This window comes from Micrococcaceae bacterium Sec5.1 (assembly GCA_039636795.1).
GTDB lineage: Bacteria > Actinomycetota > Actinomycetes > Actinomycetales > Micrococcaceae > Arthrobacter.
Genome location: CP143430.1, coordinates 4,543,539 through 4,601,209 on the forward strand (window position 1 = coordinate 4,543,539; position 57,671 = coordinate 4,601,209).

Consider the following 57,671-nt stretch of genomic DNA (forward strand, 5'->3'; position numbering starts at 1 on the left):
TCATCCAGGGTGACGCTGTCCACGGTCATGGACTTGAACAGCGAACCTGTGCGTGGCTTGGCTTTCACAGGCTTCTTTGGAGGCTTGGGCTTGCCGTTCTTGTAATACTCAACAGGCTGGTTTGCCAGTTGTTCCTCGGTCATCTCGGGGATGATCTCGGTGACATAGGCGCCGTAACGGCCGTTCTTGGCAACCACGGTATGGCCGGTGTGTGGATCGGTTCCCAGGACACGTTCCTCGGGAGCAGCAGTTTCCATGAGCTCGATTGCCTTGGCGGCTGTCAACTCATCCGGTGCGAGTTCCTCCGGGACGTTGGCCCGAGCGGACTCCACCACTTCACCGGTCTTCTCATCAACGGTGGGGATGCTGCTTTCCAGGTACGGGCCGAACTTACCCACACGCAGGGTGATGCCTTCGGCAATGGGCACGGAGTTGATCTCCCGGGCGTCAATTTCGCCGAGGTTGTTCACGATGCTCAACAGCCCGGGATCAGCGTCTTCACCATAGTAGAAGTGCTTCAGCCATGCTGCGCCCACGGCTTGGCCGTTGGCGATCTTGTCCAGATCGCCTTCCATGTCGGCGGTGAACTCGTAGTCGACATAATCCGTGAAGTGCTGCTCCAGCAAACGAATCACCGAGAAAGCGATCCAGCTGGGAACCAGGGCAGAACCTTGTTTGCGGACATAACCGCGATCCTGGATGGTGGAAATCGTGGAGGCATAGGTCGATGGACGGCCGATGCCCTTCTTTTCCAGCTCAGCAGTCAGCGACGCTTCCGTGTACCGCGGAGGCGGTGAAGTCTCGTGCCCCACGGCCACGATGTCCGAGGCCGTCAGGGAGTCATCCTTGGCCACGTTGGGCAGGCGGCGCGCTTCATCGGAGTCGTCATCTCCGCGGCTCTCGTCCTTGCCTTCCTCGTAAGCGGCGAGGAAGCCGGGGAAGGTGATGACGGTACCCGAGGCCGAGAATTCAGCGTCTCGTCCGTCAGCTGCTACGGCACCCAGCCGGATGGTGGCTGTGGAGCCCTTGGCATCGGCCATCTGGGATGCGACCGTGCGCTTCCAGATGAGCTCGTACAACCGGAATTCGTCGCCGCTGAGCTGCTTGGCCACCTGGGCGGGAGTGCGGAACGAGTCACCTGCGGGGCGGATGGCCTCGTGGGCCTCTTGCGCATTTGCAGCTTTGTTGGCGTACACGCGGGGGCTTTGGGGCACGTACTCGGGGCCGTAGAGCTCCGCAGCCTGGCGGCGGGCTGCTGTGACAGCTTCATCGCTCAAGGCAGAGGAGTCCGTACGCATATAAGTGATGTAGCCGTTTTCGTACAGGCGCTGGGCGACCTGCATGGTGCTCTTCGAGGAGAAGCGGAGCTTTCGGCCGGCTTCCTGCTGCAGCGTGGAGGTGGTGAACGGTGCGGCAGGGCGCCGGGTGTACGGCTTGGTGTCTACCGAACGAACGCGGAAATCGGCGTTCTGCAGACCTGCGGCCAATGACGTTGCGAGTTCCTCGTTGAGGTGAACCACGTTGGAGGATGTGAGCTGGCCGTTGTCGTTAAAGTCACGACCACTGGCCACCTTGGAACCGTCCACTGCGGCAAGCTTAGCGTTGAACGAGCCCGAGTCGGCTCCGAACTGGCCCGTCAGGTCCCAGTAGGAGGCGGCCCGGAAGGCCATACGTTCGCGTTCACGGTCGACCACCATGCGGGTAACCACGGACTGCACGCGTCCCGCGGAGAGTCCCCTGGCAACCTTGCGCCACAGAACCGGTGAGATTTCATAGCCGTAGAGCCGGTCCAGGATACGCCGGGTTTCCTGGGCATCAACCAGTGCGGTGTCGACGTCGCGCAGGTTATCCATGGCACGGTGAATCGCTTCCTTGGTGATTTCACCAAAGGTCATGCGATACACGGGAACTTTGGGTTTAAGGACCTCAAGGAGGTGCCACGCGATGGCTTCGCCCTCGCGGTCCCCATCGGTTGCGAGATAGAGCGCGTCAGCGTCTTTCAGCTGGGCCTTGAGTTCGGCGACCTTCTTCTTCTTATCCGGGGATACGACGTAGTACGGCTTGAAGTCGTTTTCGATGTCGACGGCGAACTTGCCCAGCGAGGTCTTCTTCAGTTCTGCAGGGAGGTCCGATGGCTGCGGGAGATCCCGGATATGGCCGATGGAAGCCTCGACGATGAAGCCCTCGCCAAGATACTTGGCGATGGTCTTGCTCTTGGCCGGAGACTCCACGATCACGAGTTTCTTGCCGGTTTTTGCCTTGCTGGGCACGGTGCTCCTACAGAAAAAATGTGTAATTGGGCTGGTGCCCATATTGGCCTAGTTCACCATAGATTGCAGAATCCTGCGTTCTGGCGTGGAAATCCGGGGGGCTGGCCGGACCCCTAGTGCCCAGGTGCCATGCGGTCATCCGGGATCATTGACCACAGAGTAGCAACACGCTCGGCACCTTGCGGAATCCGGGTTGGGTCTTCGAGTTCGTACTCCCGCAGGACCTCCCGGATCCGCTCAGAAAGCTCCTTGCGCTGTTGGTTGGTTAAGTACAGCAAATTGCTCGCCAGCACCACCGACGCCGGTTCTTCCGCCGCTTCGCCACGCTGCCGGCGCTCCCCGCGGGCCTTGGCAAAAGCTGATGCCCTTCGCCGGAAGGCGTCCAGCTCAAGATCGACCACTGCGATCTCCGGGCTGGCCGCGCTGCCGCCTGAAATTCGGAAATCAGTTCCAGCAGCCTTCCACCGGCGTTCCCTTGCATCGCCGGCATTTTCGGCCGGGGCTACGATCCCCCATTTTTGCAGTGCGCGAAGGTGGTAGCTCATGGCACTTGGGGTCAGGCCGGTACGGGCCGCGAGCTCAGTAGCCGTGTGGCTTACCTGCGTGGCGTAGAGCTCGGAGATGACTTCGAGACGGGCAGCGTGCGCCAAGGCGCGGATGGCCTTGGGATCGGTTATCTCAACCGTTTTCTCGGCCCTCTTGCGCCGGGGGGTATCGCCTGACGCCTGGGATGTCTCGTTGTTCGCAATCACTTCCTCAGTGTAATCACGGTCACTTGCCGCGGGCTTGGTGCGGAGTGGCCGCGGCGGCCGTGCACTGTTCATGCGGACGCCTCCGGCACGTCGGGAAGGAGGAAGCCATCCAGGACGAGATTCCGCACTTCGGCAAGAAGCCCTTCGCGGAAGGATCCTGAATCGAAGTCGTCTGTGCCTCCCAGGAGTGCTTCCAAGGCGCCGACAATCTGCCGTACGGATAATTCGCCATCACAAGCAGAAACAAAGCCCGCCAGCTCTGTGCTGAGCAGGTTTGTCCGACGAAGGCCAGCCCCCTGCCGGAGGAGGATCACGCCTGGATGCACAGCCCCAGGACGCTGATGGCGCTCTTCGGTGACGTCCTCGGCCACTACAAGGTGTACTTCCGGCAAACTGCTGGCTGCAAGCCAGTCGGCGCGCTCCACGGCCGCGCCGAGGTGGGGTCCGATGGGTTGCTCAATGGGGTAGGTAATTTCCTCAAACCGGCTGAAGCGTACTTCGTCTGAACTTTGTGGGCGGCGTAGCCAAATCATGCCAAAGCCGATTCCTTCGACATCCCTCGATCCGAAGTCCTCGAGGTACGCGGCGTACGACTCCTGGTAGTGGCTGCGGTCCCGGTTCTCCGAGGCGTCCTGCAGCCACGTCTCGGCGTACTGCTCCGGGTTCAACTGCTCACGTTGAATGAACCAAACATCCAAACCCGAATCTTGGAGCCATGTGGAAGGCCGGTCATGCCACTGGGTCCCTTCGGGGATCTCCCAGTTGCCAAGCATCTGGGCTGTGCCGCCGGGTTCAAGGACATCGGCCAACGTTCGCACCAACGATGCGACGATCTCGTCACCGGGTAGGCCACCGTCCCGGTACGTAAATTGGTCAGCCGAGGACTCGCCTGTGCTGCGCGGAGTAATGACAAACGGCGGATTAGAGACGACGAGGCCGAAGCGCTCCCCTGCCACGGGTTCCAGGAGCGAGCCCAGGCGCAGGCTCACGCGCGCTTCCAGGTTGTTTGGATCCAGGTCCAGTTCCGCAGCGTTGAGGACCAGATTGAAACGGGTGAAGGCGAGCGCCCTCTCGGAAATGTCGGTTGCCGTGACGTGTTCGCAGTGATGCAACAAGTGGAACGTCTGGATGCCGCAGCCTGTCCCGAGATCCAGCGCACGATGCGTGTGCTGCCTGATGGTTGTTTGCACAAGGGTTGTTGATGCCCGCCCTATCCCCAGCACATGATCGTGCCTCAGGACCCCTGCTTGTTGGTGGGCAGCGAGATCGCTGGCCACCCAAAGCTCCGCTCCCCCGCTGCCATCTTCATTGGCCTCCCAGCCGTAGGGGCGTAGATCCACCTTGGCCGTGGCAACGCCGGCCTCCAGGGTCACAAGTCCGAGCCGGGCGAGGCCTTGGGCACCGATGGTGGGGAGCGCAAAGTCAACATCGGACTGGGGCTGTGGGACAGCAAGCAACCACAGCCGCACTATGACGGACAGCGCACGGGTGGTTTCCACGCCGCTCTTGGACAAGCGTTCGCTCACCAACAACGCTGGAATGATCTGGTCCCTGTTCAGTGCGGCATAGGCGGATTCCCCCAGAAGCTCCGCCACGCCGTCGACCGTGTATGAGATGGCGCGAAGGTCAGAGGCGAGCGACACCAGGAGCTCCGGGTGGTCGCTGCGTGGGGCGTCGTCAGTGTTGCCAACCGTAAATATTTCGGGGGTTTGAGTCACATTGCAAGTCTATGGGGGCTGCTTCATGGCAGGCGTTCGTGGTTTGGGCTATGTGGACAAAACCTTGCTGTGGGACCCGGTAGCGTGGAAGCATGCTCAACCTCTCCTCCACAAGGCGCCGCGCAGGCCTTGTTGTCATTGCTGCGGGGACGCTGCTGGCGGCCACAGCCTGCCAGGGTCCGGTCAGCGTCGAACATGCCGACGTACCGGCATGGAAAGACAAGATTCTTCCCACAGCCAGCACCGTGACGTTGGAGGATTCCGGCAAGATCCTGAACCGCGACCCCTTCGTTAAGGACTCACCCAGCGTTCCCGCGGGGAATTACACACTCATGATGGCTTGTGATGGAGGAGGGAAGGTGTTCTTCGCCGTCTCATCCGGTGGAAAGCAAATTGCCGATGCGGGAGCCGCCTGCAACGGCAGCCTTGAAATGGTGAAGATCAAAGTCCCCGCCACTGCCGCTCTTAGTATCTCCACGAGCAGTGTGGATGCCCCGCTGATCTTTGCGTACCAGCTGGTACCCAGCGCTAATTAAACCCCTTCCGCAGCCCTATGGCGGGCCTCCGGGCAAGCGTAAAGTCACCATATGGGCAGCAAGGTGGCTGGCTCGGTTATGTCCAGACGGCTGGCAAGTGCCGCCGTCGGACTCTTGCTCGTGCTGTGTAGCGCGCTGTCGGCGTGCGAGTACACCTATGACGACGGCGGGCGTGCCGATTCCAGCCCCACAGACACTACCGGCAGCAATGTCGTGCTTCCTCCCGACCCAGCCTTGGAGCAAACCGTTACGGGTGAGGCCCTGAAAGAGTGGGCCAAAGCGGCCTTGCCGGAATCGCAGGGGCAATCGTTCTATTCCAGCAGCGGATTCCTGAACTCCGGCGAGTCCAGAACTGAACAGACCGTGCAGTTGCCCGGCGGAACGTATGCCGTGACACTGGCATGCCGAGGCACTCGACGCGTTTCATTCGCAGTCAGCGTGGGCGAGACGGCTTTGGTTGACCTGACCTTGGGATGCGCCAATGCCCGGGTGAGCGTGGTGCAGTTGGAAAAGGACGCCATCCTGGCCATCACTGTGGGTGCCAGATCCGACGCGAATTTCGCTTACCGGGTCAGCAGGCTCTGATTGAGTTGCGCCTCAGGCGACTTCACAGCCTCCGGGGCAGCGAAGGGTTTCAGGACTTGAGGCACATTCTGCACAGTAAAGGGTCAGTGTCCGGCAGCTCAGGTTGGAACAATTCTCGAACTTGTTGGTGGGCGCGGCGCAGCGGACGCACTCTCCGATGGTCTTTGCTTCGTCGCTGAACTCTACGTGCATGCGTTTGTCGAAAACATAGAGCGAGCCCTCCCAGAGGCCCTTGTCCTTGAAGGTTTCGCCGTAGCGAACGATCCCGCCGTCGAGCTGGTAAACCTCTTTGAAACCACGGTTGACCATCAGGCTGGAGAGCACCTCGCAGCGGATGCCGCCCGTGCAGTAAGTGACAATGGGCTTGTCCTTGAGGGCGTCATACTTGCCGGATTCCAGTTCCGTGATGAAGTCATGTGTAGTGGCGACGTCCGGAACGATGGCGTCCTTGAACTTGCCGATCTGCGCCTCGAAGGCATTGCGGCCATCGAAGAACACCACCTCTTCCCCGTCCGCTTTCTTTGCGTCCACCAGGGAATGAAGTTCTTCAGGCTGGAGATGCTTGCCTCCGCCCACCACGCCCTTTTCGTCGACCTTCAGTTCCCCGGGAGCCCCGAAGGAAACTATCTCGTCGCGGACCTTAACGCTGAGGCGGGGGAAATCGGCGGCCCCGCCCTCGGACCACTTGAAGTCGATGTCGTGGAAGCCCTTGTATTCGCGGGTGGTTTTCACGTATTGCTTCATGTTGTTGAGCTCGCCGCCAACTGTGGCGTTAATACCGTCCTTGGAGATCAGGATCCGGCCGGTGAGGCCCAATTTCTCGCAGAGGGCACGCTGCCACAGACGCACGGCGTCGGGGTCGGCGATCGGGGTAAAGCCATAGAAAAGTACGATCCGGTTTAAAGCCACTATTAAAGGGTACTGGGTGGACTAAAATCCTCTGCGCCTCGCTGACAGACCCACTGAAAACCTAGAGAGCATGGGTTCAGTTCCACGCGTCGAAGTCACAATTTCATAAGCACGGATTGTTCCTCTGACCGGACCCTGTTGCTTCCCCGGGCGCTGACATAGTCTCTCTACATGAGTCCAGACGCCTTGGTTGAAGACATCGCGCACCTCTTGGAAGTCTGGGTGGCCGGCTGGTCCGGCTGCCGGGGCTATGAGTCGCGTCAAGAGGGACGCTTCCCCGCCGCGCTGCGGGCCGACAAGACGGGTGACTGGGAGTATTTCGCCCACGATCCCTCCGATGAAGAGTTCGCCGCGCTGGCGGCTAAGACTGCCGAAGCCGAGACACGGATCCTGACCGTGCTGACCAACGACGTCCAGCGCTACAAGTACTTGGCCGAGCAGCACGGGCTGAATGTCACTTCCGCTTCACAAACGATGATGATCGTGGACATGGAAACCCAGGATTCCGAGGACCCCTGGCTGCCTGACGATGACCTCGAACTCGCTACCTCGGAAACCAACGGCGTCCATCATGCGGTGGTCCACTCGGGCGAGAACGTGGCCGCGAGCGGCCGGGTATACGTGGTCAACGGCACCGCAGTCTTCGACAAGATCGTTACTGAACCTCAGTTCCAGCGCCGCGGCCTTGGAAGTTTCATCATGAAGGCCCTCGCCGCCCAAGCGTTCGAGCACGACGTCCAGAACGGGCTTCTCCTGGCATCCTTGGACGGCCAAAAGCTTTACTCCCACCTTGGGTGGGACGTGGTGTGCCACGTTCTGATGATGTCCGTCAGCAGCAGTGAAGGTTCCGACCTCTCCGTAGCGTGAGAGCGCTTGTTTAGCGGACCTTCGACGGCGGTCCATTCGGCTGCCGCGGTGGGCGTCGCCGTCCGCGCCGCAACAGAGTGACAGAATGATTTGGTGGCTGCACCGAATTCGCTGATCTCTTTGCTGGGCCGGAACCCGGACCCGGAGCAGCTGCGCCATGTCCACACCATCCCTGCCCGCAAGGCCGTCAACGAGCCGTGGCCCGAATGGGTGCACCCGGACATCGTCCAGGCCTACAGCTCGCTGGGCATCCACGAACCGTACCGACACCAGGTCCAAGCCGCCAACCTCGCCCAGGCAGGCCAGCATGTGGTGATCGCCACGGGCACCGCCTCAGGGAAATCGCTCGCCTACCAACTACCCGCACTGGATGCGATCCACCGCTCGGAGCTGAGGGTATTGTCCGAGCCCGGAAAGATCCACGACGACGGTGCCGTGACACTTTACTTGTCTCCCACGAAGGCCTTGGCGGCAGACCAGTTAGCTGCAATCCGTTCGCTGAAGCTCCCTACCGTTCGAGCAGAAACATACGACGGCGACACCGACGTCGCGTCGCGCCGTTGGATCCGCGACCATGCCAATTTCATCCTGGCAAACCCGGACATGCTGCACTTCGGCATTCTGCCCAACCACACGTGGTGGGCGCGGTTCTTCCGCAGGCTGCGCTATGTGATCGTGGATGAGGCTCACAGTTATCGGGGTGTTTTCGGCTCGCACGTAGCCAACCTCATGAGGCGTCTTCGCCGGATCTGCGCCTACTACGGCGCCGGGACCTCCTTCCCCGAACCAGTATTCATCGCCGCTTCTGCCACGGCGTCGGAGCCCGCTGTCTCCTTCGGACGCCTCATCGGTGCTCCGGTCCGGGAAGTTTCCGAAGACTGTTCTCCGCATGGCTCTACGACCGTGGCGTTCTGGGAGCCTGCTTTGACGGACGTCAAGGGTGAAAACGGAGCCAAACAACGCCGGACTGCCGTGGCAGAAACAGCGGACATCCTGGCGAACCTTGTTTCCTCCCGGGTTCGGACCATTGCCTTTATCAAGTCCCGGCGCGGCGCCGAGTCGATTTCGTCGATCACCAAGCGACTGCTGGATGAGGTGGATCCCAGCTTGCCCAGCCGCGTGGCCGCGTACCGTTCCGGGTACCTTCCCGAAGAGCGGCGTGCCTTGGAAAAAGCGTTGCGGTCCGGACAGCTGCTGGGGGTTTCCAGTACCTCTGCCTTGGAACTCGGCATCGATATCTCCGGGCTTGACGCGGTTTTGGTTGCCGGTTGGCCAGGGACCAGGGCCTCGCTCTTCCAGCAGATTGGACGCGCAGGAAGGGCTGGTCAGGACGCCATAGCGGCGTTCGTGGCAAGCGACGACCCCTTGGATACATACCTTGTGAACCATCCGGAAGCTATCTTCGATGTGTCGGTCGAAGCCACAGTATTTGATCCGGGAAACCCGTACGTCCTGGGACCTCACCTGTGCGCGGCAGCAGCGGAGTTGCCAGTGGGCCCGGCTGAACTCGAACTCTTCGGGCCCACAGCGGAAGGCCTCCTCGACCGGCTGGTCTTGCAGGGATATCTCCGCAAACGCCCTGTGGGGTGGTTCTGGACCCATCCGGAGAGCGCAGCCGGCATGGTGAACCTGCGTGCTGACGGAGGTGGCCCTGTGAGCATCGTTGACGCCGAGACAGGTTCGCTTCTGGGGACGATGGACTCGCCGCAGACCCACTATCAGGCACACACCGGGGCGATCTACGTCCACCAGGGGGACAGCTACCTGGTGGAGGAACTCAACGAGGCGGACCACTGCGTCATGGTGAGGCGCGTGAACCCCGATTTTTACACCACGGCACGGGATGTAACGCAGATCGAAGTCCTGGAAACCTCGCGCTCGGTCCAATGGGGCGAGATCACTGCGCACTTTGGGGACGTAAAGGTCACAACCCAAGTGGTTTCCTTCCAGCGCAAGGCATTGATATCGAACGAGATCCTGGGCGAGGAGCCGCTTGATCTCGGGGCCAGGGATTTGTTCACCAAGGCCGTATGGTTCGTTGTGGACAACAGGTCACTGCATGGTGCCGGCTTGGTGGAAGCGCAATTCCCCGGTGCATTGCATGCTGCAGAACACGCGGCGATAGGCCTCCTTCCGCTGGTGGCGTCCAGTGACCGTTGGGACATTGGCGGTGTCTCCACTGCCCTGCATGCCGACACTGGGGTACCGACGATCTTCGTCTACGACGGTCACCCTGGCGGCGCCGGATTTGCCGAGCGCGGCTTTGAAAAGGCCAAAGTCTGGCTGACAGCCACCCGGGAGGCCATCAAAGCATGCGAATGCGAAGCCGGCTGCCCGTCCTGTGTGCAGTCGCCAAAATGCGGCAATAAGAACAACCCACTGGACAAGGCAGCCGCCATCACACTTCTGGATGTCCTCTTGAAAGACGCCATCTAGCTGCAACGGCTCTAGGCAACCCTGCGGCCCAGTCCGTTACCTGGCTAAGGAGGCGGCCCAGCGCGTGCCCTGCCTGTAGCCGTGCCGAAGAGGAACGGTTGTTCCAGCTTGGTGGCGAGCTCCACGACGTCGCCCCCGACGACGTCGCAGGCAGTCAGTGTGGCACCCTGCTGTCCTGCAACGCTGGCCGCCACAGCACAGGGCTCACCCGAGGCTATTCCACGCGCTGCATCCGCCGCCGCGAGAGCTGCCAGATCTGCTGCCGACGCAGCCCGCGACGCCATGACCCCCGCTTGGGCAAGAAGCAGCAGCCCGCCAAGCAATGCCAGGACTGCGAACCCCAGTGTCAGCGCCAGGACTGTGCCGGATCCTAGCTCAGGGTGTGACGCTAAAGGAAGACCCTTCAGCGTTCGCCGCCATAGGCACCGCACCCTCACAAGGGAATCCATGGGTTCGCCGCAACCCGTAAGGCGGTATCCCCCGGTGGCATGTTCCACGGTGATGCCACTTGCGTTACCCCGCCCACCAAGGCCCCCGGCATGTCACTCACGTCGCTCCGACCAGATGCCCCGGGTGTTTCACCGCGGGCCGACGCCGAAGCTCTGAGAGTCCATGGGATCAGTGAACCCAACGAGCCTGCTACCGCCGCGGAGGCTGTCACAGTCACCCAATCGCCGTCGCTTGCCACCCCCGCAGTTGCCCCCTCGCCCGCCATGCGCCTGACGATGCCCTGCACTTCGCCAGTACTCTCGCCCCGAGCAAGACCTCGAGCACCCGCCCTGGCCGCCTCCTCCAACCGCAGCTGGGTTATCCCTGCTGCACCGGCCGCCAGCAAGAAGGCGAACAGAAAAATCACCGCTGGCAGGGCAACTGCGAACTCAGCTGTTACCGCACCACGTTCGTTCTGTCTTGTGGACATTTTGATGGGCAGAGGCGCCGCCTCGATTGGGAGAGGTACCGGCTTGATTAGGAGAGGTACTGGCAAGGTCATGGCAAGGACAACGCGGTGCGAACCAGATTGAGCAGGAATCCTCGAACTTCCTCGCTCCGCAGGATAACCACCAGCAGACCCGCCAGGCCCACGGCCGCGAGCGTTGCTATGGCGTATTCCGCTGTTGCCATGCCGCCTTCGGAGCCCATGAGCGGGGTTCGCCTGAGGCTCGTCTGCCTGAGAGGGGTCCGCCTGAGGGTGGTTTGGCTGGGGCTCGTCCGCCTGAGGGTGGTTTGGCTGGGGCTCGTCTGCCTGAGGGTGGTTTGGCTGGGGCTCGTCTGCCTGAGGGTGGTTTGGCTGAAAGTGCTGTGCCGGGGAGGGGTCTGCTGGGGGCTGCTCGGCTTCCAGCTGGCCTGCCGGCGGATCCCGCTGGGTGTACGACTGCGCAAGTAGTTGGTCCACTTGCTGATCCATGCTGTCCCAACCCGTTGGTTGTCCAACTGCTGGATTGCGGCCGGAGCGTGAGGTTCTACTCGGTTAAACAGCTCGATCTCCAGCTGCTCCATCCCATGCTCTTCAATCCCGAACTGCACACCCGCCCGGTTGCCACTCTTGTGTTGTGGGGCCTCATCCTGGCCCCTGCCATGCCCGACGGATGCAAGACCGGCAGTATTTGCTGCGAGCGCACGCGATGCGTTCCGTCGGTCAGACCGCCGGGCGTGGAGGGTGCTGGAGGGAGTTTCCATAGTATGTTTCCTTTCAGAAAAGTCGGCAGATCTGCCGGTTGAAATCGACTCTTCCCTGACTCCGGCCGACCCTGAAGCCCCTGGTTCATCCAAGTGGATAAACCCACGCTGGGACTGGTTGTGGAGGAAAAGAGCGGCCTCTGTGCGGGAAAAGAGCGGCCTATGTGGAGGAAGAGAGTGGCCAGCCCAGGAGAATAGACTGGCCGGTCTGGACGAAGGGACGTCGCCGCACATGCGCTGATGACCTGCGGCTTATCCAGCCGGAAGCATGGCGATGAGGACCGGCACGATTCCCAGACAAATGAAGGCCGGCAAGGAACAAAGGCCCAGAGGAACCACAAGCTTCACTCCCAGGGCGGCGGCTCGCTTCTCGGCGGCACGAAATTGCTCGCGGCGCTCCCTGGCCGCTTGGGCATAAAGAATCGAAGCCGAGGGCGCACCAGTCAAAGCGGCGAAAGCCAGAGCGTCCTTCAAACGCGCTACTTCGGGCTGGTGCTGGGTGGGGTTTCGCCAGGCAGCGTCCCAGTCCGCCCCCATGGCCAGCGCAGCGACGACGGGACGGAGATCCTGGCTGATTTTCGGTGTGGCGCTGTGGGAAATCAGTTCCAATGCCCGCCCTATCCCGGCACCTGCATCCAGCATGGAAGCTACGAGTTCGAGCATCATGGCCGTGTCCCGAAGCCCGTCCCCGGCAGTGGCGTTATCTGGCTGAAGGCCGGGATCGCTCTTGGAATTATGGTCGTCCTTGGAGTTATGGGCCTCGGCCAAACTTGCGTGCAGCCGGTCTCGAAACCCTGCCGGTCTGGCGAATCCGACAAAGGCTGCCAGAGCCAGTACTCCCACCAGAGCCAACAATTGAATTCCCAACATCATGTGGCCCCTACCGCGGAAGCTACGAGTCGGGAGGACCATACACGCCCTGCCACGGTCAGCAGAAGGCCAACGATCAGAGTGGCCACACCGAGGAAGTTACCCAGCAGGATTCCCAAGGGGTCCACCCCCAGGGCCATCCCCAGCACCAAGCCAAGTACCGGTAGCCAGGACAACAGCCTGACCGTGGCTTTGGGTCCAGCGAGGGCAGTTTGACGTGCCGCTTCAGAATCTTCCTCCGCTTCGAGTTGCGCTGCGAACCGGGTGAGGAGCTCTGCGAGTGGACAGCCGCTGGTTTCGGCTACATCCAGGCATGCAGCCAATTCCATCCAGATACGGCGTTCTGTGCTTCCTCGGCCGGGATAGACCTTCGCGGAGGTGTTGCGAATTGCTTGTGCTGGTGAATTTCCAACGGCCGAGGCTGCCCGCGCTGAGGCCAGCACCCTGACCGATTCCACTGAGATTTTTGGAGCGGGTTGGTGGCCTCTGCTCCTGGACTTGGCGCCCAGGCAAGGCCTGGAGCTATGGACGAGCCACAACTCTTCCCAAAGCTGCAATTGTCCACGTCCTCCTCGCAAGAGGGCAGCGAGCTGCTGCACCAACACCACGAGGGACAAGGGTTCTATCTTCGCCCGCCACAGCCGGCCCCACGGCCCTTTGTCCGCTTCTGATGTTGCATGCTCTTTCCCAACACCGATCCCACTCAGGGATGAGGGCTTGGCGAGTTTTGCCCGCATTCGCCGGCTGCCGGCTTGGGGCGGCTTGAGCTGGAGCCATACCGCCAGCGCCAGGGCTAGAACCAGGGTGGGGATCACGAGTCCAAGCCCATCACTGTGAGTACATCCGAGCCGACGGATAAGCCCTGCAAAGATCCGCCCGCCTCGCCGGATGATCCGGGAGAAAGCCGTAAATTCAGCTCAGCCCAAGCAGGTCCATGCACCAGGCCTTCGGGGCTCCATCGCAATGCGGTCACCACTCGTTGGCCATCCAAGGAGTCAGTCAGCACACCGATTGAGCCTACTTTCCGCCCCAAAGGCGTCCGTTCCACGTGAATCACAACGTCCAATGCACTTGAGACCTGCAACCGCACGGCCTCGGCGTTCAACCCTGCAAGCGCGCCGAGGGCTGTCAGCCGTGCCGGAACTGCTTCCGCCGTGTTGGCGTGGATTGTTCCTCCACCGCCTGTATGACCGGTATTGAGCGCGGTGAGCAACTCGCGGACCTCGGCACCCCGGCACTCCCCCACAATGAGCCGGTCCGGACGCATGCGCAGGGCTTGACGGACCAACTCGCCAAGATCCAGCGCTCCACCTCCCTCAAGGTTTCCATGGCGCGATTCAAGCGTGACCACATGAGGGTGGATCGGGTTGAGTTCAGCGGCATCTTCGATCAATACCAAGCGTTCGGACGGGTGGCACAGCCCGAGCATGGTGGACAGGAGCGTTGTTTTCCCTGATCCGGTGGCACCACTGACAAGGAAGCTCAGGCGCCGCTCCACAATCGCGCGGAGAAGAGTCTCGATGTGCTGATCGAACATGCCAGCTTCGCGCAATTCAGCCATTGTGAAGGTTTCTTCGCGTCGAATTCGAATCGATAACAGAGTCCCCGCAGTTGATATCGGCGCCAGAACTGCGTGCACGCGATAGCCGCCTTTGAGCCTGACGTCCACGCAGGGAGAGCCGTCGTCCAACCGGCGACCACCTGCCGAAACCAGCCTTGCGGCCAGCGCCCTGACCTGCTGTTCAGAATCGAAATGCACCGGGGACCGTTCCAGGCCCCGTCCCCGGTCGAGCCAGACTGATTCGGGGCCATTGACAAAGATGTCTGTGACCGAGGGATCGTGCGCAAGCTGTTGAAGGGGCCCTAGACCATTCAATTCCGCATTGATGGATTCCGCGGCTTCCAGTGCTCCCGAGGTACCCAACAGTTTGCCGCTGGCCTGCACGGCGGCGGCCACAGTCGAGGGTGTTACCGGCCCATTCCCGGCGAGGACAGACTCCCGGACCGTTTCGAGAAGCACGGAGTCCAACCGACGGCTCTGGCTGCGGCGCCCTCCCGTGAATGGTGTCCCTGTCCGTGACCATCGCGGGATACTTTTCTCCGACCGGCTCATTCACCAGCGCCGTTCAAGTCCAGCACGCCCCGGGCGAAGCGGTTCACGGACTTGCGACGGCCCAGCTCAAGGAGCCGGCCGAGCTCGGTCCCTGCGGCCGCTCCTCGAATCTCCGGAAGAATCCCCAGGAGTGGCAGTCCCAACGACTCGGCAATGAGTTGAGCATCAACCGCCGAAGGGCCACCACCCCGGACCACCAACCCCGTGTCCAACGGTGGCAGCTCGTTGAGGATACGTGCCGCGGCAACAGCCGGTTTCAGGTGGGCTGTGGTCATCAACAGCATCTTCTCGCAGTCCCACGCAAAGGTTCGAAGGCATTCCTCACTGCGCCCAATGTCCACCACGACGAGTTCGAAACTTCGCCGCGCGGCATCCAGGACAGCGGCCACAGAACCGGCATCCGGCATGGTGAACGCTTCACGTGTACCCGGCCAAGACAGGAACGCGAAGCCACCGGCCACCGGCAGGGAGTCCCTGAATTGGGCGGGATCGATGCTCCCCCGCGTTTCGGCGAAGTCCGGCCAGCGCAAGCCGGCCAGCTCTTGAACGGTGATTGCCAGTTCCAGGCCCCCACCCCAGGGATCCCCGTCCACCAGCATGGTGCTGATGCCGTGGCCCGCCGCTGCCTGGGCAAGCCAAATTGCTGTGGTGGAAGCTCCAGCCCCACCGCAGCCTCCAACAATCCCGATAACGAACCCGCCAGGTTCCGGCAAACCGGACACACTCAAGTACTCGGCCAACCAGTTTGCGGCCTCGGGAAGGACAGCTACGCGCTCTGCGCCCAGGGCAGCAGCAAGCCGCCACAAGCCGTCCCCCTCAACAGACCTGCCCAGTAAGACAGTGGGCGCCTGCCTTCGTGGCGGCAGCTCACGGATGTCGCTGCCCACCAGGACGACGTCGGCACCGTCCCAGCCGTGGATTGCCTCTCCGACGTCGGCGGCCAACTGGAGGCTGCCACCTGCCGCAGCAACAATCCTTCGCGCCTCCTCCTGAAGGTAGGCGTCGCCGGTGACGAGGAGGATATTGGCAGCTTCACGCGGCATCCACGAGTTGTCCGTGGTCTGCCCCAAAGGTTCGCTGCTGGACCGTCTGTGCCGAAGCTGTCGCTTGCTCATGAAGCCACTTTCCCGGCGTCGAAGCCTTGGACGTAAGCTCTCAAACGCCCCATGTGGAGAACCCAGCCCAACCAAGGAGTGTGGAGGAACAGTTGCTGTACTGCGACAGGGCAGAATGGACACATGTATTTGCTGCTCGCCGCCCATCCGGACGGCGCAGCCATACAAAGAGTTTCTCCGTCCGGGAAGGCCACCACCGACGCGCGCGTCGTCACACGAGGTGAGTTGCCCGGCGTCGTCCGTGAACTGGAAAGCCAACGGCCCCGCTGGGTGTGGCATCGCGCGCAGGACTTCTACCCGGACCTCCTGGCGAACGGCGTGAAGCTGGAGCGCTGTCATGACCTCGCTCTCTGCGGAGCTATCCTGGCGCACTCCTCTTTCACGGCGCACACAGACTATGCAAACAACGCTGAAAAGCTCACGCAGGACGACGATTCAACGCCGCCGCGGGCACTCCAGCCTCCACCTCCGTCCGCCGATCAGGGCGCACTCTTCGAGGACTTCAACCCGACGTCCAAAACTCCGGGGCTGGCTGAACTGCGGGATGAGTTTGCTGCGCAACAGCACGCGATCGCCCAGGTCCCTGCAGACAACCAACTGAAGCAACGCTTGCAATTGCTGCTCGCGGCCGAGTCCGCCTGTGCAATCGTTGCGGTGGAAATGCAACACGCCGGCGTTCCCTGGCGGGAAGAGGTGCACGAGCAGATCCTTGCCGAGGTACTCGGTCCCCGTCCGCTACTTGGCCACAGGCCCAGGGCACTTGAGATGCTGTGCAACGAGCTGCGGGAGATCCTCAAATCACCAAGCCTGAACCCGGACTCGCCACAGGACCTGATGCGCGCCCTTCATCGGAACGGCATCGAAGTCAAAAGCACCCGGCAATGGGAGCTCCAGGAGTCCAAACACCCCGCGATCCAGCCACTGCTTGCGTACAAGAAGCTCTCCCGCCTGCACACCGCGAATGGTTGGGCCTGGCTGGATGCCTGGGTTCAGGACGGCAGGTTCCATCCTGAGTACGTGGTGGGAGGCGTGGTCTCCGGCAGGTGGGCCTCACGTGGCGGCGGTGCCCTGCAGATTCCCCGGAATATCCGCGCGGCAGTACAAGCGGACCCTGGCCACAAGCTCATCGTCGCCGACGCCTCCCAACTGGAACCCCGCGTCCTTGTAGCACTCGCCCAGGACACCAAAATGGCCGAGGCCGCGCGCGACAAGGACCTTTACGCCGGTATAGCCGCACAAGGCTTCGGCGGGGATCGGTCCAAGGCGAAGGTTGCGCTGCTCGGGGCCATTTACGGCGCCACCACCGGCGAATCGGGCAGGCTCATGCCGCAGTTGGCCCGCACGTATCCGCGAGCGGTGGGCTTCGTGGAGCAGGCAGCCAGGGAAGGTGAGGCAGGGCGGACCGTCACCACCCGTTTGGGACGAAGCAGCCCACCGCCGTCCCACGGCTGGTTGCGAAGCCAACAGTCCACCACCGCCGAGGAGCAGCGGCGAGCCGACAACCTGGCACGCTCCCGTGGCCGCTTCACGCGAAACTTCGTGGTCCAGGGTTCGGCCGCGGAATGGGCTTCCTGTTGGTTGGCGGAATTACGACGGCGGCTACGGGCCTTGAGTGCCGAAGGCTTACCCGCAGGGGAACTCGTCTTCTTCCTCCACGACGAAGTGATGGTTCATGCCCCGGACGAAGCAGTAGATGCCTGCATCCAGGCGATCGAGGAGTCCGCAAACGCAGCGAAAGAGCTTATGTTCGGCCGGATTCCAGTCGAATTCCCGGTGAGTGTCGCCGTCGTCGATTCTTACGACAAAGCGAAATAGGCACCTGCTTGTCCGCCTCGGCTGTCCGGAGGAAACTGGCCACGTGGGCTCGGACGTGCGTGATTCCGTGGATTCGTACATGGCTTTCCAACTAGCAGAGCTGGAGGGCTGCTTGCCGCTGGTCGGCGCGGCTGACCAGGAGGCCGTCCACGGCGCACGGCTGGCGCTTCGGCGGCTCCGTTCTGTCCTTTCATGCTACGAATCCGTTCTCCCTGACGTCCCGGAGGCCACGGGCCGGGATGTCCGGTGGCTGGCGCGTTCCCTCGGCGAAGCCCGCGACGCCTATGTTCTGTCCCAACGTTTGACGCTATGGCTGGACGCGTCAGAGGCCTGGTTGTCGCCGGACGCACTCCATGACGCCGTGAACAAGCTCCTGGCCAGCAGTAACGCAATGGCAACCCGGGTCGGGACCGGACGGCGATGGCAAGGAATCGTCAAGGCAACCCGGCAAGCCCTTCTTCCTGCAACTGCCGCTTTGGCGCCACGGGAAATTGACAACCATCCCAGCCTCCTCGAGGTGGCAGAACTCCTGCAGCCGCGTTGGGAGACGGTGCAGAAGAGTTTGGAAGCGGCGCAACGAAGCCTGGAAACGGACACCACGCAGGCTGATGAAGCAGAGCGCAACGACGTGCTCCATGACGCGCGAAAGGACATCAAAGTCTTGCGGTACTCCGTGGAGGCGGTGGCCCATGTCCTGGGTGCAGGCGCCACGGCAATCATCCAACCATCGATGGTCCTGCAGCGTCTCCTCGGGGAACAACACGACAGCGTGACTGGCCAAACATGGATAAAGAGCCTTGCGGAGATGCCCGGTGTGGAGTCCGTGGACGTCGAGGCCCTTCAAAGCATGGAACAGCGTCGGCTCGTCGAGACCGAAACCGACCTACGGGCAGCACTGCTCAGCTCCCCTGTCCCCGAGCCTCGCCGGATGCTGCTGGGTTGATCATTCGTCCCGTTCGCCGTAGACGGCGCAGCAGGCCGGAGTAGCCGGCGCCCCAGATTAGCTGCCGCTTTCAGAACAAGCCAGTCACATCCCGCAGTGTGATGGTGCATGACAATTCCATGACCGGTACCCCAAAGTAACTTTCTTTCCCGCCGGCTTCTGGATACGTTCTCTAGGTGGGACCGGCACACCGGCCCACGACTGTTGCAAGGAAGCATCAAGGGGGACAGCACAAAAATGGCTGGCAGATTCGAAATTCTCAAAGACACCGACGGCTCGTACCGGTTTCGCCTTACCGCGGCGGACGGAACAGTTGTAGCGGAGTCACCAACGTTCAAACATCTCAAGGGCGTGGTGGACGGCATAAATGCAGTGCGTGAAAACGCCGCAACGGGGCTGATCGTGGACCGTTCGACGGCGAACCGCAGGGCCGCCTGAAAGGCACCTGCGGCGGAGCTGCTAGAGCTCGATCTCGTACAGCTTGTCCTGGTCCCAGGGGACCGTCCATCCCAGTTCGTCGAACAACCCGCTGAGAACCATCCCGGTGAAGCCCCAGACCACCAATCCCTTAACGGTGAAACCTGGACTGGAGAAAGTGCGGCCGAAGCGGGAAATAGTGGCGGTTACCCGGTTGACGGGGTCCAGGAGATCGCGAACCGGCACCCGGAACACCTGGGCCGATTCGGCGTAGTCCACTACACGAACGGGCGACGGCGAGTCCCACCAGGCTAGTACGGGTGTCACCCGGAAATTGCTGCGGATCAGCCCCAACTCCGGGATGACGCCCAGCACCTTGACACCGCTGACATCCAGCCCGGTCTCTTCCACTGCCTCACGCAAGGCGGCAGAAACCACGGAGTCATCCTCCGGATCCACGCTTCCGCCCGGAAATGCTACTTGGCCGGGGTGATCGTCCAGGGTGTGAGCACGTTCAAGCAGGAGAACGTCGAGATCCGCTGGCGCAAAGGGCCGTCCGGATTCGGCCGGGGCGTTGTCCAGCACGCCAAAGAGCATGAGCACGGCTGCGGCGCGATTGGTTTCCGGCGTGACGGGCAACTTCGCCCAGTGGGAAGAATGCTGCTGCTCGCCGGCCTCAAATCGGGCTACTAATTTGGCGAGGTCCTCGAACGCGGTCACCCGGGCCTCCTCTGCGATTCCATCCGGATCTCCGCCGCCCTGTGCGTCTCGGCCAGCAACTTCTCCAACAGTGCCTCATTGCCCGGCGCGAGCTCATACTTCAACAACTTCGCCGCCTTAACGGGGTCGGTCTCGCCGTCGCCGTAGCTGGGACAGAGGCTGGCAACCGGGCACGCTCCGCAGGCGGGTTTCTTAGCGTGGCATATCCTGCGGCCGTGGAAAACCACTCGGTGCGAAAGCATGGTCCAGTCCCGCGGTTCAAAGAGCTCAGCGACGTCGAATTCGATCTTCACCGGATCATCGGATGCCGTCCACCCGAAACGGCGGGCCAGCCTCCCGAAGTGCGTATCCACGGTAATTCCGGGGATACCAAAAGCGTTCCCAAGGACCACGTTGGCTGTTTTCCGCCCAACGCCAGGCAGCGTTACAAGATCCTCGAGGCGACCTGGAACCTCGCCGTCGTACTCGTCCACCAAGCGGGTGCTAAGAGCCAGGACGTTCCTGGCCTTTGCCCTGAAGAAACCAGTGGGCTGCAGGATCGATTCCAGCTCAGCAGGGTCCGCTTCCGCCAGGGCACGGGCGTCCGGGTAGCGGGCAAACAGGATCTTGGTGACCTGGTTTACCAGTACATCGGTGGTCTGGGCTGAGAGGACTGTGGCCACCACAAGCTCAAACGGGTTCCGGAAATCCAGCTCGGCGTGAGCATAGGGGTATTTCTCAGCGAGGATCCTGTTGATCTTGCGTGCCCGGCGTTTCAAGGCCAGCACGGATCCAGCTTCAGCGATGGTCACAGCGTCCTTCTCAGCCGCGTTCGATGTTGCTGAGCTCCCGCAGGACCCCAACCTTGCCGTCGGTGTCCTGAACCAGGAATTCGTCGCCACGATCCTCGAGGGCCAGAACCCAACCGCCAGGCTCAATGGTGAAGGCCGGAGCGCCTGTCCGTTCGTCATAGGCAGTTCGGGGCTGGGCTACGGCAAACCAGAAGGCCTCATAGGCAGGAGAATCTTCCGAACGGCTGGACGGATCCACAGTGGCACCAATGGAGTCGCTCACAGAACGGGTATCGGCGGACACGATGGGCGTGGCCATGGTGGCAGCCCATGCGCGCTCATTAGGTGGCGTCTGGGCGGGTGGCGTCTGGGCGGCGGGCTGCGGCGCTGCGGCTTGTGCAGCGGCGGGCTGCTGGGCGTGCTGGGTGGTAGCCGGTGCTTGAGTCGGTGTCTGCGGTTCTGCCTCTTTGCTCACGGCGACGTCGGGCTCGGCCGGTGACGGCTCTGGCGAAGCCTGAGCTGGCGACCCAGATGCGGCCGGGGCGGTTGCGGCCGGGGCCGCTGCGGTTGGGGCGGCTGCAGGCGAGGGACCGGCGGCGGGGGCGGCAGCTTGGGGTTCCGCAGGAGGCGTGGAATCAGCCGAATGCACGACGGCGGGCCCACCAGTTGGGGCCGGAGCAGTTGGGGCCGGAGCAGTTGGGGTCGGAGCAACGGGGCCGGATGTGGCTGGCGGAACGTAGGGGCTTGCGCCGGCTGGCGGAGCATAGGGATGGGCGCCAGCGGAACCCGCACCCTGTGGCTGATACGCGGAGGTCTGGAAGCCCGGCGTCGAGGGCCCGCTGGATGGCTTGGGCGCTTTAGGTTCCTTGGGAGCCTTGGGAGCAGCTGGTTTACGCGTGGGAATCGCGGCCTGGCGGGCAACAACGTGGGCCGGCGTTTCAGCGCGGCCCTTGAAATCGGCCGACAGGAAGGGCACATGCGGGGCCAGAACGGTGGCTACCAGCAAGCCCACGGAACCCACCAGGCCCAGCAGGACACTGCCGTTGAAGGAAGCAGCGATCGTCAGGAAGAACAGCGGCACCGCGAATGCAGCCGTCACGGAAGCGAACTGGTCAATCGACAGCGAGCCGACGCGGACAATGGTGCCGGGCTGCAGTCGGCGGGCAACGAAAAGCGCCACAACCACCACCGGCAGGATGATTCCCAGAAGAAGGAAGAAAAGGTTGTCAAGGTTCCACAGGTTGTAACGGCCCCCGAACATCGGAAGCAGTGAGGCGATGAACATCAGGAGTACAGAACCGAAAACCGTGAGGTCACGAATGGTGAAAGGGCCGGCAACAGCCTCGTATTTGGTGGGTGCGCCTGAGGCGGACTTCGCAGCTGTGGCGGTGCCGGCGTCGTTCGCCTTTCCAGCCGCGGTGTCCGGTCCCGTCGGGTGTGAGTCGTGCGGGCCTGGGCTCAGCTGGTTCATCTATTTCTCCTTCGTACGGCGGCGCCTTGGACAGTCCGGACCGGTATTTTCCGCAGGTTTCCGCGGAAAACCGGGCACACCTGACGATGCGTCCCAAGACTTATTCAGCCTATGCCACGCCACTGACACTCTTCTAGCTGAAATCGGTCATGCTGCTCCGTCCACAGGGAACTCCAAGGTTCCTTACAGTCAACGAATGCCAAGTGTCGTCATGTAAACGGTTCCTGACAGCCAAAGCAGCCATTCGTCGCCGAATCCGTACCGCTCGCTGACCCATTAGTGACCACGCACACGTAGGACCTCCCAAAGCGATAGTGTTGAAGGCGGACAGCACTCTGTGGATCCTCCGCGGGACGCACGACGCCGGCTCACGGCTGGGGTGCGCACCCTGCCGGCGGGGTCCGCGCAGCAAAGATCGATGAATGATGAGGTTCACCATGTCCCAGGACACCACCGGATCCACGACCACCGCTGCAGCGTCGACGCCGCAGAACGGTCCGGCACCACACGTCGAGGCTCTCGAGAATTTGCTCCACGAGAACCGTAAGTTCCCGCCGTCACCTGAGTTTGCCGCGAATGCCGTGGCTACCGCCGATGAATATACAGACGCCGAAGCGGACCGTCCCGCGTTTTGGGCGAAGCAAGCCCGCGAGCTGCTCAGCTGGGACAAAGACTTCACGCAAGCCCTGGATTGGTCGGATCCGCCGTTCGCCAAGTGGTTCGTCGGTGGCGAAGTCAACGCCGCGTACAACGCACTGGACCGCCACGTGCAGAACGGCTTGGGAGACCGCGTCGCCATCTACTTCGAAGGCGAGCCCGGCGATACCCGCACGTACACGTACGCGCAGCTGACCCAGGAGGTCAAGAAGGCCGCGAACGCCTTCGAAGCCCTCGGCGTGGCAAAGGGAGACCGCGTGGCGGTGTACCTGCCGATGATTCCCGAGGCCGTCATCACGCTCCTCGCCTGCGCCAGAATCGGTGCTGTGCACTCGGTCGTGTTCGGTGGTTTTTCGGCCGACGCGCTCCGTTCCCGCATCGAGGACGCCGAGGCCAAGCTCGTGGTCACCGCCGACGGCACCTACCGCCGTGGCAAGCCCAGCCCCCTCAAGCCGGCCGTGGACGAAGCCCTGTCCAAAGAAGGACACACTGTCGAAAAGGTGGTTGTCGTCAAGCGCAACGGCGAGGACGTCAACTGGGTTGAGGGTCGCGACCTCTGGTGGAGCGAGACGGTAGATGCCGCCTCAACTGAGCACACCGCCGTCGGGCATGATTCCGAGCATCCGCTGTTCATCCTTTACACGTCCGGGACCACGGGCAAGCCCAAGGGCATCCTGCACACCACCGGCGGGTACCTCACCCAGACCGCATACACGCACAAAGTGGTCTTTGACCTTCACCCGGAAACGGACGTGTACTGGTGCACGGCCGACGTCGGATGGGTCACCGGCCACTCCTACGTCGCCTACGCCCCACTCATCAACGGCGCCACCCAGCTCATGTATGAAGGCACCCCGGATTCCCCGCACCAGGGCCGCTGGTGGGAACTGGTGGAAAAGTACAAGGTCTCCATCCTCTACACCGCCCCCACCGCGATCCGCACGTTCATGAAATGGGGACGCGAAAACCCGGGCAAATACGATCTGTCCTCCATCCGCGTCCTGGGCTCCGTGGGCGAGCCCATCAACCCCGAAGCGTGGATGTGGTACCGCGACGTCATCGGCGGCAACGCCGGCAAGAACGGCGAACGCAAGGAACACCCCGCCCCGATCGTGGACACCTGGTGGCAGACCGAAACCGGCGCGCAGATGATCGCACCCCTGCCCGGCGTCACGGCCACCAAACCAGGCTCGGCGCAGGTACCGCTGCCCGGCATCGCCGTGGACGTCGTGGACGAGAACGGCCAGTCCGTGGCCAACGGTGAAGGCGGCTACCTCGTGGTCCGCGAACCCTGGCCCTCCATGCTGCGCGGTATCTGGGGAGACCCCGAACGGTTCAAGGACACCTACTGGTCCCGGTTCGAGTCCATGTACTTCGCCGGGGACGGCGCCAAAAAAGACGAAGACGGTGATGTCTGGCTCCTGGGCCGCGTGGACGACGTCATGAACATCTCCGGCCACCGCCTCTCCACCACCGAAATCGAATCCGCCCTCGTCTCCCACCCCTCAGTGGCCGAAGCAGCCGTCGTCGGCGCCACCGACGAAACCACCGGACAAGCCATCGTCGCGTTCGTCATCCTCCGCGGTGACGCCGCAAACAACGGCGACGAAACCATCCTGGAACTGCGGAACCACGTCGGCAAGGAAATCGGCCCCATCGCCAAACCGAAACAGCTGCTCATCGTTCCCGAACTACCCAAAACCCGCTCCGGCAAAATCGTCCGCCGCCTCCTCAAAGACATCGCAGAAGGCCGCGACACCGGCGACGCCACCACCCTCGCCGACCCCGGCATCATGAAACAAATCGCCGAATCCCTCAGGAAATAGCATTCACGACGGCGCCGCTCCCCTCCCAAGGCGAGCGGCGCCGTCGTGCGTTCAAAAGGATCGTGACGAAGCCTCGACTCCATTTGCCACGCGGCAGCAGCGCCGCGTCCTAGACTGGAGCCAGAATCAGCCTCATGTTTGATGAGGCTCTCCAGAAAGGCCTTGATGCTTCAGGCAGCACGCCACTCCGCCATCATCGATGCCGTCCAGCGCGAGCGCGTTGTACGGGTATCGGACCTCGCCCAGTTGCTGGGCGTCTCCCCCATGACCGTCCGGCGGGATATCGAAGCCCTGGAAGAAACCGGCCGGGTAGAGCGTATCCACGGCGGGGCCAAACTTCCCGGCGATGCCAGCACCCACGAGCCCGGCTTTGAGCTCAAGTCCACACAGCTGACCGCGGAAAAGCATGCCATTGCGGTGGAGGCCGCCTCGCTCGTCCATGAAGGCATGGCGATCGGGCTCAGTGCAGGAACCACCACGTGGGCGCTGGCGCAGGAGCTCGTCCATGGTCCCAGAATCACTGTGGTTACCAACTCCGTGCGGATTGCCGACCTCTTCCATCACGGGTCTTCGTCGGGGCCGGCCCGGTTCGGCTCCACCGTGATCCTGATTGGTGGCGAGCGCACGCCGTCGGACGCTTTGGTGGGGCCGATTGCGACGTCCTCGCTCAAGCAGCTTCATCTGGACGTCCTGTTCCTGGGTGTCCATGGCATGGATGCACAGGCGGGTTTCACCACCCCCAATCTGCTCGAGGCCGAAACGGACCGGGCGTTCATGGCATCAGCCCGCAGCACTGTGGTGCTGGCCGACTACAGCAAATGGGGTGTGGTGGGCATAGCATCCATTGCCCAGCTGGAGGAAGCCGACGAGCTCATCACGGACTCGAATCTGGGCGAGGATGCTCGCCGCGTACTCGCCGAGAATGTTGCGAAGCTGAGAATCGCGGACGTCCAGGCCAAGTAGGCTCTCATACCGCGGGTGGAGGCCGGTCCGCAGAGTTCAGCCGCCGGACTGACGCCTTGGCATAGGCCCGGCAGCCAAGCTGGATCCATGAACGCCATCCTGCATGCCCAGCACCTCACCAAGCACTATCCCGGCAGCGTCGCGCTGGATCACGTGGACTTCGCCGCAAATCCAGGCGAATCCATTGCCATCATCGGGCCGTCGGGTTCCGGTAAGACCACCCTTCTGCACTGCCTCGCCGGAATTTTGACGCCCGACGCCGGTACGGTCACCTTGAGCTCGGCGGCCGGTCCGATCCGCTTGGATTCCCTCGGGGATGGGGCGCTTTCCCGTCTCCGCCGGGAGGAATTCGGGTTCGTTTTCCAGCAGGGCATGCTGCTGCCGGAACTGACTGCCGTTGCGAACGTGGCCTTGGCGCTGATGTTGAACGGCACCGATCGGACCACCTCCGAGGCCCGTGCCGCCGAGTGGCTGGCGGCCCTTGGCCTGGCCGGCATGGAACAGCGCAGGCTCGGCGAATTGTCTGGCGGGCAGGTCCAGCGGGTGGCCATCGCCAGGGCCCAGGTCACCGGGGCACGCATCGTCTTTGCGGACGAGCCCACAGGTGCTCTTGACTCTGCTACCTCCAATGAAGTCCTTGACGTGTTGCTTCACTCCATTGCAGCCAATGGTCGGACACTGCTGGTGGTTACGCACGATCCCAACGTGGCTGCACGCTGCCAACGCGTGGTGGAGCTGCGTGACGGCCGAATCGTGGCGGACACCGGCAGTGCTGTTTCCTCTTCAAGCCAGCCATCCTCTCCAAGCCAGCCGGCTCCGGCCACTACCAATTTCAAGGGTGCGTTCAATGTCTAGCCTTGCCCTGGCCCTACGCCTCACCCCCTACCTCTCCCGAAGCAGCAGCCTTCGTCAAACCGGGCTGCACCAAACCAAACTGCGCGACGCCGGGTTGCCGATTCTCGCGTTCGGCACGGTCACGGCACTCCTGCTGACGGTGGCTGGGGGATCACAAGTCTTTTGGTCCTGGTCTGATGACATCGCAGGCACCTACCAGGCGCTGGCCGTCGTCGCGATGGTTTTGCTCGTCATACCGCTGCTGACGCTCGGTGCCTCGGCAGCGCGACTCGCCGCCCGCCGTCGTGATGACCGCCTGGCGTCGCTTCGTCTCCTGGGGGCCAGTAGCACCACGGTCGTGTGGATGACGGTCATAGAGTCAACGGTCCTGGCGACAATCGGCGCGCTGGCCGGTGCCGGGCTGTATGCCTGCGCGGCGCCGTTTCTAGGATTGATCCAGTTCCGGGGACAGGCGATAGGCGGCCATGCCTGGCTGTCCGTGCCCTCCATTCTGGGATGCATCCTCGCGGTCTGCATACTCGCCGCTGCGAGCGCTGCGCTTGGCCTCCGCAAGGTTGTGCTGACGCCGCTGGGCGTGCGGACCAGGCAAACGGCCGACGGCGCCCACTGGGTTCGCGGCCTCATTGCGGCCCTGGTGGTGGTCTTCGGAGTAATGGCCATGGGCATGCTGAGCAGCTTTGGCGCGTTTATCGTGATTATCGCCGTGATGGGCGGCTGCTTCGGACTGGCGCTGCTGGCACTGAACCTGATGGGGCCGTGGGTCCTGCGGCTTCAGGCGTCATCGCAGCTCAAGAGGGCAAAGCGGCCCGAGCAACTGCTCGCTGCACGGACAGTCCTGGAAAGTCCCAAGGAATCGTGGCGACAAGTTGGGGGCGTCGCGATGACCAGTTTTGTGGGAGTGTTCGTGGGCGTCGGCATGGCGGTAGCGGACACGATGGGCGGCAGCGGGTCGGATGAAACCACGCTGCTCGTGAGCGATATCAACACCGGCGTAATGATCACCCTGCTGGGCTCGTTCCTGATGGTGGCTTGTTCCGCCGGCGTAAACCAAGCCGCCGCCGTGCTCGACGGTGCCTCCACCCTCGTAGCACTGGACCGGGTAGGGATGCCGCGGAAACTAATGGTGGCCGCGCGGGTCAAGGCGGTGATGTCGCCGTTGCTCCTGGTGGCAGGTATCTCTGCGGCGGCAGCAGCAGCGTTGGTTCTGCCACTGGCGGGTCCAGCCTTGTTGACTCGGCCCGTCGTGTTCCTGACCGTCGGGGGAGTTTTTGCGGCCGGTTTCCTGTTGGTCCGGCTCGCCCTGGCCGCGGGCACCGCCCAGATAAGCCAGGTGCTCGCCCGGCCCGAGCGTTACGCCAGCATGGACTCGTAGCCCCCCGATGTTCTCTCACATCATGGCCCTTTTTGACCGACGTTCTCTCACATCGACGGGGGATGTGAGAGAACATCGGCAGGTGAGCAGCAGGATGTGAGAGAGCATCGGCAGTCAAAGCGGCAGGATGTGAGAGAACGTTGGAAGGCTCACTTGCAACCGCACGACTGGCGCACGATCAACTCCGTGGGCAGGATCCTGTGCTGCAGTGCTTCGCCCCGACCCTCCCCCACCAGTGCCCGAACAGCAGCTTCAGCCATCGCCTCCACCGGTTGCGCCACGGTGGTCAACGCCGGCCAACTGTATTCGGAATCGAGGGAACCGTCGAAGGACACCAGGGCCATGTCGTCGGGAACGTTCAGGCCCGCCTCGTGGAGGGCGCGGAGAATTCCGATCGCCTGCATGTCGTTGCTGGCGAAGATTGCCGTAGGTCGGTTGGCCATGGCGAGGAAACGCTTGCCTACCTCGTAACCTCCCGGCCTGCTGAACTCCCCATGAAGCATGGGGCCATCCGGCAGTCCTGCCTCGCGCAAAGTTCTAAGCCAGCCCACTTCACGTCCGTCGAGCTGGTTGCCTGTGTTGGTTCCGATGGCCAGGCCAATGTTTGTGTGGCCGTGACCTATGAGGTGCTCGACGGCGGCCCGGGCGCCTGCTTCGAGGTCCACACCTACACTGGTGAACCCTGGCGGCGAGCCAGCATTGTTCAGCAGCACCGACGGGATTTCCGACGCTTCCAGGTCGGTCAGATCGGGATCGAACACGCAGCTCGCCAGGAACACTCCGTCCACTTGCCGTGCGGCCAGGTTGCGGATGTTTTGCCGCTCTTTGGCAAGGCTGCCGCCGGAGTTGGTGAGGACCATGCCGTAGCCAAGTTCTGCCGCAGCATCTTCAACGGCATGGGCGAGCTGCGAGAAAAAGGGGTTGGTATTGTCCGGAACAATCACGCCGACAGTTTCGCTTGACCCGAGCTTCAGAGCCCGGGCCGCAGCGTTGGGACGGTAGCCGAGGATGCGGATGGCATCGCGCACTTTGGCTTCCGTCGCCGGGGCCACGTTCTTGGGCCCTCCGTTCACAACGTAACTTACGACGGCGGTACTCACCCCGGCGTACCGGGCCACGTCCTTGCGTGTAACCGGTCCGCGCGGGGTTTGTACTGCCGAAGTTGTCATGACCTAAATGCTAGCTACAAGGAGGGAGCGTCGCCGAAGTCCCGGATGGGAAGGCGTTCGCCGCCGCGGAGGGCAGATTCGTGGGCTACGATTCCGGGCAAGGTGAAACGGGCCGCGACCCAGGCATTGACGGGCGGCAGCGTCCGGTTGTTGACCGCAGTGACAAAGTCATCCACAAGGAATTGGTGGCTGCCTTCGTGTCCGTTGGGCGCTCCCAGGAATTCCTCGGGCAGCCGTGATTGATCGTGGACCGGCGCCAGCCCGGAAATGAAGGCATCCCGGAGCTCCGGGGCCACGTCAGCCAACGATGGATCATCGGCTGACATCGTGGGCTTCGTCTCGACTTGTTCCGAGACGTCTTCCACCTTCGTTTTGTCCTGCCACACGGTGGTGGTTGCCAGCTGCTCGAAACTGGCTTCGGTGCCAAAGAAGCGGAAGCGGGATTCGCGTAGATGTGAGGGATAGCCGACCCGGCGCATCTCATTGGTGCGCATCGCACCGCCGTCGTTCATTTCGAACAAGGCCGTGGCATTCGAGAAATCGTTGGCGAACATACTGACGTCTTTATCAAAGACGCCATCTCCGCGATCGTCCTTGACCCCAATGCAACTGACGCTGACAGCGTGTGCCGGTACTGCGCCGAGGACCCCGCCGATAGCGTGCGTGGGATACAGCATGGGCGGATAGCTTGCGGTTTCCTTCCACCGTTCGCCACCGCTGTATTGGTAGGCCTCGTAGAAACCCAGGTCCATGTCGTGGACGTAATCGCCTTCCGTGTAGAAGATCCGGCCAAACTTCCCGGCCGCGTGCTGTTGCCTGGCGAAGACTGTCGCGGGGTTGTAGTAGCTGGTCTCCCCCATGGCGTAAACGAGCTTGGTTTCGCGGACTGCCTGGATGATGCGCTCGATTTCCGCTTCGGAGATCGCCATCGGGACGGCTGAGTAGACGTGCTTGCCAGCGCGCAACGCCCGCTCGACGAGGGGTCCGTGAGTCCACCGCTGCGTGAAGATGGCGACAGCATCGACGTCGGACTCCAGGAGTTCCTCAAAACTTCCCAACACTCCATCAAGGCCCCAGCGTTCCTGGGCCGCTGCGGCGCGCTCGGGTAGTTCATCCACCACGTAAACGGCTTTGACGCCGGGGTGGAGCTTGAAGAGGTGCGCGAACTGGCTGCCGAACTGCCCGACACCTAGAACACCGATCGAAAACGTCATCGTTTGCCTTCCCTGAAGCTGACTTGGCAGCAGTTGTAGTGGCCCCTCACTGGGCTCGTTTGAGTCTTTCACTGCGATCTACACGAGTCAACAAATTGGACATAAACGAACAAATATTCCCAAAAAGCTTGCATCGTTCTGATCTACTCGTGTAGATTCTATCCCAGTTGTTACCCACATCACAGTCAGGAAAGGGTCGACGATGACCACGCTAACCAAGCAACCGGGCAACGCCTCACGGCGGTCAGCCAGGAATCTCCTGGGCCGGCAACCCCGCAAGCTGCAACCTGCCAAACGCAGCATGACAAGCCGCCTGGGTGATCTGAAGATCGCACTCTTCTTCATCTTCCCCGCCGTTATCGGCTTCGTGGCGTTCTTTCTGATCCCCACAATCCGCGGCATCTACCTCAGCTTCACTGAGTACAGCATCCTCGGCGAACCCACCTGGATTGGGCTGGGGAACTACACGGCAATCTTCGGCGATGAACTGTTCTGGAACGCCATGGGAGTGACAATCCAGTACGTTGTCCTGAACATCGGCTTCCAGACGATGATCGCGCTGGGACTCGCACTCCTGATGCATCGGGTGGCCAAATCCACGTTCATCCGGGGCGCACTCCTGCTGCCCTTCCTGGTGGCCAACGTCATCGTCGCCCTGCTGTGGTTCTGGATGCTGGACTACCAGCTGGGCATCGTCAACGAGGTCATGAGCTGGGTGGGCCTCCCCCGCGTCGCCTTCTTCGGCAGTGAGCAATGGGCGATTCCCACCATCGCTTTCGTGAACGTGTGGCGCCACATGGGCTACACGGCCCTGCTGATCTTCGCCGGCCTCCAGTCCATCCCCAACCACCTCTATGAGGTAGCAAACCTCGACGGCGCGTCCCCGGCCCGGACGTTCTGGAGCGTCACCATGCCGCTGCTCCGCCCCGTGTTGGTACTCGTGCTTGTGGTCACCGTGATCGGTTCCTTCCAGGTCTTTGACACTGTTGCGGTCACAACCAACGGTGGACCCGTCAACGCCTCGCGCGTGATCCAGATGTACATCTACCAAAAAGCTTTCGGCGAATCCGATTTCGGCTACGCCTCCGCATTGTCCGTGATCCTGTTCGTCATTCTCGCCCTGGTGGCCTTCGTGCAAATGAAGTTCCTCAAGGGCAACGAATCGGACCTGGACTAAGCCGGATTTGGAATAAGGAGAGCCGCCATGACTACTTCAACCGCACCTCGTAAGAATGTCTCCAGCCAGAACCCACCACGCACCACTTCGTCCCCAAAAAAGCCCATTAATTGGCGCCGGGTTGGCGCCTGGGTGCTGGTCGGCGTCGCCGTCGCCGTAACTATTGCCCCGTTCCTTTGGATGCTGCGGACGGCGCTGTCCAGCAACAGCGCGTTGGCTTCCAACGCCGGAAACCTCCTGCCGGCCGACTTCAGCTGGGGCGCCTTCAAGCGCGTCCTCGGGCTGCAAACCACCGAAGAGGCGATCGCCGATGGCGGCTCCGGTGCCGCCATCAACTTCTGGCTGTACCTGCAAAACTCCATCATTTTCGCTACCGTCACGACAGCCGGCCAGGTGTTCTTCAGCGCCATGGCCGCCTACGCCTTCGCCCGATTGCGCTGGCCTGGCAGGAACAAAGTGTTCGCCGTGTTCCTGACCACCATGATGGTTCCGCCGATCTTCACGGCGCTGCCCAACTTCCTCATGATCAAGAACCTCGGGCTGCTCAACACCATGGCCGGGATGTCCCTGCCGTTCCTGTTCATGACCCCGTTCGCCATCTTCTTCCTGCGCCAGTTCTTCCTCAGCATGTCCCGCGAGGTTGAGGAAGCGGCAATGCTCGACGGCGCCAAGCACCTGCGCATCTTCTTCCAGATTGTGCTTCCCAACGCCGCCGCCCCCATCGCCACCCTGGCGCTGCTGACCTTCATCGGGCAGTGGAACGAATACTTCTGGCCGCTGCTGGTGGGCCAGGACGAGAGCGTCCGGGTGCTCACCGTAGGCCTCAGCGTCTTCAAATCGCAGTCCCCGCAAGGTGCCCTCGACTGGTCCGGGCTCATGGCCGGAACTCTGGTCGCCGCGCTGCCCATCTTCCTTCTCTTCATCGCCTTCGGCAAGAAGGTCGTCAACTCCATCGGATTCTCCGGAATCAAGTAACCCGCACTCCCCAACGAAAGGTTCGTCATGAAGAAAACCCTCGGCGTCGCCGCTGCTGCCGCCGCCATCGCCCTGACAATGTCCGCCTGTGGTGGCTCCGCCCCTGCTTCCTCCGAGGCCAAGGGAGAAATCAACTACTGGCTCTGGGACGCCAACCAGCTCCCCGCGTACCAACAGTGCGCCAATGATTTCACCAAGGCCAACCCGGATATCAAGGTCAAGATCACCCAGCGCGGCTGGGACGACTACTGGACCACATTGACCAACGGTTTCGTCGCAGGAACAGCGCCGGACGTTTTCACGGACCACCTGTCCAAGTACCCTGAGTACGCCGCGAAGAAGCAGCTTCTGCCCCTCGATGACGCTGTGGCAAAAGACGGAATCAAGCTTGATGCCTACACCAAGGGCCTCCCGGAGCTCTGGGTGGGCCAGGACGGCAAGCGCTATGGCCTGCCGAAGGACTGGGACACCGTAGGCCTGTTCTACAACAAGGCAATGACTGACGTGGCAGGGATCACCGCGGAGCAGATGGCCAACCTTGATTGGAACCCCAAGGACGGCGGCAGCTACGAAAAGACGATCGCGCACTTGACCGTGGACAAGAACGGCAAGCGCGGAGATGAAGCCGGTTTCGACAAGAACAACGTAGCCACCTACGGATTGGGCTTGACCGGCAGCGGCTCGGGCCAAGGCCAGACGGAGTGGAGCTTCCTCACGGCAACCACCGGCTGGACCGCCACCGACAAGAACCCGTGGGGCAGCAAGTTCAACTACGACGACCCCCGCTTCCAGGAAACCATCGCCTGGTGGGCCGGCCTGGTGGACAAGGGCTACATGCCCAAGCTTGAGACCACTGTTGGAGCCAGCATGCCGGACAGCTTCGGTGCTGGAAAGGCTGCGATCAACAGCAACGGAGACTGGTTGATCGGCCAGTACAAGACCTACAAGGGCATCGAGACCGCCGTTGCGCCGACGCCCAAGGGCCCCAACGGTCAGCGTGCCAGCATGTTCAATGGCTTGGCGGACTCCATTTGGGCCGGCACCAAAAACCCTGCCGCCAGCGTGAAGTGGGTGGAGTACCTCGGCTCGGCTGCTTGCCAGGACGTCGTAGCCAGCAAGGCCGTGGTCTTCCCGGCCATCACCAGCTCTTCCGAGATTGCCGCCAAGGCGTTCGCCGACAAGGGCACTGACGTTTCCGCCTTCACCACACACGTGAAGGAAGGCACCACGTTCCTGTTCCCGATCGCGGACAAGGCCGCAAAGGTGGACGGCATCATGAAGCCGGCCATGGATGCCGTGCTCTCCGGCAAGAAGCCTGCGTCGTCATTGACTGAAGCCAACAACCAGGTCAACGCCCTCTTCAAGTAAAACTTCCCGTTGTGAGGCCTGCTCTGCGCGCCTTCGTGCCCATTTGCACCGCAGAGTGGGCCTCACACAATCTTTTTGAAAGCGACTCACACCCATGCACCCGCTCCATCTCCGTTCCGCCGGTACCAGCCTGGTGATAAGTACTCACCGAGGAGAGGCCGAAATCTCCCACTGGGGAGCAGACCTGGGCGACGCCCTTCCGGACCTTTCCATCCTCAATGAGCCCATCCCGCCTTCCTCGATCGATGCCAACGTACCGGCCGGGCTCCTCCCCCAGGCCTCCTCATCGTGGCAGGGCCGAACAGGGTTGCGGGGACACCGGTTTACCGATGGCGTCCCCGGCTACGACTTCTCTGTACGCCTGCGGGTGGTGAACGCGACGGCGGACGGGTCGTCAGCGTCGATCGTTCAGTCAGATCCCGACGCCGGGATCACCGTCACGAGCAACCTCACCTTGCACCCAGGTGGTCTTTTGGAACTGCGGCACACAGTCACCAACGACGGCACGTCGCCTTTCCAAGTAGACGAATTGGCGACGATGCTCCCGGTGGCGCCGGACGCCGTCGAGCTTTTGGACCTCACTGGCCGTTGGTGCCGCGAACGGCACCCGCAACGCAGGGCCATCCAGCAAGGAACCTGGGTCCGCACTGGCCGGCACGGCCGTACAGGACACGATTCCTCACTGCTGCTTGCGGCCGGAACCGCCGGCTTCGGCAACCGACACGGCAAAGTCTGGGCCACACACTTGGCGTGGAGCGGAAACCACGAGCAATTTGCTGACAACGTGGCCGATGGCCGCACAATGATCGGCGGTTCCGAACTCCTGGGCCCCTCCGAAGTCGTGCTGCAATCCGGCGAAAGCTACACCACACCAGCATTGTTTGCCGCCTACTCCGATCGGGGCTTGGACGGAATCAGCGAAGCCTTCTACAGCTGGTTCCGGTCCCGCCCGCACCACGTGGATGTCGCTGGGAAGCCAAGGCCAGTAGTCCTCAACACCTGGGAAGCGGTGTACTTCGATCACAACCTGGAGACCTTGATCGAGCTGGCCGAGTCCGCCGCGGACCTGGGCGTTGAGCGGTTTGTGCTCGACGACGGGTGGTTCCGCGGACGCCGGGACGACCACGCAGGCCTCGGTGACTGGTACGTCGATGAAACCATCTGGCCTTCAGGCCTGACGCCCCTGATTGATGCAGTGACTTCCCGCGGGATGGAGTTTGGCCTCTGGGTTGAACCGGAGATGGTGAACCTTGATTCGGACATCGCCCGCGCCCACCCGGAGTGGATCGTTGGACCATCTGCCCTGTCCTTCAAAGACGGAGGCCGGCTACCGCTCGAATGGCGGCACCAGCACATCATTGACCTCGTGAACCCCGAGGCGTGGCAGTACATTTTTGATCGAATTGACGCCCTGCTGCGGGAAAACAACATCAGCTACCTCAAGTGGGACCAAAACCGGGACCTCCTGGAGCACGGCCATGCCGGCCGTTCGTCCGTGCATGGACAAACCCTTGCCGCTTACCGGCTCTTCGATGCCCTCCGCGCAGAGCACCCGGGTGTCGAGATCGAGAGCTGCTCCTCCGGCGGCGCCCGAGTGGACCTCGGGATCCTGGAACGCACCGACCGGATCTGGGCCTCGGACTGCAACGACGCCCTGGAGCGGCAAACCATCCAGCGCTGGACCGGAATGGTGGTCCCGCCAGAGCTGGTGGGCGGACACATTGGGCCCACGACGTCCCACACCACCGCGCGGACGCATGACTTGTCGTTCCGTGCCATCACCGCACTGTTTGGGCACTTCGGCATGGAGTGGGACATCCGCGAAGTCCAGGGGCCTGAGCGCGAGGAACTCAAGCGCTTCATCACCCTGTACAAGGAGCACCGCGGGTTGATCCACACCGGACGGATGGTGCGCGCAGATGTGCCCGACGAGTCCATGATGCTGCACGGGGTTGTCGCTGACTCTGTTGTTGACGATGCCACGCACGACGGCGGCATTGCAGTGGGTGCCACCGCAGCCCTGTTCGCCGTGGTCAAGACGCGGACCGGCTTCGCCGAACAGCCCGGGCGTGTAGCCATTCCTGGGCTGGAAGGCTCCCGTTCCTATCGTGTGGAAGCGATCTTCCCCACACCGGCAGATGCTGATTACGGGCACACGTTCATCGAGGCTCAGCCGGTCGCCTGGTTGGCCGACGGTGCGGTGGCAACGGGACGCTTCCTGGGCGAGGCGGGCCTTCCCATGCCCGTGCTGAACCCCGAGCACGCGCTCTTGCTGCGGTTCACTGCCCTGTAGCCCTCTCTCACATCCACAGGGCTTCCCGGGATCCCTCTCTCACGTCCTGAGGGCTTCCCGGGGATCCTCTCTCACGTCCTGACGGCTTCCCGGGAACCCTCTCTCACGTCCTGACAGCTCCCCGGGAACCCTCTCTCACGTCCCGACGGCTTCCCGGGAACCCTCTCTCACGTCCGCCGGACTACACGGTTTCAGCCAGGTAGTCGATGGCCAGCTTGTACCCAAGCACGCCCGCGCCGACGATGATGGCGTTGCACACGCCAGACAGGTAGGAGTGGTGCCGGAACTCTTCGCGCTGATGAACGTTGGTGATGTGCACTTCAACGGCGGGCAGCTGAACAGCGGCCAGGGCGTCACGAAGCGCCACTGACGTGTGTGTGAAGGCCCCGGCATTGATGACGATGCCCGCCGCGGTTCCGCGCGCTGCGTGGATAGCGTCGAGGAGATCCCCTTCGTGGTTGGACTGAACGCAGTCCACCGTGAAGCCATGGGCAGCCGCGGCTGACATGGCCAACTGCTCGACGTCCGCGAGCGTGGAAGTGCCGTACTTCTCGGGCTCCCTGGTGCCCAAAAGGTTAAGGTTCGGTCCGTTGATCACAAGAATGGTGCCGCGACCAGCTTCGGTGGCGGGGGTGGCTTCAGTCATGGCTCCCAATCTATTAGGCGGCGGGAGAATGTCCGGGAATTGCCGTCAAAGTTACTTGCGTGTGCACTGCCCGGGCGAAACAGGATTGCTAAGGCCCGGAGCTTGGGCAGCCACCGGCTGGATGTCCTCCATGGTGAGTGCAAACCCAAGTGCCGCATCAGTGGTGGTCTTGGCAAAAACCAAGCCGGCTACCTGCCCTTGCATGGTGAGCAGCGGCCCTCCCGAGTTACCGGGTTGGACGTCACCCGCAAGCTTGTAGACCGACTCGGGAGAAGGATTGCTGCCATAAATGTCAGGAACCAGGATGGTCGAAATCCCTTGGACAGTTGCTGGTTTGGACTGGAAAGGACCGCCGTGCGGGTAGCCCGCAAAAGCTGCGGGGCTGCCGGCTGCCAGGTCTGGACTCAGCTGCAGTGGATCCGATGAAAGTCCGTCTACGGCCAAAACCGCGATGTCCCGCTGGGAGTCGAAGTAGACCACCCGACCCGGCAACGCGCCGCCGTCGGGAATTTCCACGACCGGCTGCGACACGCCCGCCACAACGTGTGCATTGGTCACGACGCGCCCGGGCGACACGACAAATCCGGATCCGGTTTGGTTCTGGCCGCATTCAAAGGCCGTGCCGGCAATCTTCAGGACGGACTCGGCAGCGCGGTTCAGGGCGGGAGTGTCGGTGGACTCGTTGGGAATCGTAACCGGTGTGGAGGGGCCGAAGCCCTCAATCAGCTTGGGAATACCGTCGCCGATCACCGTAGATCGCAATTGGGCCATTGTGGTTTTGACCGGCGTCGGCGTCAACGAATCGATGTATCGAATGACCCGCGACTCAGCCAACTGCTGCGAGACAAACGGCACGCCCAGTGAACTGATACTGAACGCCAACATGGACATCACCAGCGCCGCGACCACCACGCTGACCACGCCGCCAATCAACCGGTCGGCTGCGTGCAACGGCTTAATCCGCACCGCATGGCGGACTTTTCGCCCGATCATGGTACCCAGCCCGTGGCCAAGCGCAATAAGCACGACGGCGGCACCCACTGTGGCGGTCAGCCTCCAACCGCTATCGCTCACCCAGCCGCTCACAAGTGGAACAGCCATAAATGCAGCAATCGCGCCAACCACAAAACCGGCAATTCCGCCGAGTGTCACCAGGAAGCCACTGCGCAGGCCATAGATCAGGTAGGACAGCAGCATCAAGATCAATGCCAAATCCAAAATCGTCAAGCCAAACACCAATGCTCCTTGTGACCGGGTAGCGCCAATTGTAGTTGGGCACCCTGACAAGAAACCGTTAGTCCCATCACGATACGGGTGCGCTCCGAGCGTCTAAAGGCACCGCAAACAAGGCCCGATGGGGGCAAAAACCGCGCCGTTTCAGCGTTTCTCCTGCCAAGTACGTCACAGAAGCTTAAAAATTCTGAAACAATGGCTGGAGCGCCACGACCGAAACTTATATTCAGGAGATTTCATGGACATCGAGGTATTGCGCCGCGCACCCCTCTTCGCCACCCTTGACGACGACGCATTCCGCTTGCTGACGGACGAACTCACCGAGGTGGACCTCTCACGCGGGGCATCGGTATTCCGCGAAGGCGACCAGGGTGACCAGCTGTACTTCATCGTTTCCGGCAAGGTAAAGCTCGGCCGAACCTCCCCCGATGGCCGCGAGTCCCTGTTGGCCATCCTCGGCCCGGGAGAACTCTTCGGCGAAATGGCGTTGTTCGATCCCAGCCCCCGCACCGCCACGGCCACCGCCGTCTCCGAAACGCGCCTGGCCGGACTGAAGAACGAAAGCCTCAACGCGCTGCTCCGCACGCGTCCCGAGGTTTCCGCGCAGCTGTTGCAGGCCCTCGCCCGCCGGCTCCGCCGCACCAACGATTCACTGTCCGACCTCGTCTTCTCGGACGTCCCGGGCCGCGTCGCGAAGGCGCTCCTGGATCTGGCCGACCGCTTCGGCCGTCCGGCCACCGACGGCGTCCTGGTTGCCCATGAACTCACGCAGGAAGAACTGGCCCAGCTGGTGGGCGCTTCCCGCGAAACCGTCAACAAGGCACTGGCCGAGTTCGTCCAGCGCGGTTGGCTGCGCCTGGAAGCGCGCGCCGTCGTCATTCTGGACATGCAGCGGCTCCGCCAGCGTTCGCGCTAATTTCTCCTCGCAAAAAAGCCGCCCTGGTGATGAACCGGGGCGGCTTTTTTCGTCGGGACGTGAGAGAGGATCCGTCAAAACCCGTCGGGACGTGAGCGAGGATCGATCAAAACCCGTCGGGACGTGAGAGAGGATCCGTCAAAAACTCTTGGGACGTGAGAGAGGATCGGTCAAAACTCTTGGGACGTGAGAGAGGATCCGTCAAAACCCGTCGGGACGTGAGAGAGGATCCGTCAAAACCCGTCGGGACGTGAGAGAGGATCCGATTTAGCGCTCCCGCTGCGGCTCTCCGGCTACGGTCCTGGCGGCTTCGACCTCGAGCATCAGCACTCCACCCTCGTCTACCAGTTTGGGCTGATACACGTGGGCCTTGCGCTTGTAGCTCAGGTAGGCGATGCAGCCGTTGGCATGGGCCATTTTTTCAAGCATGATTTCGGACCCGGGGACCAGGAGGTGGCCGAGAGTGAGTCCGACGGTGTTTTCCTGGGCTATTTCGTCGCCGAGGGCTGTGGTGTCGCGGATGGCGATGGCTTCGGCCGCACAAACCCAGCGGCCCCATACGCCCTTACTGCCCAGAATGCTCGGCTGCTGGTTCACGGGGACTGTAGCCGCGAAATAGCGCGTGTTGAAGCGGGTGTGGGCGAAGTCGGGGCTGAGCCAGTTGACCAGGGGCTTCAGCAGGTCCGTGCGGAGTGAAAGGCCGCGCTTGGCGAGCACTTCGCTGAAGGATTTCTCCTGGCTGGACACAGCTTCCCGGGCTTTCATCCATTCCACGGTCGAGTTGGCCTCCACAGTGGAGGAAGCGTCTGGGCCGGCAAGGAGGACGCCGGTTTCCTCGAAGAGTTCGCGGATAGCGCCCACAACGTGGCGGCGGGCGAGTCCGACGTCGTCCGTTCCCATGTGCTCAGCCCAATACTGCGGTGAGGGACCCAACCAACCGACGGGGTCGTCGTCGGACGGGTCCAGGGATCCACCGGGGAACGCGACGACGCCCAGCGGCGAGGAGCCTGGCCTGTAACCAAGCCAGGTCTCCAGACCGGTGGGTGAGTCCCGCAAGAGGACGACGGATGATGCGTAGCGGGCGGCCCTGGGGGTCCGCTCGCCGAGCTCAAGCCAGTTTCGTGCTGCCCCTTCGAGTGCGGGAGGGAGTGCGAACAGGCGGCGGGCAAGCTGCGGCAATTGGGTGAACCGGTTCCTTAGCTGAATTCAGCGATGAGCTCGACTTCGACAGGAGAGTCGAGCGGCAGGACGGAAACGCCGACGGCGGAGCGTGCGTGCTTGCCGGCGTCGCCCAGTACCTGGCCGAGAAGTTCGGAGGCGCCGTTGATTACGCCGGGCTGGCCCGTGAAGGTGGGCTCGGACGCAACGAAGCCGACTACCTTGACAATGCGGGTGATGCGGTCGAGGTCGCCAATGACGCTCTTAACGGCAGCGAGGGCGTTGATCGCGCAGACAGCGGCGTAACGCTTGGCATCCTCGGGATCGACGGTGGGCTCGTCGGAGGCGCCCAACTCGCCGAGGGAGACCTTGCCCGTAGCTTCGAGTTTGCCCTTAATAAACGGGAGCTGGCCGGACGTGTAAACGTAGTTGCCGGAGACGATCGCCGGCACGTAGTGGGCAACAGGTGCGGCGACCTCGGGGAGGGTCAGGCCGAGCTCGGCGAGACGCTGCTCAACGGCCGACGTCGGAGCGCCGGATTCCGCGGCAGACGTGGTTTCTGCGGGGGTTGTCATAGTTACTGCTTCTCCCTCTTCAGGTATGCAACAAGGCCTTTGCCATCGGGTCCACCGACGACCTGGACGAGCTCCCAACCGTCCTCGCCCCACTGGTCCAGGATCTGCTTCGTGGCGTGGATAATGAGCGGAATCGTGGCGTACTCCCATTTGGTCATGACAGAAAGCCTAGCCCTTGCCGGTAAAGTGGAAAACATGGTGACTCGCAAGAACCCCATATTCGACACTGCCACCACCCTCGGAAAGATTTTAGGTTTCCTTGGCGTGAGCGCGATTTGTGGCGTCCTGGTGGCGGGCCTTTTGGTCCCCGCAGCAGCCGTTTCGGGCAGTGCCGCAAGTGGTTCAATCCAGTTCTTTGACACTCTGCCGGCAGAGCTGCAGGTGGACCCGCCGAGCCAGAACACAACGATTCTGGCGAAGGACGGCTCCCCGATTGCCTCGATCTACGCTGAGAACCGGACCAAGGTTCCGCTGGATCAAATGAGCCCGTTCATCAAGGATGCTGTCATCTCTATCGAGGACAGCCGTTTTTATGAGCACGGCGGCATCGACACCACCGGCATCATGCGAGCCATCGTGAGCACCGCCCGCGGCAACAAGCAGGGCGCGTCCACCATTACGCAGCAATACGTTAACAACGTCATCAATGAATCGCTGGTCGCATCGGGCAAGGACGAAGACGTCAAGCTGAACGGCCTGAACAAGGGCGTCGGCGATAAGCTCCGCGAGATGAAGCTGGCTATTGCCCTGGAGAAGAAGTTCTCCAAGGAGCAGATCCTTGAGGGCTACCTCAACATCGTCTTCTTCAACCGTGATGCCTATGGCATTGAAGCTGCCTCCAAGTTCTTTTTCAGCACTACTGCGAAGGATCTGACTCTTCCGCAGGCAGCTTTGCTGGCTGGTTTGGTGAACAGCCCGTCCGCCTTCGATCCCATCACCAACCCCGATAACTCGAAGAAGCGCCGCGACCTTGTGCTGGCTGCCATGGTGAACCAGGGCAAGATCAGCCAGGCAGAGTACGACGAAGCAGTGGCCACTCCTGTCACCACCAAGGTCACTCCCGCGCGACAGGGTTGCGCATACGCCACCATGGCTCCGTATTTCTGCGACTACGTACTGCACCTGCTCTTGAACAACCCTGCGTACGGCGAGACTTCGGACGAGCGCGAGAAGCGCATCATGCGTGGCGGCCTTACCATCCGGACCACCCTAGATCCCACCGCGCAGACCGTTGCCCAGCAGCAGGTCGATGGGACGGCGGGCGCCAACCCGGACAAGTGGGGCGCCTCCATCGTCTCGGTCCAGCCGGGCACGGGCCAGATCGTGAGTATGGCCCAGAACACCGTTTGGCTCCCCCAAGATGGCAAGTTCGATCAGACCCAAAACTTCAACGTGGACGTCCTCGATGCCGACGGCAACGACCTCAACGGCATTGGCGGCTTCCAGCCCGGTTCTACGATGAAGCCGTTTACGTTCGCCGAATGGCTGAACGAGGGCAAGTCGATGAATACGACGATTAATGCTTCGGTCCGCAGGTACCCCCAGAACTTCCGGTGGAGAAACACCTGCCCTGCGCCCACTGTCGGCTGGTATGACGCCACGAACGGCACTTTCGACCTGCAGAACTCTGACGAGGGCTACTACAGAAACATGACGGTCCTCTATGGCCTCATGAACTCCATCAACACGGCCACCTTTGCTTCGGCTTCGCAACTGGACCTGTGTGGCATCCAGGGCATTGTCGATGCGACGGGCGTCCATGGCGGCTTGCCCGCACGCGATGATGCCGGCAAGATCACGGATCCCAATCCGAAGGTGCCCATGACCACTCTGGGTAACCTCATTGGTTCCACCCAGACTGCGCCCCTCACCATGGCCAGCGCCTTCGCCACGTTCGCTGCCGACGGCAAGTACTGCCAGCCAATCGCGATTACCTCGGTGAAGGACCAGTCCGGCGCCGATCTCCCGGCCCAATCCTCCAACTGCAAGGATGCCATCAAACCTGAGGTTGCCCGAGGGGTGGCGTATGCCATGGGTAAGGTTCTGGACGAAGGCTCGGGATCCCTGATCCGGCCAGCCCTCAACTCCAGGAACTTCCCGGTAGCCGCCAAGACCGGTACCAACGACACCAACGGTTCCACCTGGGTGGTCGGCTACACCACCGGGTTGGCAACGGCTTCCTGGTTCGGCGACCCCTTGGGTGACCAGAAGCGTCCGGGTCGTAACCTGACTGTCAACGGCAAGTTCTACCAGTCCATCGACGGTTACATGATTGCTGGTCCGCAGTTCACCAACTACATGCTGTCAGTTGCCCCTGCATATGGAACCAACCCGTTCCAGGCGCCGCCGTCCAACCTCCTCGGAGGCCCTGCTCCACAGCGCAATACGGCGCCAGCGCCCACGCAGAACAATCCCGCCCCGCCGACAACTCCTACCAACAACGGCGGCAACAACGGCAATGGCAACGGCAACGGCCCTGGCAAGGACTAACCGTGATCTTTGGTGATTCTCTGGCAAACCGCGTCCGCACTGTCGGGCGCGGTTTCGCCGTCACTACTGTCCTCGGTGCCACTGCGGGTGCGGCAGCTGCTGCCTACGGTTGGTGGGAAAAGGACCAGTTCGGAGTCCGCCATGAGACTCTCCCCATCCTCCCCGAGGGTTCGGATCCGTTCCGCGTACTGCATCTGAGCGATATCCATTTCGTTCCGGGACAGGACAAGAAAACCCAGTGGCTGCAGTCTTTGTCGGATCTGAAGCCCGATCTTGTAGTCAACACCGGCGACAACCTCAGCCACGAACAGGCCGTCGATCCGCTGATCAGCGCCCTGCGGCCCCTCATGGAATTTCCCGGCGTCTTCGTCCCGGGATCCAACGACTACTACGCACCCAGGATCAAGAACCCTGCGGGCTACTTCCGCGGACCGTCGAAGCTCAGGACCGATCCCATCAAGCTCGACTGGCCCAGGTTGCGGTCTGCCTTCGGCATGGGAGGCTGGATTGACCTCACTAACCGTGCTCAGTCGGTGGTTTTGAATGGCCTGCGTTTCGATTTCTCGGGTGTCGATGATCCCCACTTGAAGCGCGAACGTTATGCCGGTTGGCCCCGCGGCACCGTGAACCAGGATGCCCGTCCGCACCTGAGGGTCGCCGTCATCCATGCACCGTACCAACGCGTCCTCGATCACTTCACCGAAGCCGAGGCAGATTTGATCCTCGCCGGACACACTCACGGCGGCCAGATCTGCATCCCCGGTTACGGCGCTCTCGTCTCCAACTGCGACCTCCCGACATGGCGGGCAAAGGGCCTCCACGATTGGGAAAGCGACGGATTCACGACGCCGGTAAACGTCTCAGGCGGCATCGGCACCTCGCGCTACGCCCCGGTCCGGATCGCGTGCCGCCCGGAAGCGGTCCTGCTGACGCTCACGGCCCCCAGCTGACCGCCTCGGGCAGCTAAGCCGGCAGCTAACGCGCAGCGCAACTAAGCGCATGAACCATTACGAATCTCAATAACTGGCGAACTTTCCACATAGCAAAGAGTGGTCCTGTGAAACGAATCACGGCATGGCATAGGGTAGTTGCTACGGGAAACTACCTCCGCACCATCTGAAGATCCAGCTGTTGAGAAGCGGGCATGTCCAAACAAACGTCATTCTTCACATCCGTCGGCCGCCTGTACCCTCATGTGCGGCCCATCCTCCCCCGGCTTTTCATGGGCCTCCTCTGCGCCCTGCTCGCCAGCATCGTTGCACTGACCATCCCTCAAGTGCTGCGTGTACTGGTCAACACCTCGCTTCAACCGGGCGGTGACCCTGGCGCTGTCTGGATTGCCGCCGTCGTGATTCTTGCGCTTGGTGTGGCTGAAGCGGGACTGGTGGCCCTGCGCCGGCAGTTCGTTATCAACCCGGCCACGACGGTTGAGACCAGGATGCGGGTATCGCTGTATGGTCACCTCCAGCAACTCACAGTGTCTTTCCATGACCGCTGGGGTTCGGGGCAATTGCTGTCCCGAGCCATGACGGACCTGAGTTTTCTGCGCCGCTGGATGGCGTTCGGCGCGATCATGCTGGTGGTCACCACGTTAACAGTGATCATTGGCGTCGGAGTCATGTTCTCCATGAGTTGGCAACTGGCGTTGATTTTCCTCGGCGCGGCTGTGCCGATCATGGTCAATTCGTTCCGCTTCCGCCGTCGCTTCAGCCTGGTCACGCGCCTCAGCCAGGACCAGGCGGGCGATCTTGCTACCACCGTGGAAGAGTCCGTCCACGGCATCCGCGTCCTGAAGGCTTTCGGCCGCAGCCGCGAAGCGCTGGAAAATTTCAACGGCCAGGCAGAAGAGCTGCGGCAGACTGAGATTGCCAAAGCGAAGCAGCAAGCCGGCTTCACGCTGGTGGTCACGTTGCTGCCTGAGCTGGCTCTGGGCGTCGGCCTGGTGGTGGGTATCATGCTCGCGGCAAGCGGCCAGCTGAGTATCGGCTCACTGGTTGCGTTCTTCGCGACCGCCGCCGTAGTGGCCACTCCCGTGGAGTTTTCCGGCATGCTCCTGGCCATGGCGCTGACTGCCAAGACTGCACTTGACCGCCACTTTGAAGTTATGGACACCGAGAACACCATCACCTCGCCGGATGAGGCTGAACTGCCGGCAACGGTGAAGGGCGCCCTGCGGTTTGAGCACGCGGGCTTCGGATTCGACGACGGCGGGACGCTCCTGCACGACATCACCCTGGACATTCGTCCTGGCGAAACCATGGCACTGGTGGGTATCACCGGCAGCGGCAAGAGCGCCCTGCTCCAGCTTGTCCCCCGTCTTTACGATGTCACAGAAGGCTCCGTGACGATTGATGGCGTGGACGTCCGCGACTACGACATCGAGGAACTTCGGCGCATCGTTGCGGTGGCTTTCGAAGACACCACCCTGTTCTCCAGCTCGGTACGGGACAACGTCCTGCTCGGCTCCCCTGAGCCCAGTGAGGAGGCCCTGGATGAAGCCTTGGACGTCGCCCAGGCCCACTTCGCGTACTCTTTGCCGGACGGTGTGAACACCCTGATTGGCGAGGAAGGGTTGAGCCTTTCGGGCGGCCAGCGGCAGCGCATAGCCCTTGCCCGTGCCATCGCAGCGAAGCCGAAAGTCTTGGTCCTGGACGATCCCCTCTCGGCTTTGGACGTCAACACCGAGGAACGCGTGGAAGCCCGGCTCCGCGAAGTACTGCACGAGACGACCACGCTGATCGTCGCGCACCGCCCTTCGACGGTGGCTCTGGCGGACCGCGTGGCCTTGCTTGAGAACGGAACCATCACCGCCGTCGGCACCCACACGCAACTGTTGGCTGAAAACGCCCACTACCGCTACGTCATCGCAAGCCTGGATACCGGTCCCAGGGACCTGGACAGCGAACTGGACGAGCTCGAAGACGCCGAGGAGGCCCGCCGGTGAGCGCCACAACCTTTGGAACCGCCAACGAGGACAACACGCTCCTGACCAAAGCGGACAGCAAAGCAGTACGACGCCGGTCGCTCGCCTTGCTGGGCTCGCTGATCCGCCCGGTGCGGTTGCGCTTCTGGATGACGATCGTGATGGTGGTGGTTTCGCAGCTCACCCGCGTGGCCGGGCCAGCCCTGATTGCTTTTGGCATCGACACCGCGTTGCCCGCATTGCAAGCCGGTGACAATGGTCCGCTGATGCTCGCCGGTGCGTTGTACTTGGCCGCAGCCGTCGCTACCGCTGCAATGACTGCTCTCTACGTAACGTCCACAGCCCAATTGAGCCAGGCCATGCTGCTGGACCTCCGGGTCCGCGTGTTCAGGCACACCCAGCGGTTGAGCCTTGAATTCCATGAGAAGTACACGTCTGGTCGCATCATCGCCCGCCAAACCTCGGACCTCGAGGCCCTACGGGAATTGCTGGACTCCGGCGTGAGCTCGCTGGCTTCGGGCATGCTGTTTATGCTCTTCACAGCATTCACGGTGTTTGCCTTGGACTGGCGCAGTGGATTGATCATGCTTGCGGCGGGTGTGCCCATGTTCTTACTCGCGCGCTGGTACCAAAAGCATTCCCAGATCGCGTTCCGGGAATCCCGGGTGGTTTCGGCGCGGCTGATCGTGCACTTCGTGGAAACCATGACGGGGATCCGCGCCGTGAAGGCGTTCCGCAAGGAGCGCGAGAACGCTGACCGCTATGGCGCGTTGGCTGAGGACTACCGCAAGAACACCGTCCGCTCCATCAACCTCAATGGCATCTTCCAGCCGGGTCTCGTGCTGATCGGCAACGTGTGTGTGTCGGCAGTGCTGTTGTTCGGCGGGTTCAGGGTGCTCAGCGGTGACCTCGCCGTGGGCGTCCTCCTGGCCCTCATCTTGTCCACGAAGCGCTTCTTCCAACCGGTGGACCAGATGGCTATGTTCTACAACTCCTTCCAGAGCGCACAGGCGGCGCTGGAGAAAGTATCAGGGCTCCTCGAAGAGGTGCCCACCGTCCGGCCGCCAAAGAACCCTGTGTCGCTGAAGAGTTCACGCGGCGAGATCGACTTCAAAGGCGTGCAGTTCGGGTACAGCGATGGCAAGGTGGTTGTGCCCAAGCTGGACCTGCACATTCCCGCTGGCCAAACCGTTGCCTTGGTAGGACAGACAGGCGCCGGCAAATCCACCCTGGCCAAACTCGTTGCGCGCTTCTACGACGTCACGTCAGGCGCCATCACGTTGGACGGCATTGACCTTCGCGATCTGGCTACCACCGACCTTCGCCGCGCAGTGGTCATGGTGACCCAGGAAGCCTTCCTCTTCAGCGGCTCCGTGGCGGAAAACATCGCATTGGGCCGGCCTGAAGCTTCCCGAGCCGAGGTGGAGACTGCAGCCAAAGCAGTGGGCGCCCATGAATTCATCATGAGCTTGCCCGAAGGATATGACACGGATGTCAATAAACGTGGTGGCCGCGTCTCGTCGGGCCAGCGTCAACTGATCGGATTCGCCAGGGCCTTCCTCGCCGCGCCTGCCATTCTGATCCTGGACGAAGCCACGTCTTCGCTGGATATTCCTTCCGAGCGGATGGTGCAGGCAGGACTCGCCCACCTTCTGGAGGGTGTTGCAGGCCAGAACGCTGCCCGTACCGCCATCATCATTGCCCATCGCCTCTCCACCGTGGAGACAGCAGACAGGGTTCTGGTGGTCCACGACGGCCGGATTGTTGAGGACGGAACACCGGCCGAGCTGATCACTGGTGGCGGCCAGTTTGCCCGGCTCCACGGAGCATGGCGGGACTCGCTCGTGTGAGGAGCGACACCCCTTCCTCGATTTCGCATCCCGCAGCGATTCAGCTATCCTTGAACAGTTGCTTTCGCAGCGGATCGGGATGTAGCGCAGCTTGGTAGCGCGCTTCGTTCGGGACGAAGAGGTCGCAGGTTCAAATCCTGTCATCCCGACCAAACACGAAAATGGCGTCGAGAAATCGGCGCCATTTTTGTTTGCCCGGATCTACTCGGGTGTGGGTGTCGCAGCCGCACTGTGTAGACCCACGCGCCTGTACCCGGGCAAAAGAAAACCCCGGAGCATCGCTCGTCACGCTCCGGGGTCTTCTTCAGTATTTACTGATTTACATAGGATCCGGCCAGTTGCCGATGGACGACGTCGTGTACGTCGTGCCACCTGACTTGGTAGGTGTCGTGGTGGTGGACCTCATAGGATCGGGCCAGTTTCCAATAGCACTTACCGAGCCGGAATCTGCCGCTGCAGCAGCAGAGACGACTGCGGGAGCCGCAACCGTAAAAGCGAGAGCGCCTGCCAAGGCCACCGAAGCGGCCATTTTCTTGAACATAATGTTCCCCAATGCGAGTCGGATTCGTTACGGAAATTGCACGGTCCCTGTTGACATACATTGTAAAATGTTTTCCACAGAGACTGTCAAGGTTTTGGTGAAAAGACACCTGTAGGAGGGCCCCGTGGGAAACGGATTCGGCGAGAAGCTACGTGCCGAACGGCTCGAACGCGGGTTAACGCAGGCAGAACTGGGCAAAAACCTGTATTCCCCGAGCTACATTTCGCTGCTGGAAACAGGTCGACGCGAGCCTACTGCCGAGGTCATCGAAGAGCTGGCGCGCCGGCTGGAATTGGCGCCCAAGGCTTTGGAAGCCTGGAGCCAACCCGTTTCGGTAAGCGATGCCGAGTACGTGCTGGCCGGCCTGTATGCCCGGCAAGCGTGGGACCTGCGCGACTACCAACTCGCGGCCAGCCATGCAGCAACTGCGGCGCAGATCGCGCTCGAGGCGAAGAACAACAGCGCCTGGTGGAATATGACCTATATGCAGGCCGAATGTGTGATGAAGCAAGGCCAACTCAGGGAATGCCAGCAAATTGTCGAACATTTACTGGAACACCCCATGGCCACGGAATCCGCAGGCCTTGGCGTGCGTGCCTGGCAGATGCTTGCCGCGGTCTGTCACGGACAGGGTCAGCTGGCCACCGCCGTCGAGCATGCAAAGAAGGCCGTGCAACTGTCCGAACAGCTGCCCAAGGGATCCACGCTGATCATCGGCGCGCACCGCGCGCTGATCGGCGCCCTCGCGGAGAGCGGCAAGCTGGACGAAGCGTGGCAGTACTGCCTGACAATGATCGAGCACATGGACGAGCACTCCATGTCCCAGCTGGCCGGTGAGGTCGCGTGGGTGGTGGGCAACGTTGCTTTCATGCGGCACGACTACGTAGAGGGCATCAAGCACCACGAGCGCGCAGCAAAGCTGCTCTCCCCCGCCAACGACATCGAACTGTGGGCCCGTTTCAACAAGGCATCGGCAGCCGTCAGGTTGTCGTCCGGCATTGTTGAGCCCGAAACCCTGTCCGCCATTGAACGTGCCGAGCTCGCGCTGTCCATCGTCGGCGGAAACAAGACGGACCAGCTTGAAGTAGCCTTCATCCGCGCCCGCTGGCTATACCTGACGGGCGATATTCCGGCAGCGGTGGACAAGCTTCGCGAGATCTACAAGGACCGCAAGGTATTGGCCCGCCACACGGCTGGCGAAGTTTCGCTGTTGCTGGGGAAGTCCTTGAAGGCAGCCGGTGAAACCACGGAGGCCCTGCACTACTTGGAAGAGGCCCAGCACGACTTCAGTGCGGCCGGCGCCTCGGACCGGGTCCAGCAAGCCATGGATGCTGTCCTGGAGATCCGCCTGGCGGAACGCCGCGCTGCTGCATCACATCCGGAAGGGCACTCCGAAACGCATCCAGAAGCCCATTCCGAAGCCAGCTAAACCCAAGTAAGTCGCAGTTAAGCGCGCTTTGAGGGGGGTCAAAACGCGCTTAACTGCGACTCAGTTGGATGGGGACAAGCTTAGGCGAACGTGCGCCCTGTGAGTTTCTCGTAGGCTTCCACGTAGCGGGCACGGGTGCGCTCCACGACTTCAGCGGGCAAGGCTGGCGGAGGCGTATCCGAGGACTTGTCCCAGCCGGACTCGGCCGAGGTGAGCCAGTCGCGGACGTACTGCTTGTCATACGAGGGCTGCGACTTGCCGGGCGCATAAGTGGATGCGTCCCAGAAACGGGAGGAGTCCGGGGTGAGGACCTCATCGCCCAGCGTGATGATGCCCGTGTACGTGTCGAGGCCGAACTCCACCTTGGTGTCGGCAAGGATGATCCCCCGCTCGCGGGCGATCTCCTCAGCGCGGGTGTAGATCTTCAGCGTGAGTTCGCTGAGGCGGGCGGCGATGTCGTCACCGACTATGGCCACGACGTCGTCATAGGTGATGTTGACGTCGTGCTCGCCGACGTCGGCCTTGGCAGATGGCGTAAACAGTGCTTTCTCCAAGCGGGAACCGTCAACAAGCCCCTCGGGAAGCGGGATGTTGCAGACGGTGCGGGAATGCTTGTACTCCTCCAGCCCGGAACCGGTGAGGTAACCACGGGCGATGCACTCCACCGGGAACATCTCCAGCTTCTTGCAGATCATGGCACGGCCCTCGACGGCGGCCGGAACGCCACCCTCAACCGTGGAAGCCAGCACGTGGTGCTCAACCTCCAACTGGTCGAACCACCACAGGCTGAGCTGCGTCAGGATGCGGCCCTTGTCAGGGATTTCGCTGCTCAGGACATGGTCATAGGCACTGATGCGGTCGCTGGCAACCACCAGTACGCATTCCTGGCCGACCTTTTCCGTGATGGATTCATCGGTTGGGACGTAGAGGTCACGAACCTTGCCGGAATAGATATGCGTCCAGCCCGGAAGTTGCAGGGTCTCGGTTTTGAAACCGCCTGTGGGGAGGGAATCAGTCATGCTCAGGCCTGTACTTTCGGGATGGTTCCGGTGGCTGCGTAGGGCACTCGGATTTCGCCGCGGGCGGCTTTGCCTCCGATATCCGTACGGAACTGTGAGCCTTCAAGCTGAACCAGCTCAACGCCGTCGTACGCTTTCTCGCGGGCCTCCACCAGATCGGAACCGAGCGCGACCACCGCGAGGACCCGGCCGCCGGCCGAAACCACTTTGCCTTCCTCGTCCAGCTTGGTGCCGGCGTGGACAACGTGGACGCCCTCGAGCTCGTCCACCTTCTTCAGGCCGCGGATGCGATCCCCCGTGCGGGGAGCGTCCGGATAGTTTTCGGCGGCCACGACGACGGCGACTGCCGTGTCCTTGGACCAGCGCAGCTCCTCTGCGGTGTCCAGTTCGCCCTTGGCAGCTGCCAGAAGCAGCGCACCGAGCGGGGTCTTAAGTCGTGCGAGGACTGCCTGCGTCTCGGGGTCACCGAAGCGCACGTTGAACTCGATGACGCGCGTGCCGCGCGAGGTGAGTGCCAGGCCGCAGTACAGCACACCGATAAAGGGTGTGCCCCGGCGGGCCATCTCATCCACAGTGGGCTGGGCGACGCGGTCGATGACTTCCTGAACCAGGCCTTCGGGAGCCCACTCGAGCGGGGTGTAGGCACCCATGCCACCGGTGTTGGGGCCTTCATCGTTATCGAAGATGCGCTTGAAGTCCTGCGCAGGAGACAGGGGAACGGTAGTGCGGCCGTCGCAGAGGACGAACAGGGAAACTTCGGGGCCGTCGAGGAATTCTTCGATGACAACTGTTCCACCGGCGTCGAAGCAAGCCTGCGCGTGCGCGAGGGCTTCCTCGCGGTCGTTGGTGACTACAACGCCCTTGCCTGCGGCAAGGCCGTCGTCCTTAACAACGTGCGGGGCGCCGAATGTAGCCAGGGCATCGGCGGCTTCCTCTGCGTTGGTGGCAACGCGGGCCATGGCCGTGGGAACGCCCGCTTCAGCCATGATCTGTTTGGCGAACGCCTTGGACGCTTCGAGCTGGGCTGCTTCCTTGCTGGGTCCAAAGACCGGAATCCCGGCCGCACGGACGGCGTCGGACACACCGGCGGCCAGGGGAGCCTCCGGACCGACGACAACCAGGTCCACGCCCAGCTTGGTGGCGAGCGCGGACACGGCTTCCGGGTTGTTCCCGTCAATTGCGTGCGTGGGAACGAGTTTGCTGATGCCCGCGTTGCCCGGAGCCGCGTGGACCTCGGAAACGTTGGGATCTTCAAGCAGAGAGCGGACAATGGCGTGTTCGCGGCCGCCTGGGCCAATGACGAGTACCTTCACAGTCTTCAAGGGTACTTTGTGTAGGGCGCGGGGCCTAAGCTGTGTCATTCCCCGGCAACGGATGACTGGATCCGGGACCGCGCCCGGACCTCGCATGTGACCAGGGAACACAGCCGTCGCGCCCTAGACTGGCCTCATGCCCATGAGTTCGCATGAAACGTTCAACGTTGAGTCCGCCGTCGAACTGGCAGTCATCGAACGCAGTGGCTTTATCGAGTCCCGGCACATCGGTGCTGCCGTCGTCCTTGCCGGTGACGGAAGCGTGGTCACCCGGCTTGGTGACATCGATGCTCCCATCCTGGCCCGCTCCACCCTGAAACCATTCCAGGCCCTCGCTGCCATGCAGTCCGGCGTCCCGCTTCGGGGCGCGCAGGTGGCTGTCGCCTGCGGAAGCCACACCGGTTCACTGGATCACATGGACTTGGTGGAGGGAATGCTCAAAGCGGCAGGTGTCCGCGAGGACCAGCTTCAGTGCCCCACCGCCTGGCCGCAGGACGAAACCGCGCGCAATTGGCTGGTCCGTTCCGAGCGCGGCCAAACCAGGCTCGCCTTCAATTGTTCCGGGAAGCACGCGGCTTTCCTCTGGGCCTGCACGGAAAACGGTTGGGACCTTCGCAGTTACCTTGAGCCGAATCATCCGTTGCAGCAGCGCGTGCGGTCCGTGATTGAGGAATACAGCGGCGAAACGATCTCGCATTTGGGCATTGATGGCTGCGGAGCACCCGTTGCGGCGATCTCGCTGACTGGATTGGCCCGCGCGTATTCGCGGTTGGCGAAGTCACCGGGTGATTCCTCCTCAAACGCACGCGCAGCCACCATTGCCACGTCCATGCTGGACTACCCGTGGGCGGTCCAGGGCAAGGGCGAGTCAAACACGATCGTCATGGAAGAGCTGGACATCCTGGCCAAGATCGGCGCCGAGGGCATCCTGGTCCTTGCCACGTCCACGGGTGCCACAGTGGCCGTCAAGATGCTGGACGGGAATCTTCGCGCTACGTCCTTGGTGGGTTTGACCCTTCTTGCCGTCAGTGGCGCGGTGGACATTCCCGCGGTTTCAAACGTCCTGGAACGCGTCGTGGAACCTGTGCTGGGCGGCGGGCGACCCGTGGGCAAGATCCGCCTGGGCCACGCCGTATCCGCGATGCTCGACTGAGCCGGCCCGTTACTGAGTCACCTAGTTATATAAGGAACGAACCATGGCAGTTGCACGACGCCGCATTGACGTCAACGAGGGCCGCGCTGCGCTGGCAGCCTGGCAATCCGCCGTCGAGCGTTCGAGTGAAGGCGCCTCTGGCGAAACCGGTGCCGCACTGCCGTCGCGCTCTTTGATCGCGACGGCGGTACGCTACTCGCTCGAGGAAGTCACCGCCCGCGCGCCCGGCAATTCGGTGGAGGTCCGTGTGCCCCCGTTCGGCGTCACGCAATGTGTGGAGGGCCCCCGCCACACCCGCGGCACTCCCCCGAACGTCATAGAGTGCGACGCCGCCACCTGGCTTGAGCTGGTAACCGGCCGGATCTCCTGGGGAGACGCAGTGTCGGCTGGCCGTGTTGCCGCGTCCGGACTGCGCGCGGACCTCTCGGAACTGCTTCCCCTCTGACACAGCTGATGCCCTCAAGACCTAAGTCTCAAGGGCATCAGTTGCACTCAAACTATGGAGTTAGTCGGGGCAGATCGGCGTTGCTGGTTGCCCTGGCTTGCTCATCTCGAATTGCGGAATTTCGTCTGCCGTTGGACCTCCACGGAATTTCGGTGATGGGTGATGGCCCTCGCTGAGGCGTTCGAGTTCCTGTTCCTCGAACACTTCCTCCTGGCCGAGCATGATGGCCGAATCCTCGTTGGTAATCTCGCCGTTGAAAGCACGGACCATGACGCTGCGGTCGAACTGGCCTTCCCACTTGGCCACTATGAACGTGGCAACACAGTTGCCCAGCAGGTTGACGACGACGCGCATGGAGTCCATGAGGCGATCGGCTCCGAGGAGGAGTGCTACGCCGGCAACCGGGAAGATGCCGAGGGCGGCAGCCGTGGCCGAGAGGGCCAGGAACGATGAGCCCGGGACGCCGGCCATGCCCTTGGAGGTCAGGAGCAGCACACCCAGCGCGGCCAACTGCTGGCCGAGGTCCAGGTGGTGGCCGAACGCTTGGGCCAGGAACAGCAGGGAGATGGAAAGGTATATCGCTGCACCATCAAGGTTGAAGGAGTAGCCGGTGGGAACCACCAGGCCGGTGGTTGCCCGGGAGCAGCCGGCGTTGGTCAGCTTGGTCATGATGCGCGGCATGACCGCTTCAGTGGAGGCCGTGCCAAGCGCAAGCAGGAATTCCTCGCGGGTGTACTTCAGGAAGTGCCAGAGCGGAACGCGGGCGAAGCCCCACGCCACCAGGAACAGAAGACCGATAAAGACGACGGCGGCTCCGTAACAGGAGGCTATGAGAAGCGCATACGTACCGAGTGTGCCAAGCCCGTACTGGCCGATGATGAAGGCCATGGCGCCGAAAGCACCGATCGGAGCCACCTTCATGATCCAGGACATGATCTTGAAGATCAGCTCCAGAACGGTCTCCATGAGGCTGATCACGGGCAGGCAGCGCTGGCGACCGATGACCACGATCGCGGCACCGAAGAAGACGGAGAAGAAGAGTACCTGGAGCAGGCTGTTGTTGGCGAAGGCGCCGATCACGCTGGTGGGAATGACATCCAGCAGGAAGGCCGCTGCATCCTTGGGAACTGCATGGCCGGTCTTTGCGTCCACGGCTTCTTGGGAAAGCGTGGAGGGATCGATGTTCAGGCCGGCACCGGGCTGAACGATGTTGCCCACTATGAGTCCGAAGACCAGGGCGAAAAGGGTGGCGCAGGTGAAGTAGAGGAGTGCTTTGACCCCGACCCTTCCGACCGCCTTGACGTCGCCGACTGCCGAGATGCCCGTGACGATCACGAGGAAAATCAGCGGGGCGATGATCATCTTGATGAGTTGAATGAATCCATCACCCAGCGGCCGGAGGGTGGACCCGAGGTTCGGCCAAAAATGACCGATGAGCACACCTGCGACGACGGCGATCAGGATTTGAAAAAAGAGCGACTTATACAGTGGCTTCTTCTTCAGCGGGGCCGAACTCGCCTTCAGCGCCGCAGAGTCTGGGATCTTCATTGATCTGAACCAATCAGTTGGGAACAGCCCCACATTTGGGGGTTGTTTTCAAATGTAATCCTGCTCACATCATTCCGCAAGGGGAAATTGAATTTCCATATTGTGGAAAGTCACATTTGGTTTGGAGCTTGGATGTTGGTGCGTCCCCCACCTTCTTTGACGCTGAAATGCCCGTGACACACCCTCCTGCAGGCGTGTCACGGGCATTCGAAAAGCAAAGTGGGTGGTGGCGGCACGGGCCCACGGTTTGGGGCGGTGCTTTGATGCTAGCCGCGGCCTATGAACGGCATGCCCGCGGCTGTGACCACCAGGGAACCAACGTTGGCCGACGCCGGCATGTTGGCCATCATCAGCACAGCACGGGCTGCGTCCTCCACGGGGAACATCGGCTCCACGCGACGGCTGCCATCGGCCTGCAACGCACCTGAGCCGACTCCGATGGTGTCCATGATCTCGGTACGGGTATTTCCGATATCGATCTGCCCGCACGTGATGCCAAAGTCTCGGCCATCCAGCTCAATGCTTTTGGTCAGCCCGGTCATCGCATGCTTGGTCACCGTGTAAGCGACGGACCTGGGCCTGGGCGAATGTGCAGAGATGGAGCCGTTGTTGATGATGCGGCCACCCTGCGGCTCCTGGGCCTTCATGGTCCTCACAGCCTCAGCGGCGCACAGCATGGAGCCCGTGACATTGACGCGCAGCGTGGCCTCCCACTCATCGACGTCGATCTCGCCAACGTCGCCGGCTGGCCCGAAGATGCCTGCATTGTTGAACAGCACATCAACCCGGCCCCAGCGCTGGCGAACATCAGCGAAAAGGCGGGCAACGTCGTCGGGCACTGTCACATCGCAGGGCACCGCCAGGGCATCCGGATGGTCGCCCGCGGTCTCCAGCAACTGCGCTTCGCGACGCCCAGCCAACGCCACACGGTAACCATCGGCGAGCATGAGCCGGGCTACGGCCCTCCCAATGCCGGAGCCGGCACCGGTCACGACGGCGACCCTTGGGTCTGCGGGCGGGCGTGGGTCAGTCATGTGGTGGCCTTTCGGGAAATCGCCTTCAACTAGTCAGCGGCCTGCATCAGCGCGCGGCCTCTGCGGGCTGCCCTTCAGTGGGCTGGTCTGAAGTCGGTTGGGCTGCTGTTATCGGCCAGCCTATGACAGTCCTCGGACGCGGCGTTGCATAGGTCCGGACCTTGGGAGTCGTGAGGCCAAGCCGGACCAAGGATTCAGCTATGGTGACGGCCACAGCCACGTCTGCATCGTGGATCTCCACTTCGTACTGTTTCCACATAGCGGAAACAAGTTATTGAATAGTGAAAACACTCTATGACTCACGTCACGTCAGGTCAAGGCGTCACAAGTGTATGGAGGGTCACATTCGGTTGATTGCCGGGGCATTTCCCAGTTGACTGTTGCGGTTGCGTAATCCGTGTTGACGCTGCCCATCGGCAGACGTAATCTCGAATTGCAGAATTTTATTCTCACAATACGAAATTCCTTGAGCGCCCCCACAGAGCAAGCGCCCAGACATTCAATGAAGAGAGGTTGGACGTGGCTGCAGGAGAAGAGACCTCACACATCCTCAGCGGGTTGACTGCCCAGCTGCCTGATCGTGATCCGGAAGAGACCGCGGAGTGGATTGAGTCCCTTGATGCGTTGATCGCGGAGCAGGGCACGGAGCGTGCCCAGTACATTATGCGGTCGTTGTTGCAGCGTGCCGGTGCCCGGTCGGTGGGTGTGCCGATGGTGACGACCACTGATTATGTGAACACGATCCCGGTGGACCAGGAAGCGGAGTTTCCCGGGAACGAGGAGTTCGAGCGCCGGTACCGTGCCTACATGCGCTGGAACGCCGCGGTCATGGTCCACCGTGCACAGCGAGCCGATATCGGGGTGGGCGGGCACATTTCCACCTACGCCGGCGCGGCGACCCTGTACGAGGTCGGGTTCAACCATTTCTTCCGCGGCAAGGACCACCCCTCGGGCGGGGACCAGGTATTCTTCCAGGGCCACGCGTCCCCGGGCATGTACGCCCGCGCGTTCATGGAAGGCCGCCTCTCCGAGGAGGATTTGGACGGTTTCCGTCAGGAAAAGTCCAAACAAGGCCACGCCCTGTCCTCCTACCCGCACCCCAGATTGATGCCGGACTTCTGGGAATTCCCCACCGTGTCGATGGGCATCGGTCCGATGAACGCGATCTACCAGGCCCAGTCCAACCGGTACCTGCACAACCGCGGCCTCAAGGACACCTCCGACCAGCAGGTCTGGGCCTTCCTCGGCGACGGGGAAATGGACGAGCCCGAGTCCCGCGGGTTGCTGCAGCTGGCAGCGAACGAGAACCTGGACAACCTGAACTTCGTGATCAACTGCAACCTCCAGCGCCTGGACGGGCCCGTGCGGGGCAACGGCAAGATCATGCAGGAGCTCGAGGCGTTCTTCCGCGGCGCGGGCTGGAACGTGATCAAGGTCGTCTGGGGCCGGGAATGGGACACCCTCCTGGAAGCGGACCATGACGGGGCGTTGGTGAAAATCATGAACGAAACCCCCGATGGCGACTACCAGACCTACAAGGCCGAG

49 protein-coding genes, 1 tRNA gene and 2 pseudogenes (2 of these 52 cut by a window edge) are annotated in these 57,671 nt (G+C 62.2%); 25 read left to right on the forward strand and 27 right to left on the reverse strand.

Annotated features, from left to right (window positions below; translation table 11 throughout):
• From topA to VUN82_20725, 3 genes are all read right to left on the reverse strand, one after another.
• Positions 1-2,270 carry the 5' portion of a type I DNA topoisomerase gene (topA, locus tag VUN82_20715; protein XAS71481.1) on the reverse strand. It extends 454 nt beyond the left edge of the window, so 2,270 of the gene's 2,724 nt are visible here — the first part of the coding sequence; it begins with the start codon at positions 2,268-2,270; its stop codon lies off the left edge, out of view.
• Positions 2,271-2,383: 113 nt separating this feature from the next.
• A complete protein-coding gene (locus VUN82_20720; protein XAS71482.1) occupies positions 2,384-3,094 on the reverse strand; it encodes a helix-turn-helix domain-containing protein in 711 nt (236 codons plus the stop codon).
• Positions 3,091-4,740 (reverse strand): methyltransferase, encoded by a 1,650-nt coding sequence (locus VUN82_20725; GenBank protein ID XAS71483.1) that lies wholly within the window; start codon positions 4,738-4,740, stop codon positions 3,091-3,093. The genes VUN82_20720 and VUN82_20725 overlap by 4 nt, the downstream gene beginning before the upstream one ends.
• Positions 4,741-4,832: 92 nt before the next feature.
• Here VUN82_20725 and VUN82_20730 point away from each other — a divergent pair, with 92 nt between their 5' ends.
• Both VUN82_20730 and VUN82_20735 read left to right on the forward strand, forming a co-directional pair.
• On the forward strand, positions 4,833-5,276 hold the full coding sequence (locus VUN82_20730; GenBank protein XAS71484.1) for a hypothetical protein: 444 nt from the start codon (positions 4,833-4,835) through the stop codon (positions 5,274-5,276).
• A gap of 51 nt (positions 5,277-5,327) precedes the next feature.
• Complete coding sequence (locus VUN82_20735) at positions 5,328-5,861, forward strand: DUF6023 family protein (GenBank protein ID XAS71485.1); 534 nt, start codon at positions 5,328-5,330, stop codon at positions 5,859-5,861.
• Positions 5,862-5,873: 12 nt separating this feature from the next.
• Here the strand turns inward: VUN82_20735 and VUN82_20740 are convergent, their stop codons facing one another.
• Positions 5,874-6,770, reverse strand: coding sequence for a rhodanese-related sulfurtransferase (locus VUN82_20740; GenBank protein XAS71486.1), 897 nt, complete (start codon positions 6,768-6,770; stop codon positions 5,874-5,876).
• A gap of 171 nt (positions 6,771-6,941) precedes the next feature.
• Here VUN82_20740 and VUN82_20745 point away from each other — a divergent pair, with 171 nt between their 5' ends.
• Both VUN82_20745 and VUN82_20750 read left to right on the forward strand, forming a co-directional pair.
• Complete coding sequence (locus VUN82_20745; GenBank protein XAS71487.1) at positions 6,942-7,637, forward strand: GNAT family N-acetyltransferase; 696 nt, start codon at positions 6,942-6,944, stop codon at positions 7,635-7,637.
• A gap of 93 nt (positions 7,638-7,730) precedes the next feature.
• The gene (locus tag VUN82_20750; GenBank protein ID XAS71488.1) at positions 7,731-10,073 is read left to right on the forward strand and encodes a DEAD/DEAH box helicase; all 2,343 of its coding nucleotides are present in this window, start codon (positions 7,731-7,733) and stop codon (positions 10,071-10,073) included.
• A 44-nt stretch (positions 10,074-10,117) separates the two neighbouring features.
• Here the strand turns inward: VUN82_20750 and VUN82_20755 are convergent, their stop codons facing one another.
• From VUN82_20755 to ssd, 7 genes and pseudogenes are all read right to left on the reverse strand, one after another.
• Positions 10,118-10,522, reverse strand: a complete 405-nt coding sequence (locus VUN82_20755) for an Rv3654c family TadE-like protein (GenBank protein XAS71489.1) — start codon at positions 10,520-10,522, stop codon at positions 10,118-10,120.
• Positions 10,507-11,064, reverse strand: coding sequence for a TadE family type IV pilus minor pilin (locus tag VUN82_20760; GenBank protein ID XAS71490.1), 558 nt, complete (start codon positions 11,062-11,064; stop codon positions 10,507-10,509). Before VUN82_20760 ends, VUN82_20755 begins: the two co-directional genes overlap by 16 nt.
• Positions 11,061-11,216: pseudogene (locus tag VUN82_20765) on the reverse strand (DUF4244 domain-containing protein). Before VUN82_20765 ends, VUN82_20760 begins: the two are co-directional and overlap by 4 nt.
• Before the next feature lie 786 nt (positions 11,217-12,002).
• A complete protein-coding gene (locus VUN82_20770) occupies positions 12,003-12,620 on the reverse strand; it encodes a type II secretion system F family protein (GenBank protein ID XAS74755.1) in 618 nt (205 codons plus the stop codon).
• A complete protein-coding gene (locus tag VUN82_20775) occupies positions 12,620-13,435 on the reverse strand; it encodes a hypothetical protein (GenBank protein ID XAS71491.1) in 816 nt (271 codons plus the stop codon). Before VUN82_20775 ends, VUN82_20770 begins: the two co-directional genes overlap by 1 nt.
• The gene (locus VUN82_20780) at positions 13,432-14,733 is read right to left on the reverse strand and encodes a TadA family conjugal transfer-associated ATPase (protein ID XAS71492.1); all 1,302 of its coding nucleotides are present in this window, start codon (positions 14,731-14,733) and stop codon (positions 13,432-13,434) included. The genes VUN82_20775 and VUN82_20780 overlap by 4 nt, the downstream gene beginning before the upstream one ends.
• Positions 14,730-15,848, reverse strand: coding sequence for a septum site-determining protein Ssd (gene ssd, locus VUN82_20785; protein ID XAS71493.1), 1,119 nt, complete (start codon positions 15,846-15,848; stop codon positions 14,730-14,732). Before ssd ends, VUN82_20780 begins: the two co-directional genes overlap by 4 nt.
• 123 nt (positions 15,849-15,971) lie before the next feature.
• Here ssd and VUN82_20790 point away from each other — a divergent pair, with 123 nt between their 5' ends.
• From VUN82_20790 to VUN82_20800, 3 genes are all read left to right on the forward strand, one after another.
• Complete coding sequence (locus tag VUN82_20790; GenBank protein ID XAS71494.1) at positions 15,972-17,663, forward strand: bifunctional 3'-5' exonuclease/DNA polymerase; 1,692 nt, start codon at positions 15,972-15,974, stop codon at positions 17,661-17,663.
• A 79-nt stretch (positions 17,664-17,742) separates the two neighbouring features.
• Positions 17,743-18,606 carry a CHAD domain-containing protein gene (locus VUN82_20795; protein ID XAS71495.1) on the forward strand — a complete coding sequence of 288 codons (864 nt, stop codon included), beginning with the start codon at positions 17,743-17,745 and terminating at the stop codon, positions 18,604-18,606.
• Between the two features lie 237 nt (positions 18,607-18,843).
• Entirely contained in the window at positions 18,844-19,044 is a 201-nt protein-coding gene (locus tag VUN82_20800) for a DUF1508 domain-containing protein (protein XAS71496.1), read from the forward strand.
• 21 nt (positions 19,045-19,065) lie between these two features.
• Here the strand turns inward: VUN82_20800 and VUN82_20805 are convergent, their stop codons facing one another.
• Genes VUN82_20805 through VUN82_20815 form a run of 3 tightly spaced genes read right to left on the reverse strand, consistent with a single transcriptional unit; the run spans position 19,066 to position 21,984 of the window.
• Positions 19,066-19,743 carry a CoA pyrophosphatase gene (locus VUN82_20805; protein ID XAS71497.1) on the reverse strand — a complete coding sequence of 226 codons (678 nt, stop codon included), beginning with the start codon at positions 19,741-19,743 and terminating at the stop codon, positions 19,066-19,068.
• Positions 19,740-20,534: an endonuclease III gene (gene nth, locus VUN82_20810; GenBank protein ID XAS71498.1), complete on the reverse strand. Its 795-nt coding sequence runs from the start codon at positions 20,532-20,534 to the stop codon at positions 19,740-19,742. The genes VUN82_20805 and nth overlap by 4 nt, the downstream gene beginning before the upstream one ends.
• 10 nt (positions 20,535-20,544) lie before the next feature.
• The gene (locus VUN82_20815; GenBank protein ID XAS71499.1) at positions 20,545-21,984 is read right to left on the reverse strand and encodes a hypothetical protein; all 1,440 of its coding nucleotides are present in this window, start codon (positions 21,982-21,984) and stop codon (positions 20,545-20,547) included.
• Positions 21,985-22,421: 437 nt separating this feature from the next.
• Here VUN82_20815 and acs point away from each other — a divergent pair, with 437 nt between their 5' ends.
• From acs to VUN82_20835, 4 genes are all read left to right on the forward strand, one after another.
• On the forward strand, positions 22,422-24,467 hold the full coding sequence (gene acs / locus VUN82_20820) for an acetate--CoA ligase (protein ID XAS74756.1): 2,046 nt from the start codon (positions 22,422-22,424) through the stop codon (positions 24,465-24,467).
• Between the two features lie 165 nt (positions 24,468-24,632).
• Entirely contained in the window at positions 24,633-25,430 is a 798-nt protein-coding gene (locus VUN82_20825) for a DeoR/GlpR family DNA-binding transcription regulator (protein ID XAS71500.1), read from the forward strand.
• A gap of 87 nt (positions 25,431-25,517) precedes the next feature.
• A complete protein-coding gene (locus VUN82_20830) occupies positions 25,518-26,285 on the forward strand; it encodes an ABC transporter ATP-binding protein (protein ID XAS71501.1) in 768 nt (255 codons plus the stop codon).
• A complete protein-coding gene (locus tag VUN82_20835) occupies positions 26,278-27,657 on the forward strand; it encodes an FtsX-like permease family protein (protein ID XAS71502.1) in 1,380 nt (459 codons plus the stop codon). The genes VUN82_20830 and VUN82_20835 overlap by 8 nt, the downstream gene beginning before the upstream one ends.
• 149 nt (positions 27,658-27,806) lie before the next feature.
• Here VUN82_20835 and VUN82_20840 read toward each other — a convergent pair whose 3' ends face one another.
• Together VUN82_20840 and VUN82_20845 are read right to left on the reverse strand one after the other, a co-directional pair.
• Positions 27,807-28,826, reverse strand: coding sequence for a LacI family DNA-binding transcriptional regulator (locus VUN82_20840; protein ID XAS71503.1), 1,020 nt, complete (start codon positions 28,824-28,826; stop codon positions 27,807-27,809).
• A 14-nt stretch (positions 28,827-28,840) separates the two neighbouring features.
• Positions 28,841-30,040 (reverse strand): Gfo/Idh/MocA family oxidoreductase, encoded by a 1,200-nt coding sequence (locus VUN82_20845; protein XAS71504.1) that lies wholly within the window; start codon positions 30,038-30,040, stop codon positions 28,841-28,843.
• Positions 30,041-30,341: 301 nt separating this feature from the next.
• On the opposite strand from VUN82_20845, the gene VUN82_20850 reads away from it, so the two are divergent.
• The 4 genes from VUN82_20850 (at position 30,342) to VUN82_20865 (ending at position 35,853) form a co-directional block, all read left to right on the forward strand.
• Complete coding sequence (locus VUN82_20850; protein XAS74757.1) at positions 30,342-31,217, forward strand: sugar ABC transporter permease; 876 nt, start codon at positions 30,342-30,344, stop codon at positions 31,215-31,217.
• Between the two features lie 27 nt (positions 31,218-31,244).
• Entirely contained in the window at positions 31,245-32,192 is a 948-nt protein-coding gene (locus tag VUN82_20855; GenBank protein XAS71505.1) for a carbohydrate ABC transporter permease, read from the forward strand.
• Positions 32,193-32,219: 27 nt separating this feature from the next.
• Positions 32,220-33,560: a sugar ABC transporter substrate-binding protein gene (locus VUN82_20860; protein ID XAS71506.1), complete on the forward strand. Its 1,341-nt coding sequence runs from the start codon at positions 32,220-32,222 to the stop codon at positions 33,558-33,560.
• Positions 33,561-33,654: 94 nt separating this feature from the next.
• Positions 33,655-35,853, forward strand: coding sequence for an alpha-galactosidase (locus tag VUN82_20865; GenBank protein XAS71507.1), 2,199 nt, complete (start codon positions 33,655-33,657; stop codon positions 35,851-35,853).
• A 181-nt stretch (positions 35,854-36,034) separates the two neighbouring features.
• On the opposite strand, the gene aroQ is transcribed toward VUN82_20865, so the two are convergent.
• Complete coding sequence (aroQ, locus tag VUN82_20870) at positions 36,035-36,499, reverse strand: type II 3-dehydroquinate dehydratase (protein XAS71508.1); 465 nt, start codon at positions 36,497-36,499, stop codon at positions 36,035-36,037.
• Positions 36,500-36,550: 51 nt separating this feature from the next.
• Positions 36,551-37,735, reverse strand: a complete 1,185-nt coding sequence (locus VUN82_20875; GenBank protein ID XAS71509.1) for a MarP family serine protease — start codon at positions 37,733-37,735, stop codon at positions 36,551-36,553.
• Between the two features lie 235 nt (positions 37,736-37,970).
• On the opposite strand from VUN82_20875, the gene VUN82_20880 reads away from it, so the two are divergent.
• Positions 37,971-38,648, forward strand: a complete 678-nt coding sequence (locus VUN82_20880; GenBank protein XAS71510.1) for a Crp/Fnr family transcriptional regulator — start codon at positions 37,971-37,973, stop codon at positions 38,646-38,648.
• Positions 38,649-38,915: 267 nt separating this feature from the next.
• On the opposite strand, the gene VUN82_20885 is transcribed toward VUN82_20880, so the two are convergent.
• From VUN82_20885 to VUN82_20895, 3 genes are read right to left on the reverse strand one after another with little or no spacing between them, the layout of a single operon-like run.
• Positions 38,916-39,827, reverse strand: a complete 912-nt coding sequence (locus VUN82_20885) for an NUDIX hydrolase (GenBank protein XAS71511.1) — start codon at positions 39,825-39,827, stop codon at positions 38,916-38,918.
• A 17-nt stretch (positions 39,828-39,844) separates the two neighbouring features.
• Positions 39,845-40,381 (reverse strand): RidA family protein, encoded by a 537-nt coding sequence (locus VUN82_20890; protein ID XAS71512.1) that lies wholly within the window; start codon positions 40,379-40,381, stop codon positions 39,845-39,847.
• Positions 40,382-40,383: 2 nt separating this feature from the next.
• On the reverse strand, positions 40,384-40,539 hold the full coding sequence (locus VUN82_20895) for a DUF4177 domain-containing protein (protein ID XAS71513.1): 156 nt from the start codon (positions 40,537-40,539) through the stop codon (positions 40,384-40,386).
• Here VUN82_20895 and VUN82_20900 point away from each other — a divergent pair.
• The 5 genes from VUN82_20900 (at position 40,538) to VUN82_20920 (ending at position 47,796) form a co-directional block, all read left to right on the forward strand.
• A complete protein-coding gene (locus tag VUN82_20900; GenBank protein XAS71514.1) occupies positions 40,538-42,871 on the forward strand; it encodes a transglycosylase domain-containing protein in 2,334 nt (777 codons plus the stop codon). The genes VUN82_20895 and VUN82_20900 overlap by 2 nt on opposite strands.
• A gap of 2 nt (positions 42,872-42,873) precedes the next feature.
• A complete protein-coding gene (locus tag VUN82_20905) occupies positions 42,874-43,821 on the forward strand; it encodes a metallophosphoesterase (protein ID XAS71515.1) in 948 nt (315 codons plus the stop codon).
• 194 nt (positions 43,822-44,015) lie between these two features.
• Complete coding sequence (locus VUN82_20910) at positions 44,016-45,815, forward strand: ABC transporter ATP-binding protein (protein XAS71516.1); 1,800 nt, start codon at positions 44,016-44,018, stop codon at positions 45,813-45,815.
• Positions 45,812-47,644: an ABC transporter ATP-binding protein gene (locus VUN82_20915; protein ID XAS71517.1), complete on the forward strand. Its 1,833-nt coding sequence runs from the start codon at positions 45,812-45,814 to the stop codon at positions 47,642-47,644. Before VUN82_20910 ends, VUN82_20915 begins: the two co-directional genes overlap by 4 nt.
• A 75-nt stretch (positions 47,645-47,719) precedes the next feature.
• Positions 47,720-47,796 (forward strand) — tRNA-Pro (locus tag VUN82_20920).
• 167 nt (positions 47,797-47,963) lie between these two features.
• Here the strand turns inward: VUN82_20920 and VUN82_20925 are convergent.
• Positions 47,964-48,185, reverse strand: a complete 222-nt coding sequence (locus VUN82_20925) for a hypothetical protein (GenBank protein XAS71518.1) — start codon at positions 48,183-48,185, stop codon at positions 47,964-47,966.
• A 124-nt stretch (positions 48,186-48,309) separates the two neighbouring features.
• On the opposite strand from VUN82_20925, the gene VUN82_20930 reads away from it, so the two are divergent.
• Positions 48,310-49,614, forward strand: coding sequence for a helix-turn-helix transcriptional regulator (locus VUN82_20930; protein ID XAS71519.1), 1,305 nt, complete (start codon positions 48,310-48,312; stop codon positions 49,612-49,614).
• 80 nt (positions 49,615-49,694) lie between these two features.
• On the opposite strand, the gene VUN82_20935 is transcribed toward VUN82_20930, so the two are convergent.
• Both VUN82_20935 and purD read right to left on the reverse strand, forming a co-directional pair.
• On the reverse strand, positions 49,695-50,633 hold the full coding sequence (locus tag VUN82_20935) for a phosphoribosylaminoimidazolesuccinocarboxamide synthase (GenBank protein XAS71520.1): 939 nt from the start codon (positions 50,631-50,633) through the stop codon (positions 49,695-49,697).
• A gap of 2 nt (positions 50,634-50,635) precedes the next feature.
• A complete protein-coding gene (purD, locus tag VUN82_20940) occupies positions 50,636-51,994 on the reverse strand; it encodes a phosphoribosylamine--glycine ligase (GenBank protein XAS71521.1) in 1,359 nt (452 codons plus the stop codon).
• Between the two features lie 88 nt (positions 51,995-52,082).
• Between purD and VUN82_20945 the strand changes: the two genes are divergently transcribed.
• Complete coding sequence (locus VUN82_20945; GenBank protein XAS71522.1) at positions 52,083-53,099, forward strand: asparaginase; 1,017 nt, start codon at positions 52,083-52,085, stop codon at positions 53,097-53,099.
• A 43-nt stretch (positions 53,100-53,142) separates the two neighbouring features.
• The gene (locus tag VUN82_20950) at positions 53,143-53,544 is read left to right on the forward strand and encodes a sterol carrier family protein (protein XAS71523.1); all 402 of its coding nucleotides are present in this window, start codon (positions 53,143-53,145) and stop codon (positions 53,542-53,544) included.
• A 60-nt stretch (positions 53,545-53,604) separates the two neighbouring features.
• On the opposite strand, the gene VUN82_20955 is transcribed toward VUN82_20950, so the two are convergent.
• The 3 genes and pseudogenes from VUN82_20955 to VUN82_20965 form a co-directional block, all read right to left on the reverse strand.
• The gene (locus tag VUN82_20955) at positions 53,605-55,092 is read right to left on the reverse strand and encodes a cation:dicarboxylase symporter family transporter (protein XAS71524.1); all 1,488 of its coding nucleotides are present in this window, start codon (positions 55,090-55,092) and stop codon (positions 53,605-53,607) included.
• 266 nt (positions 55,093-55,358) lie between these two features.
• Positions 55,359-56,126, reverse strand: a complete 768-nt coding sequence (locus VUN82_20960) for an SDR family oxidoreductase (protein ID XAS71525.1) — start codon at positions 56,124-56,126, stop codon at positions 55,359-55,361.
• Between the two features lie 46 nt (positions 56,127-56,172).
• Positions 56,173-56,346 (reverse strand): annotated as a pseudogene (locus VUN82_20965) (Asp/Glu/hydantoin racemase).
• Between the two features lie 299 nt (positions 56,347-56,645).
• Here VUN82_20965 and aceE point away from each other — a divergent pair.
• On the forward strand, positions 56,646-57,671 hold the 5' portion of the coding sequence (gene aceE / locus VUN82_20970; GenBank protein XAS71526.1) for a pyruvate dehydrogenase (acetyl-transferring), homodimeric type. Its footprint extends 1,764 nt past the window's final position; 1,026 of the gene's 2,790 nt are visible here — the first part of the coding sequence; its start codon is at positions 56,646-56,648; its stop codon lies off the right edge, out of view.

What these genes read in the sequence shown, in the direction of transcription:
- VUN82_20840 (XAS71503.1), bottom strand. Translation starts at nt 28,826, where the DNA reads ATGACAACTTCGGCAGTACAAACCCCGCGCGGACCGGTTACACGCAAG.
- VUN82_20855 (XAS71505.1), top strand. Translation starts at nt 31,245, where the DNA reads ATGACTACTTCAACCGCACCTCGTAAGAATGTCTCCAGCCAGAACCCA.
- VUN82_20825 (XAS71500.1), top strand. Translation starts at nt 24,633, where the DNA reads ATGCTTCAGGCAGCACGCCACTCCGCCATCATCGATGCCGTCCAGCGC.
- VUN82_20865 (XAS71507.1), top strand. Translation starts at nt 33,655, where the DNA reads ATGCACCCGCTCCATCTCCGTTCCGCCGGTACCAGCCTGGTGATAAGT.
- acs (XAS74756.1), top strand. Translation starts at nt 22,422, where the DNA reads ATGTCCCAGGACACCACCGGATCCACGACCACCGCTGCAGCGTCGACG.
- VUN82_20745 (XAS71487.1), top strand. Translation starts at nt 6,942, where the DNA reads ATGAGTCCAGACGCCTTGGTTGAAGACATCGCGCACCTCTTGGAAGTC.
- VUN82_20815 (XAS71499.1), bottom strand. Translation starts at nt 21,984, where the DNA reads ATGAACCAGCTGAGCCCAGGCCCGCACGACTCACACCCGACGGGACCG.
- ssd (XAS71493.1), bottom strand. Translation starts at nt 15,848, where the DNA reads ATGAGCAAGCGACAGCTTCGGCACAGACGGTCCAGCAGCGAACCTTTG.
- VUN82_20730 (XAS71484.1), top strand. Translation starts at nt 4,833, where the DNA reads ATGCTCAACCTCTCCTCCACAAGGCGCCGCGCAGGCCTTGTTGTCATT.
- VUN82_20955 (XAS71524.1), bottom strand. Translation starts at nt 55,092, where the DNA reads ATGAAGATCCCAGACTCTGCGGCGCTGAAGGCGAGTTCGGCCCCGCTG.
- VUN82_20895 (XAS71513.1), bottom strand. Translation starts at nt 40,539, where the DNA reads ATGACCAAATGGGAGTACGCCACGATTCCGCTCATTATCCACGCCACG.
- VUN82_20925 (XAS71518.1), bottom strand. Translation starts at nt 48,185, where the DNA reads ATGTTCAAGAAAATGGCCGCTTCGGTGGCCTTGGCAGGCGCTCTCGCT.
- VUN82_20800 (XAS71496.1), top strand. Translation starts at nt 18,844, where the DNA reads ATGGCTGGCAGATTCGAAATTCTCAAAGACACCGACGGCTCGTACCGG.
- VUN82_20760 (XAS71490.1), bottom strand. Translation starts at nt 11,064, where the DNA reads ATGACCTTGCCAGTACCTCTCCTAATCAAGCCGGTACCTCTCCCAATC.
- VUN82_20835 (XAS71502.1), top strand. Translation starts at nt 26,278, where the DNA reads ATGTCTAGCCTTGCCCTGGCCCTACGCCTCACCCCCTACCTCTCCCGA.
- VUN82_20850 (XAS74757.1), top strand. Translation starts at nt 30,342, where the DNA reads ATGACAAGCCGCCTGGGTGATCTGAAGATCGCACTCTTCTTCATCTTC.
- VUN82_20845 (XAS71504.1), bottom strand. Translation starts at nt 30,040, where the DNA reads ATGACGTTTTCGATCGGTGTTCTAGGTGTCGGGCAGTTCGGCAGCCAG.
- VUN82_20770 (XAS74755.1), bottom strand. Translation starts at nt 12,620, where the DNA reads ATGTTGGGAATTCAATTGTTGGCTCTGGTGGGAGTACTGGCTCTGGCA.
- VUN82_20960 (XAS71525.1), bottom strand. Translation starts at nt 56,126, where the DNA reads ATGACTGACCCACGCCCGCCCGCAGACCCAAGGGTCGCCGTCGTGACC.
- VUN82_20755 (XAS71489.1), bottom strand. Translation starts at nt 10,522, where the DNA reads ATGGATTCCCTTGTGAGGGTGCGGTGCCTATGGCGGCGAACGCTGAAG.
- VUN82_20890 (XAS71512.1), bottom strand. Translation starts at nt 40,381, where the DNA reads ATGACAACCCCCGCAGAAACCACGTCTGCCGCGGAATCCGGCGCTCCG.
- VUN82_20720 (XAS71482.1), bottom strand. Translation starts at nt 3,094, where the DNA reads ATGAACAGTGCACGGCCGCCGCGGCCACTCCGCACCAAGCCCGCGGCA.
- VUN82_20880 (XAS71510.1), top strand. Translation starts at nt 37,971, where the DNA reads ATGGACATCGAGGTATTGCGCCGCGCACCCCTCTTCGCCACCCTTGAC.
- VUN82_20945 (XAS71522.1), top strand. Translation starts at nt 52,083, where the DNA reads ATGCCCATGAGTTCGCATGAAACGTTCAACGTTGAGTCCGCCGTCGAA.
- VUN82_20910 (XAS71516.1), top strand. Translation starts at nt 44,016, where the DNA reads ATGTCCAAACAAACGTCATTCTTCACATCCGTCGGCCGCCTGTACCCT.
- VUN82_20795 (XAS71495.1), top strand. Translation starts at nt 17,743, where the DNA reads ATGGCTTTCCAACTAGCAGAGCTGGAGGGCTGCTTGCCGCTGGTCGGC.
- VUN82_20790 (XAS71494.1), top strand. Translation starts at nt 15,972, where the DNA reads ATGTATTTGCTGCTCGCCGCCCATCCGGACGGCGCAGCCATACAAAGA.
- aroQ (XAS71508.1), bottom strand. Translation starts at nt 36,499, where the DNA reads ATGACTGAAGCCACCCCCGCCACCGAAGCTGGTCGCGGCACCATTCTT.
- VUN82_20950 (XAS71523.1), top strand. Translation starts at nt 53,143, where the DNA reads ATGGCAGTTGCACGACGCCGCATTGACGTCAACGAGGGCCGCGCTGCG.
- VUN82_20830 (XAS71501.1), top strand. Translation starts at nt 25,518, where the DNA reads ATGAACGCCATCCTGCATGCCCAGCACCTCACCAAGCACTATCCCGGC.
- VUN82_20900 (XAS71514.1), top strand. Translation starts at nt 40,538, where the DNA reads ATGACAGAAAGCCTAGCCCTTGCCGGTAAAGTGGAAAACATGGTGACT.
- VUN82_20935 (XAS71520.1), bottom strand. Translation starts at nt 50,633, where the DNA reads ATGACTGATTCCCTCCCCACAGGCGGTTTCAAAACCGAGACCCTGCAA.
- VUN82_20735 (XAS71485.1), top strand. Translation starts at nt 5,328, where the DNA reads ATGGGCAGCAAGGTGGCTGGCTCGGTTATGTCCAGACGGCTGGCAAGT.
- VUN82_20860 (XAS71506.1), top strand. Translation starts at nt 32,220, where the DNA reads ATGAAGAAAACCCTCGGCGTCGCCGCTGCTGCCGCCGCCATCGCCCTG.
- purD (XAS71521.1), bottom strand. Translation starts at nt 51,994, where the DNA reads ATGACACAGCTTAGGCCCCGCGCCCTACACAAAGTACCCTTGAAGACT.
- VUN82_20780 (XAS71492.1), bottom strand. Translation starts at nt 14,733, where the DNA reads ATGAGCCGGTCGGAGAAAAGTATCCCGCGATGGTCACGGACAGGGACA.